The organism is Streptomyces amritsarensis (assembly GCF_001953875.1).
GTDB lineage: Bacteria > Actinomycetota > Actinomycetes > Streptomycetales > Streptomycetaceae > Streptomyces > Streptomyces amritsarensis.
The window spans coordinates 1-57,000 of the sequence record NZ_MQUR01000030.1 but is presented as its reverse complement, the minus strand read 5'-3'; the positions used below and the strand labels follow the sequence as shown (position 1 = coordinate 57,000).

52 protein-coding genes and 1 pseudogene (1 of these 53 only partly in view) are annotated in these 57,000 nt (G+C 72.5%); 32 read left to right on the top strand and 21 right to left on the bottom strand.

Going from position 1 to position 57,000, the window contains the following annotated elements; genetic code table 11:
- Together clpB and AVW11_RS15475 are read left to right on the top strand one after the other, a co-directional pair.
- Window positions 1–1,764, top strand: the 3' portion of a protein-coding gene (gene clpB, locus AVW11_RS15480; RefSeq protein ID WP_076044273.1) for an ATP-dependent chaperone ClpB. The gene continues 837 nt to the left of window position 1, outside the view; the window shows 1,764 of its 2,601 coding nt (coding positions 838–2,601); its start codon lies off the left edge, out of view; its stop codon occupies window positions 1,762–1,764.
- 157 nt (window positions 1,765–1,921) lie between these two features.
- A complete protein-coding gene (locus AVW11_RS15475) occupies window positions 1,922–2,461 on the top strand; it encodes a YbjN domain-containing protein (RefSeq protein ID WP_030647953.1) in 540 nt (179 codons plus the stop codon).
- 10 nt (window positions 2,462–2,471) lie between these two features.
- Here the strand turns inward: AVW11_RS15475 and AVW11_RS15470 are convergent, their stop codons facing one another.
- Window positions 2,472–3,590: a hypothetical protein gene (locus AVW11_RS15470; protein ID WP_234330859.1), complete on the bottom strand. Its 1,119-nt coding sequence runs from the start codon at window positions 3,588–3,590 to the stop codon at window positions 2,472–2,474.
- 223 nt (window positions 3,591–3,813) lie between these two features.
- Window positions 3,814–5,004, bottom strand: a complete 1,191-nt coding sequence (locus tag AVW11_RS15465; protein WP_076044272.1) for a pyridoxal phosphate-dependent aminotransferase — start codon at window positions 5,002–5,004, stop codon at window positions 3,814–3,816.
- Window positions 5,005–5,681: 677 nt separating this feature from the next.
- Between AVW11_RS15465 and AVW11_RS15455 the strand changes: the two genes are divergently transcribed.
- From AVW11_RS15455 to AVW11_RS15395, 13 genes are all read left to right on the top strand, one after another.
- The gene (locus AVW11_RS15455; protein ID WP_030838827.1) at window positions 5,682–6,227 is read left to right on the top strand and encodes a DUF2617 family protein; all 546 of its coding nucleotides are present in this window, start codon (window positions 5,682–5,684) and stop codon (window positions 6,225–6,227) included.
- 157 nt (window positions 6,228–6,384) lie between these two features.
- Window positions 6,385–8,028, top strand: a complete 1,644-nt coding sequence (locus tag AVW11_RS15450; RefSeq protein ID WP_030838824.1) for a polyamine aminopropyltransferase — start codon at window positions 6,385–6,387, stop codon at window positions 8,026–8,028.
- Between the two features lie 32 nt (window positions 8,029–8,060).
- Window positions 8,061–8,915, top strand: coding sequence for an SRPBCC family protein (locus AVW11_RS15445; protein WP_076044271.1), 855 nt, complete (start codon window positions 8,061–8,063; stop codon window positions 8,913–8,915).
- 50 nt (window positions 8,916–8,965) lie between these two features.
- Window positions 8,966–9,748, top strand: coding sequence for an aldose epimerase family protein (locus AVW11_RS15440; RefSeq protein ID WP_060177063.1), 783 nt, complete (start codon window positions 8,966–8,968; stop codon window positions 9,746–9,748).
- 21 nt (window positions 9,749–9,769) lie between these two features.
- A complete protein-coding gene (gene pyrE, locus AVW11_RS15435; protein ID WP_030817422.1) occupies window positions 9,770–10,309 on the top strand; it encodes an orotate phosphoribosyltransferase in 540 nt (179 codons plus the stop codon).
- A gap of 238 nt (window positions 10,310–10,547) precedes the next feature.
- Entirely contained in the window at window positions 10,548–11,570 is a 1,023-nt protein-coding gene (fbaA, locus tag AVW11_RS15430) for a class II fructose-bisphosphate aldolase (RefSeq protein ID WP_030838816.1), read from the top strand.
- 192 nt (window positions 11,571–11,762) lie between these two features.
- Window positions 11,763–12,464: a ScbR family autoregulator-binding transcription factor gene (locus AVW11_RS15425; RefSeq protein WP_240528183.1), complete on the top strand. Its 702-nt coding sequence runs from the start codon at window positions 11,763–11,765 to the stop codon at window positions 12,462–12,464.
- 442 nt (window positions 12,465–12,906) lie between these two features.
- Entirely contained in the window at window positions 12,907–13,320 is a 414-nt protein-coding gene (locus tag AVW11_RS15420; RefSeq protein WP_030838810.1) for a DUF3151 domain-containing protein, read from the top strand.
- A 166-nt stretch (window positions 13,321–13,486) separates the two neighbouring features.
- Window positions 13,487–14,332, top strand: a complete 846-nt coding sequence (locus tag AVW11_RS15415) for a tryptophan 2,3-dioxygenase family protein (protein WP_076044269.1) — start codon at window positions 13,487–13,489, stop codon at window positions 14,330–14,332.
- Window positions 14,325–15,536 (top strand): kynureninase, encoded by a 1,212-nt coding sequence (gene kynU, locus AVW11_RS15410; protein WP_076044268.1) that lies wholly within the window; start codon window positions 14,325–14,327, stop codon window positions 15,534–15,536. The genes AVW11_RS15415 and kynU overlap by 8 nt, the downstream gene beginning before the upstream one ends.
- Before the next feature lie 171 nt (window positions 15,537–15,707).
- A complete protein-coding gene (locus AVW11_RS15405; protein ID WP_060177061.1) occupies window positions 15,708–16,586 on the top strand; it encodes an alpha/beta hydrolase in 879 nt (292 codons plus the stop codon).
- 149 nt (window positions 16,587–16,735) lie between these two features.
- Complete coding sequence (locus AVW11_RS15400) at window positions 16,736–18,370, top strand: hypothetical protein (protein WP_076044267.1); 1,635 nt, start codon at window positions 16,736–16,738, stop codon at window positions 18,368–18,370.
- Window positions 18,371–18,631: 261 nt separating this feature from the next.
- Window positions 18,632–20,302: a PKD domain-containing protein gene (locus AVW11_RS15395; RefSeq protein WP_143568845.1), complete on the top strand. Its 1,671-nt coding sequence runs from the start codon at window positions 18,632–18,634 to the stop codon at window positions 20,300–20,302.
- A gap of 47 nt (window positions 20,303–20,349) precedes the next feature.
- Here AVW11_RS15395 and AVW11_RS15390 read toward each other — a convergent pair whose 3' ends face one another.
- From AVW11_RS15390 to AVW11_RS15380, 3 genes are all read right to left on the bottom strand, one after another.
- The gene (locus AVW11_RS15390) at window positions 20,350–21,309 is read right to left on the bottom strand and encodes an MASE1 domain-containing protein (RefSeq protein WP_060177060.1); all 960 of its coding nucleotides are present in this window, start codon (window positions 21,307–21,309) and stop codon (window positions 20,350–20,352) included.
- Window positions 21,310–21,353: 44 nt separating this feature from the next.
- Complete coding sequence (locus tag AVW11_RS15385) at window positions 21,354–22,229, bottom strand: PP2C family protein-serine/threonine phosphatase (protein ID WP_051699431.1); 876 nt, start codon at window positions 22,227–22,229, stop codon at window positions 21,354–21,356.
- 259 nt (window positions 22,230–22,488) lie between these two features.
- Window positions 22,489–23,772 carry an adenylosuccinate synthase gene (locus AVW11_RS15380; protein ID WP_030838794.1) on the bottom strand — a complete coding sequence of 428 codons (1,284 nt, stop codon included), beginning with the start codon at window positions 23,770–23,772 and terminating at the stop codon, window positions 22,489–22,491.
- A gap of 182 nt (window positions 23,773–23,954) precedes the next feature.
- Here AVW11_RS15380 and AVW11_RS15375 point away from each other — a divergent pair, with 182 nt between their 5' ends.
- Entirely contained in the window at window positions 23,955–24,794 is an 840-nt protein-coding gene (locus AVW11_RS15375; RefSeq protein ID WP_076044265.1) for a diacylglycerol kinase catalytic domain-containing protein, read from the top strand.
- Between the two features lie 114 nt (window positions 24,795–24,908).
- Here the strand turns inward: AVW11_RS15375 and AVW11_RS15370 are convergent, their stop codons facing one another.
- From AVW11_RS15370 to AVW11_RS15340, 7 genes are all read right to left on the bottom strand, one after another.
- The gene (locus AVW11_RS15370; protein WP_076044264.1) at window positions 24,909–26,117 is read right to left on the bottom strand and encodes a cytochrome P450; all 1,209 of its coding nucleotides are present in this window, start codon (window positions 26,115–26,117) and stop codon (window positions 24,909–24,911) included.
- A 29-nt stretch (window positions 26,118–26,146) separates the two neighbouring features.
- Window positions 26,147–26,806, bottom strand: coding sequence for a response regulator (locus AVW11_RS15365; protein WP_030838786.1), 660 nt, complete (start codon window positions 26,804–26,806; stop codon window positions 26,147–26,149).
- The gene (locus AVW11_RS15360) at window positions 26,803–28,140 is read right to left on the bottom strand and encodes a sensor histidine kinase (protein ID WP_060177057.1); all 1,338 of its coding nucleotides are present in this window, start codon (window positions 28,138–28,140) and stop codon (window positions 26,803–26,805) included. Before AVW11_RS15360 ends, AVW11_RS15365 begins: the two co-directional genes overlap by 4 nt.
- 88 nt (window positions 28,141–28,228) lie before the next feature.
- Window positions 28,229–28,900 (bottom strand): response regulator, encoded by a 672-nt coding sequence (locus AVW11_RS15355; RefSeq protein WP_030838780.1) that lies wholly within the window; start codon window positions 28,898–28,900, stop codon window positions 28,229–28,231.
- Window positions 28,897–30,258, bottom strand: a complete 1,362-nt coding sequence (locus tag AVW11_RS15350) for a sensor histidine kinase (protein ID WP_076044263.1) — start codon at window positions 30,256–30,258, stop codon at window positions 28,897–28,899. The genes AVW11_RS15355 and AVW11_RS15350 overlap by 4 nt, the downstream gene beginning before the upstream one ends.
- Window positions 30,251–31,441, bottom strand: coding sequence for an acyltransferase family protein (locus AVW11_RS15345; RefSeq protein WP_076044262.1), 1,191 nt, complete (start codon window positions 31,439–31,441; stop codon window positions 30,251–30,253). The genes AVW11_RS15350 and AVW11_RS15345 overlap by 8 nt, the downstream gene beginning before the upstream one ends.
- The gene (locus tag AVW11_RS15340) at window positions 31,434–32,432 is read right to left on the bottom strand and encodes an alpha/beta hydrolase (RefSeq protein WP_240528182.1); all 999 of its coding nucleotides are present in this window, start codon (window positions 32,430–32,432) and stop codon (window positions 31,434–31,436) included. Before AVW11_RS15340 ends, AVW11_RS15345 begins: the two co-directional genes overlap by 8 nt.
- Window positions 32,433–32,839: 407 nt before the next feature.
- Between AVW11_RS15340 and AVW11_RS15335 the strand changes: the two genes are divergently transcribed.
- Window positions 32,840–33,268, top strand: a complete 429-nt coding sequence (locus AVW11_RS15335; protein ID WP_420856380.1) for an HIT family protein — start codon at window positions 32,840–32,842, stop codon at window positions 33,266–33,268.
- 85 nt (window positions 33,269–33,353) lie between these two features.
- Here AVW11_RS15335 and AVW11_RS15330 read toward each other — a convergent pair whose 3' ends face one another.
- The 4 genes and pseudogenes from AVW11_RS15330 to AVW11_RS15315 form a co-directional block, all read right to left on the bottom strand.
- Window positions 33,354–33,743, bottom strand: coding sequence for a nuclear transport factor 2 family protein (locus AVW11_RS15330; RefSeq protein WP_030838767.1), 390 nt, complete (start codon window positions 33,741–33,743; stop codon window positions 33,354–33,356).
- 81 nt (window positions 33,744–33,824) lie between these two features.
- Window positions 33,825–35,396, bottom strand: a complete 1,572-nt coding sequence (locus tag AVW11_RS15325; RefSeq protein WP_076044260.1) for a serine/threonine-protein kinase — start codon at window positions 35,394–35,396, stop codon at window positions 33,825–33,827.
- 354 nt (window positions 35,397–35,750) lie between these two features.
- A pseudogene (locus tag AVW11_RS15320) lies at window positions 35,751–36,218 on the bottom strand (MarR family winged helix-turn-helix transcriptional regulator); the annotation flags it as partial.
- Entirely contained in the window at window positions 36,211–36,840 is a 630-nt protein-coding gene (locus tag AVW11_RS15315) for a DJ-1/PfpI family protein (RefSeq protein ID WP_030838758.1), read from the bottom strand. The pseudogene AVW11_RS15320 and the gene AVW11_RS15315, both read right to left, overlap by 8 nt.
- A 318-nt stretch (window positions 36,841–37,158) precedes the next feature.
- Here AVW11_RS15315 and AVW11_RS15310 point away from each other — a divergent pair, with 318 nt between their 5' ends.
- From AVW11_RS15310 to AVW11_RS15300, 3 genes are all read left to right on the top strand, one after another.
- Window positions 37,159–38,517 carry an aspartate aminotransferase family protein gene (locus AVW11_RS15310; protein WP_076044259.1) on the top strand — a complete coding sequence of 453 codons (1,359 nt, stop codon included), beginning with the start codon at window positions 37,159–37,161 and terminating at the stop codon, window positions 38,515–38,517.
- 265 nt (window positions 38,518–38,782) lie between these two features.
- Window positions 38,783–39,448, top strand: coding sequence for a GntR family transcriptional regulator (locus AVW11_RS15305; protein ID WP_030838752.1), 666 nt, complete (start codon window positions 38,783–38,785; stop codon window positions 39,446–39,448).
- 165 nt (window positions 39,449–39,613) lie between these two features.
- Window positions 39,614–40,264: a hypothetical protein gene (locus tag AVW11_RS15300; protein WP_030838749.1), complete on the top strand. Its 651-nt coding sequence runs from the start codon at window positions 39,614–39,616 to the stop codon at window positions 40,262–40,264.
- Window positions 40,265–40,414: 150 nt separating this feature from the next.
- Here the strand turns inward: AVW11_RS15300 and AVW11_RS15295 are convergent, their stop codons facing one another.
- Complete coding sequence (locus AVW11_RS15295; protein WP_030838746.1) at window positions 40,415–41,164, bottom strand: SLATT domain-containing protein; 750 nt, start codon at window positions 41,162–41,164, stop codon at window positions 40,415–40,417.
- A gap of 291 nt (window positions 41,165–41,455) precedes the next feature.
- Here AVW11_RS15295 and AVW11_RS15290 point away from each other — a divergent pair, with 291 nt between their 5' ends.
- From AVW11_RS15290 to AVW11_RS15260, 7 genes are all read left to right on the top strand, one after another.
- Entirely contained in the window at window positions 41,456–41,800 is a 345-nt protein-coding gene (locus AVW11_RS15290) for a YbaB/EbfC family nucleoid-associated protein (protein ID WP_076044258.1), read from the top strand.
- Window positions 41,801–41,852: 52 nt separating this feature from the next.
- Entirely contained in the window at window positions 41,853–42,452 is a 600-nt protein-coding gene (recR, locus tag AVW11_RS15285) for a recombination mediator RecR (RefSeq protein ID WP_030010802.1), read from the top strand.
- On the top strand, window positions 42,445–43,092 hold the full coding sequence (locus AVW11_RS15280; protein WP_076044257.1) for a DUF5063 domain-containing protein: 648 nt from the start codon (window positions 42,445–42,447) through the stop codon (window positions 43,090–43,092). The genes recR and AVW11_RS15280 overlap by 8 nt, the downstream gene beginning before the upstream one ends.
- 120 nt (window positions 43,093–43,212) lie before the next feature.
- Complete coding sequence (locus AVW11_RS15275) at window positions 43,213–44,487, top strand: aspartate kinase (protein WP_030838740.1); 1,275 nt, start codon at window positions 43,213–43,215, stop codon at window positions 44,485–44,487.
- Entirely contained in the window at window positions 44,484–45,560 is a 1,077-nt protein-coding gene (locus AVW11_RS15270; protein WP_076044256.1) for an aspartate-semialdehyde dehydrogenase, read from the top strand. The genes AVW11_RS15275 and AVW11_RS15270 overlap by 4 nt, the downstream gene beginning before the upstream one ends.
- 169 nt (window positions 45,561–45,729) lie before the next feature.
- Complete coding sequence (locus AVW11_RS15265) at window positions 45,730–46,464, top strand: SigE family RNA polymerase sigma factor (RefSeq protein WP_078094763.1); 735 nt, start codon at window positions 45,730–45,732, stop codon at window positions 46,462–46,464.
- Window positions 46,461–47,555 carry a hypothetical protein gene (locus tag AVW11_RS15260; protein ID WP_030838729.1) on the top strand — a complete coding sequence of 365 codons (1,095 nt, stop codon included), beginning with the start codon at window positions 46,461–46,463 and terminating at the stop codon, window positions 47,553–47,555. The genes AVW11_RS15265 and AVW11_RS15260 overlap by 4 nt, the downstream gene beginning before the upstream one ends.
- On the opposite strand, the gene AVW11_RS15255 is transcribed toward AVW11_RS15260, so the two are convergent.
- A complete protein-coding gene (locus tag AVW11_RS15255) occupies window positions 47,522–48,373 on the bottom strand; it encodes an SURF1 family protein (protein ID WP_079250634.1) in 852 nt (283 codons plus the stop codon). The genes AVW11_RS15260 and AVW11_RS15255 overlap by 34 nt on opposite strands.
- Before the next feature lie 37 nt (window positions 48,374–48,410).
- The gene (locus tag AVW11_RS15250) at window positions 48,411–50,222 is read right to left on the bottom strand and encodes a S9 family peptidase (protein WP_076044254.1); all 1,812 of its coding nucleotides are present in this window, start codon (window positions 50,220–50,222) and stop codon (window positions 48,411–48,413) included.
- Between the two features lie 86 nt (window positions 50,223–50,308).
- On the opposite strand from AVW11_RS15250, the gene AVW11_RS37405 reads away from it, so the two are divergent.
- The 5 genes from AVW11_RS37405 to AVW11_RS15230 are packed head-to-tail and all read left to right on the top strand — an operon-like array spanning window position 50,309 to window position 53,293.
- Complete coding sequence (locus AVW11_RS37405) at window positions 50,309–50,476, top strand: hypothetical protein (RefSeq protein WP_158076137.1); 168 nt, start codon at window positions 50,309–50,311, stop codon at window positions 50,474–50,476.
- A gap of 39 nt (window positions 50,477–50,515) precedes the next feature.
- Window positions 50,516–51,817 (top strand): cytosine deaminase, encoded by a 1,302-nt coding sequence (codA, locus tag AVW11_RS15245; RefSeq protein ID WP_276209080.1) that lies wholly within the window; start codon window positions 50,516–50,518, stop codon window positions 51,815–51,817.
- A 6-nt stretch (window positions 51,818–51,823) separates the two neighbouring features.
- On the top strand, window positions 51,824–52,408 hold the full coding sequence (locus AVW11_RS15240; RefSeq protein ID WP_030838717.1) for an HD domain-containing protein: 585 nt from the start codon (window positions 51,824–51,826) through the stop codon (window positions 52,406–52,408).
- A 59-nt stretch (window positions 52,409–52,467) separates the two neighbouring features.
- Entirely contained in the window at window positions 52,468–52,965 is a 498-nt protein-coding gene (locus AVW11_RS15235; protein WP_076044253.1) for a DUF5956 family protein, read from the top strand.
- Window positions 52,966–53,014: 49 nt separating this feature from the next.
- The gene (locus tag AVW11_RS15230; RefSeq protein ID WP_030838710.1) at window positions 53,015–53,293 is read left to right on the top strand and encodes a hypothetical protein; all 279 of its coding nucleotides are present in this window, start codon (window positions 53,015–53,017) and stop codon (window positions 53,291–53,293) included.
- Between the two features lie 45 nt (window positions 53,294–53,338).
- On the opposite strand, the gene AVW11_RS15225 is transcribed toward AVW11_RS15230, so the two are convergent.
- Both AVW11_RS15225 and AVW11_RS15220 read right to left on the bottom strand, forming a co-directional pair.
- A complete protein-coding gene (locus AVW11_RS15225) occupies window positions 53,339–55,075 on the bottom strand; it encodes a type IV secretory system conjugative DNA transfer family protein (protein ID WP_076044252.1) in 1,737 nt (578 codons plus the stop codon).
- 106 nt (window positions 55,076–55,181) lie between these two features.
- A partial coding sequence (locus tag AVW11_RS15220; protein WP_076044251.1) for a peptidoglycan DD-metalloendopeptidase family protein occupies window positions 55,182–57,000 on the bottom strand: 1,819 nt, incomplete at its 5' end.

The following is a 57,000-nucleotide window of genomic DNA, read 5'->3' as shown; positions in this document are numbered from 1 at the left end:
GAGCTGCACACGGTCGTCGGCGCGGGCGCCGGCGGCGACTCCGCGATGGACGCCGGCAACATGCTCAAGCCCATGCTGGCCCGCGGCGAGCTGCGCATGGTCGGCGCGACCACCCTCGACGAGTACCGCGAGCGCATCGAGAAGGACCCGGCGCTGGAGCGGCGCTTCCAGCAGGTGCTGGTCGCCGAGCCGTCCGTGGAGGACACCATCGCGATCCTGCGCGGGCTCAAGGGCCGCTACGAGGCCCACCACAAGGTCGTCATCAACGACAGCGCGCTGGTCGCCGCCGCGACCCTCTCCGACCGGTACATCACCTCCCGCTTCCTGCCCGACAAGGCCATCGACCTCGTCGACGAGGCGGCGTCCCGGCTGCGCATGGAGATCGACTCCTCGCCCGTCGAGATCGACGAACTCCAGCGCTCGGTGGACCGGCTGCGGATGGAGGAGCTGGCGCTGAACAACGAGTCCGACCCGGCCTCCCGCGAACGCCTCGACAAGATCCGCAAGGACCTGGCCGACCGGGAGGAGGAGCTGCGCGGCCTGACCGCCCGCTGGGAGAAGGAGAAGCAGTCCCTCAACCGGGTCGGCGAGCTCAAGGAGCGCCTGGACGACCTGCGCGGCCAGGCCGAGCGGGCCCAGCGCGACGGCGACTTCGACGCCGCCTCCAAGCTGCTCTACGGGGAGATCCCGGCCCTGGAGCGCGAGCTGGCCGAGGCCACCGAGGAGGAGGCCGAGGCCTCCAAGGCCGGGACCGCGAAGAACACGATGGTCAAGGACGAGGTCGGCCCGGACGACATCGCCGACGTGGTGGGCGCCTGGACGGGCATCCCCGCGGGCCGCCTGCTGGAGGGCGAGACCCAGAAGCTGCTCCGGATGGAGGACGAGCTCGGCCGCCGCCTCATCGGCCAGACCGAGGCCGTACGGGCCGTCTCCGACGCCGTGCGCCGCACCCGAGCCGGCATCGCCGACCCGGACCGGCCGACCGGCTCCTTCCTCTTCCTCGGCCCGACGGGCGTGGGCAAGACGGAGCTGGCCAAGGCGCTCGCCGACTTCCTCTTCGACGACGAGCGGGCCATGGTCCGCATCGACATGTCGGAGTACTCCGAGAAGCACAGCGTGGCCCGGCTCGTCGGCGCCCCGCCCGGCTACGTCGGCTACGAGGAGGGCGGCCAGCTCACCGAGGCCGTCCGGCGCCGCCCGTACAGCGTGGTGCTCCTCGACGAGGTGGAGAAGGCCCACCCCGAGGTCTTCGACATCCTGCTCCAAGTCCTCGACGACGGCCGGCTCACCGACGGGCAGGGCCGCACCGTCGACTTCCGCAACACCATCCTGATCCTCACCTCCAACCTGGGCAGCCAGTTCCTGATGGACCCGGCCACCTCGGCCGAGCAGAAGAAGCAGCAGGTCCTGGACGTGGTCCGGGCGAGCTTCAAGCCGGAGTTCCTCAACCGCCTGGACGACCTGGTGGTCTTCTCCGCGCTGAGCCGGGACGAGCTGGCGCACATCGCCGAGCTCCAGATCGGCCGCCTCGCGAAGCGCCTGGCCGACCGGCGCCTCACCCTGGACGTCACCCCCGAGGCCCTGGCCTGGGTGGCGGACAAGGGCAACGACCCCGCGTACGGCGCCCGGCCGCTGCGCCGCCTGATCCAGACGGCGATCGGCGACCGCCTGGCGAAGGAGATCCTCTCCGGCGAGGTGCGCGACGGCGACACCGTACGGGTCGACGTGGCGGGCGAGGACCTGCTGGTGGGCAAGGCGCTCTGACCGGCGTCCGCCCCGTCCCGCCGCCGGGCACCCCGCGTACAGGAACGTGCGCGGGGTGCACTCCTGTCCGCCCGCAGCGGATCCGTGACCGTCGGGCTGGACATGGGGTGGGCGGGATGGGGGAGGATGCAGGTATCCGCACGAAGGGAAGTACACGGTGAGCATCGACCCGGCCTCGATTCCGAACTTCGGAGGGCAGCAGCCCGATCCGCAGGCCACAGGACCGGCGGGCCCCGTCGTCCCCGACCAGGATCTGGTCAAGCAGCTGCTGGAGCAGATGGAGCTCAAGTACGTCGTCGACGACGAGGGTGACCTCGCGGCGCCGTGGGAGGAGTTCCGTACGTACTTCATGTTCCGCGGCGAAGCGGAGCAGCAGGTCTTCTCGGTGCGGACCTTCTACGACCGTCCGCACAAGATCGACGAGAAGCCGCAGCTCCTCGAGTCGATCGACGACTGGAACCGTCGCACCCTGTGGCCGAAGGTCTACAGCCACACGCACGACGACGGCTCCGTCCGCCTGATCGGCGAGGCGCAGATGCTGATCGGCACCGGCGTCAACCTGGAGCACTTCGTGTCCTCCACGGTCAGCTGGGTCCGCGCGTCCATCGAGTTCGACAAGTGGCTCACGGAGCAGCTCGGACTGGAGAAGGACATCGACTCCGCCGACGGCGAGGACGAGGACGGCGGGGACAACTGACCCCCCGCTGTCACAGGGGCATCTTGGCGAACACCAGGAGGTAGACCCCGTAGCCGTACCCGAGCCCGGCCAGCCCCGCGGTCACCACGACCGCGGAGCGCGGCCGGGCTCGTGCCATCACGGCGGCCAGCGGCAGCAGCAGCGGGAACGCCGGCAGCAGGAACCGCGGCTTCGACTCGAAGTAGCCCGCCCCGCCCACGGCGATCACCAGCAGGACCGCGCTGTAGACGAGCAGCGGCAGCGGCGGCCGGTCGGCGAACAGCAGCACCGCCAGCAGCACGGCCGTGGCCAGCAGGAGCGCGGACACGGCGGTGGCGAGCGCCACGGGTCCGCCGCCGAGCACCTCCCCGACCTTGGACAGGGTGGCCCGGCCCCCGTCGAAGCGGGAGCCCCACTGCCGCTGGACGGCGAAGTACCCGGCCACGTCGTCGCGGGCCGCCCCGACGGCCGCCACGTACGCCAGCCAGCCCGCCGGCGCCAGCAGCCCGGCCGCCCACACACCGGGCGCCCGGGATCTTCGCACGAGCAGCGCGTGCAGGGCCGTGACGGACACGGCCGCGGCCACGGCGATCCCCGTGGGCCGGGTCAGCCCCGCGACCAGCGCCAGCGAAGCGGCGAGCAGCCAGCGCTCGCGCAGCAGCGCGTACAGCGACCAGGCGGCGAGCGCGACCAGCAGCGGCTCGGTGTAGGCGAGGGTGAGCACCACCGCGTGCGGGACCGCCGCCCACAGCGCGACCAGCAGCAGTGCGACGCGCCGCCCGGCCACCAGCTCGCCGACCCGGTAGACCCCGACGGCGGCCACCGCGGCCGCGGTCCAGGAGACGAAGAGCCCGCCCCACTCACCGCCGCCGGCCAGCCGTACCAGCGCCGGATACAGCGGGAAGAAGGCATAGTCGCTCTGCACCAGCCCGGTGACGGGCCAGATCTGGGTGCGGCCGTAGCCGTGCCGGGCGATGGCGAGGTACCAGACGGAGTCCCAGGAATGGCCCAGCACCCGCACGGGGCTGCGGCCGGCCCCCCAGGCGGCGAGGGCCAGCACGGCGGCCCCGGTCACGCGGATCGCGGCGAACACGCCGAGCGCGAGCGCGGCCGCGGGCACACCGACGGCCCTGACGTCCCGCGGCCGCACGAAAACAGACGTACTGCCCGTCGCCGTCATCTACCCCGACTTCCTGCGCTGCGTGCGTGAGGACGCCCATCCGGACGAGGAGGAGCCTCGGGCACACTAAACGCCCCCTGCCCCGCGCCGGGTGTGAACGGCTCGGGAAGCTCCGGTGACATCGGGCACTCCCCGGGGTGCGCCCCCGGCGGCACGCCGGCGGGGGCGCCGGGCAGGCTCCGGCGGGGGCGACTCAGAGCCGCCGCAGCCGTTCGACGGCCTCTTCGAGCACCTCGGTCTTCTTGCAGAACGCCCAGCGGACCTGCGTGGCGCCTGCGGCCTTGTCGTCGTAGAAGACCTGGTTGGGGATGGCGACGACCTCGCAGCGCTCGGGCAGGGCGCGGCAGAAGGCGAGGCCGTCCTTCTCGCCGAGAGGGGTGATGTCGGTGGTGATGAAGTAGGTGCCGCGCGGGCGGAAGACCTGGAAGCCGGCCGCCGCGAGGCCGTCGGCGAGGATGTCCCGCTTGGCGGCGAGGTCGGCGCGGAGAGCGTCGTAGTAGGCGTCCGGCAGGTGCAGGGCCTCGGCGATGGCGTACTGGAAGGGGCCCGAGGAGACGTAGGTGAGGAACTGCTTCGCCGAGCGGACCGCCGAGACGAGCTCCGGCGGGGCGGTGATCCAGCCCACCTTCCAGCCCGTGAACGAGTACGTCTTGCCCGCGCTGCTGATGGTGACCGTGCGCTCGCGCATGCCGGGGAAGCCCGCCAGCGGGGTGTGGGAGCCCTCGAAGACCAGGTGCTCGTACACCTCGTCGGTGACGACCAGCAGATCGCGCTCGACCGCCAGCGCGGCGATCGCCGCGAGCTCGTCCGGGGTCAGGACGGTGCCCGTGGGGTTGTGCGGGGTGTTCAGCAGCAGCAGCCGGGTGCGCGGGGTGACGGCGGCGCGCAGTTCGTCCAGGTCCAGGGCGAAGGCCCCGCCGTGCGGGCGCAGGGTGACGGGGACGCGGGTGGCGCCGGCCATCGCGATGCAGGCCGCGTAGGAGTCGTAGTACGGCTCCAGCGCGATGACCTCGTCACCGGGCTCCAGGAGGGCGAGGAGACAGGCGGCGATGGCCTCGGTGGCGCCCGCGGTGACCAGGACCTCGGAGTCGGGGTCGTAGCCGAGGCCGTAGAAGCGCTGCTGGTGCGCGGCGATCGCGGTGCGCAGCTCCGCAATGCCGGGTCCCGGCGGGTACTGGTTGCCCTGGCCGGTGAGGACCGCGCGGGAGGCCGCCTCGGCGATCTGCGCCGGACCGTCGGTGTCGGGGAAGCCCTGGCCGAGGTTGATCGACCCGGTGCGTGCGGCCAGCGCCGACATCTCCGCGAAGATCGTCGTGCCGAAGGCCGCCAGCCGGCGGTTCAGGAAGGGGCGGTCGCCGCCCACGGGTGCGCTCATGGGCGTCATCCTGCGGGCAACCTCTGGACTTGCTCAAGTGTGCTTTGGGCCGCGCGGGCCGGGGGCATTCCTCCGTCACGCGGGACGCGGGGATCCCGCTCCCCGGGAGGACCGGGGCGTGAGAGAGGGGCGGACATGGAGTTCGTCTTGATAGTGCTCGTGATCTGTGCGCTGATCGTGTTCCTCATGAGCCGGCTCGTGCGGAGGCTGGCGGGGCACGGCTCCCGCCCGCACCGCACGCGCCGCGGCAGGACCAGCTGGTGGGCCGGCAGCGACGGCTCGTCGGGCTGCGGTTCGTCGTCCTCGTGCGGTTCGTCGTCCTCCTGCGGCGGCGGGGGCGGGGGATGCGGCGGGGGCAGCTGACACGGGGTCGCGGACGCGGCCTTGACGGGGGCGTCCGGGGGGCCGTTTCCCCTCGGGCGCCCCGCGCGTTGTCCATGCATCCCGACGCGCGGGACGCAACCTGTTGAACACGTGAACTGCGGAGCCCCCGGGGGGATGTAAACCCCGTCAAGTTGGGTAAAAACGCTGTGAGTGCCGTGCCTTTCATGATTCCCTCGGTTGAGTAGACCAGTCCTCGGACCTCCCTGGACTTCCTGTGGACCCGTGCCGGTTTCCCCCCACCCGTGCTTGCTACCGCTGGCGGGCCCCGGCCCATCTCCCTCGCGCGTTTGCGGAGCCGACTCATGCTCACGACCCTCCAGACCTCCTACACCGACACGCGTGCCGCCGATCTCGCCTGGGCCCTGGGTCGGGACCGGCTGCCCGCCCTGGCCGTACTGAACCTCGAACTCGCGGGGGCGAAGGTCGAGTTGCGCCTGCTCGGGGCCTCCCATCAGGTTCTGCTGGAGGAGCGGGACGTGCTCTGCTCGGAGACGGTCGCCTGCATGCCCGGGAGCAGCACGCCGCTGCCGCTCGGCGTGGCGAAGCGGGTGGGCGACTGGGAGTACGAGTTCGCGGCGCGGGTCGAGACCCTGTCCCGGGGATCCTTCGCGGGGCGTGCGCAGGAGCTGCTCGCGCTGGTGGCCGACCACCCGAACGGCCTGGCGGGGACGTTCCCGGGGAGCCCGCACGCCTTCACCGCCATGCTCGCCCAGCGGTACGAGGGCCAGGTGCGGTGGCGCACCTGGCACGCGTACCCGCAGGAGGGGCAGTTGGTGGCCACCCGCACGCGGATCGGGGTGCGCACGGGCGCCGCGACGCCCGCCCTGGAATCGCCGGCGCTGCTCTAGGCCGTGCGGGGGAAGGGGAGTTCGGACGGTGTGCGCCCGGACGGCGCCCCGCGGCGCGGGGCGTGCGGTGTGGTTACGCCAAATGGCCGGATCGGTGCACCACTTACACCCATGTGGGTGACCGGCTGCGAGAGGGCCGTGACGTACGGTTCGCTTCATGATCGACCGTTCCGTCCCGCGCCGGGTCCTCCCGGCTCCGGAGCCGCGGGGCGCCGCGACCGTCCCGGCCGCCCTGCCCGTACGGCCCCGGACCGGCCGACTCCTGGTCCTGGCCACCGTGTTCGTCTGCGCGGCCTGCGGGCTCGTGTACGAGCTGGAGCTCCTCGCCCTGGGCACCTACCTGATCGGCGACTCCATCACCCAGGCGTCGGTCGTGCTGTCCGTCATGGTCTTCGCCATGGGCGTCGGCTCCCTGCTCGCCAAACGACTTAGGCACCGCCCCGCCCTCGGCTTCGCGGCCATCGAGGCCGGGCTCGCCCTTCTCGGCGGCCTGTCCGCCATGGCGCTGTACGCGAGCTTCGCCTGGCTCGGGGAATCCCGCCCGGCTCTCGTCGCGTTCTCCTTCGCCATCGGCATCCTCATCGGCGCGGAGATCCCACTGCTGATGGTCCTCATCCAGCGCATCCGCCGACAGGACGCGGGCGGCGCCGTCGCCGACCTGTTCGCCGCCGACTACGTGGGCGCCCTCGTCGGCGGGCTCGCCTTCCCGTTCCTGCTGCTGCCGATGCTCGGCCAGCTCACCGGCGCCATGCTCACCGGCACCGTCAACGCCGTCGTCGGCGGCGGGCTGGTCCTGTGGCTCTTCCGCAACGACCTGAGCCGGCGAAGCCGCTGGCTGCTCATCGCCGCGAACCTGACCGTCCTCGTCGTGCTGGCCTCCGCGACCGTCCTCGCCGACGACTTCGAGCGGCTCGCCCGGCGCGCCGTCTACGGCTCCGAGGTGCGGGTCGCCGTCCAGACCGGGGTGCAGGAGCTGGTGCTCACCGGCCCCGCGACCGGCTCCCCGCGCTCCCTCGACCTGTACCTCGACGGGCGGCTGCGGGTCAGCGGCTACGACGAGTACCGCTACCACGAGGCCCTGGTCCACCCCGCGATGACCGGCAGCCACGCCCGCGTCCTCGTCCTCGGCGGCGGTGACGGGCTCGCCGCCCGCGAGGTGCTGCGCTACCAGGACGTCGCGTCCGTCACCGTCGTCGAGCTCGACCCCGGCGTGGTCCGCCTCGCCCGCACCGACCCCATGCTCTCCGCGCTCAACGCGGGGGTGTTCGCCGATCCGCGCCTGGCCGTCGTCCACCAGGACGCCTTCCGCTGGCTGCGCGGGCCCGCCGCGAACGACCGCTTCGACGTGATCGTCTCCGACCTCCCCGATCCAGGCATCACCCCCAGCACGAAGCTGTACTCCCAGGAGTTCTACGGGCTGGCCGCGCGGGCCCTGGCCCCCGGCGGCCGGATGGCCGTGCACGCCGGGCCGCTGGCCACGCGGCCCCGTACGTACTGGACCGTCGACTCCACGCTCCGCGCGGCCGGCCTGCGCACCTCCCCCTACAGCGCGGGCGGCCGCCTCTCGGGCTTCGCCGCCGGCCCCGACCGCACCCCCCTCAGGGGTACCGGCGCGCCGTCGCAGGACTGGGGGTTCGTCCTGGCCGCCCGCGACCAGGAGCCGGCGCTGCGCGTGGACCGCGAGACGCCCGCGCTGCGCTCGCTGTCGACCGGCTCGCTCCAGGACGCGGCGCGCGACGCCGAACGCACCCGGGTGAGCGGACTTCCGCCGTCGACGCTGCCGCATCCGCGGTATTCGTGACCCGGTGCGGTCCAGGCCGTAGGCTCGACCGCATGGAGCATCAGGTGTTCGTCCCGGTACCGGCAGACGACCTCCGCGCCGTGCTGCGCGACCCCGCCCGCGTGGCCCGGTGCGTGCCGGGACTCCAGCAGGACGCCGACACGGGCGCCGGTCCGCTCTCCGGGCGGCTCAGGGTGCGGGCCGGCGGGAGCACCGTGACCTACCGGGGGTCCGCGGCCGTCATCGAGCAGGATCCCGACCACTTCACCTTTGAGGGTGAGGGCACGGAGGTGCGGGGCAGCGGCACCGTGAAGTTCTCCCTCGGGGTGCGCCTGACGCCGGTGCCGGGCGGGACCCGGTTGGACTTCGCCGCCCACGCCACCGCCGACGGGCGCGCCGCTTCCTTCGCGCCCGACGCCGCGGCCACGGCCCTGCGCAGGCTGCTCGACCGGGCCGCCGGCCAGCTGGCCGCGGGGACCGCGATCAGCGATCCCGTCGCCGAGGCCGAGGCCGAGGCCGAGGCCGAGGACGAGGCCGAGGACGGGGACGCCGACGGCCCGGCGGGGCCGCAGGACGAGGTCAGCGAGGTCAGCGCCACGGTCTTCGAGACCGAGGTGCCGCCGCCGTCCCTGGACCCCGCCCTGGACCCGTTCCTGGCCGGCGGGTTCGAGGACCTCGACGCGGCCGGGGCCCCGCACCCCCCGGCCGAGGCGGCCCACGCCCGCCGCACCATGATCGGCCGCAGCGCCGAGGAGGTGGACCACGCCCCTCCGCGCGGCCGGTACGCCCCGGTGCCCGCGCCGGCCGCCACCGCGGCCGGCGACAGCCTGCGCTGGATCGCCCCGGCCGCGGCGCTCGCGCTCGCCTCGGCCGTCGTCATCGGCCGTGCCCTGCGCCGCCGCCGCTGACCTGCGGCCCCAGACCCTCCACCCGGGCGGATTCACCTAGGGTCGACCGCATGAGTACGCAACTGAGCGCCGGCGGCACCGAGGTGACTGTCGACCAGGAGAACGGCTGCCGGATCAGCAGTCTGCGCATCGACGGGACCGAGCTGCTGCGCCAGGGGCCGAGGTACGGGTGCTTCCCGATGGTGCCGTGGTGCGGCCGCATGAAGGACGGCCGCTTCCACGACGGTGCGACCGTGCACCAGATGCCGCTGGACCATCCGCCGCACGCCCTCCACGGCCTCGGCCGCGACGTGCCGTGGCGGCCGGCCGGCGCGACCGCCACGGAGGCCGCCTTCACCTACGACCTCGTCGACCCCTGGCCGACCCCCGGCCGGGTCACCCAGGTCGTCACCCTCACCGAGGACTCGCTCACCCTCACCATGGGCGTCGAGACGTACGGGGACTCCTTCCCGGCCCAGGCCGGCTGGCACCCCTGGTTCCTGCGCAACCTCGGCGGCCGGGACGTGGAGATCGCCTTCGACCCCGCCTGGCAGGAGGAGCGCGGCGCCGACCACCTCCCCACCGGCAAGCGCACCGATCCGGCCCCCGGCCCCTGGGACGACTGCTTCGGCATGCCCGACGGTGTCGACGTCACCCTCACCTGGCCCGGCGCGCTGGAGCTGCGCATCACCAGCAGGTCCGAATGGGTGGTCGTCTACGACCAGGAGGACGAGGCCGTATGCGTCGAGCCGCAGTCCGGCCCGCCGAACGGGATCAACACCGCTCCGCGCCTGGTCACCCCCGTCGACCCGCTGGAGGTCTCCACGACCTGGACGTGGCGGCGGCTCGTCTAGCCCGCAACTAAGCTCGTCGGCATGAGTGACGTACGCGATGCGCTTCTGCAGCAGATCAAGGACAAGGCCGTCGTGCACGGCAAGGTGATCCTCTCCTCCGGCCGGGAGGCCGACTACTACATCGACCTCCGTCGGATCACCCTCGACGGCGAGGCGGCCCCGCTGGTCGGCCAGGTCATGCTCGACCTCACCGCCGAGCTGGACTTCGACTGCGTCGGCGGCCTGACCCTGGGCGCCGACCCGGTCGCCACCTCGATGCTGCACGCCTCCGCCGCCCGTGGTCAGCGCCTGGACGCCTTCGTCGTCCGCAAGGCGCAGAAGGCGCACGGCATGCAGCGCCGCATCGAGGGCACCGACGTGAAGGGCAAGCGCTGCCTGGTCGTCGAGGACACCTCGACCACCGGCGGATCCCCGCTGACCGCCGTCGAGGCCGTCCGCGAGGCCGGCGGCGAGGTCGTCGCCGTCGCCACGATCGTCGACCGCGGTGCGGCCGACGCGATCGCCGAGGCGGGCCTGCCGTACCTCACCGGCTACCGCCTCGAGGACCTCGGCCTGTCCTGACCGGCCACCGCCGCAACTGGCGGCAAAGGTCCTCGGCCACCGGTGAGGCGGCCCTGACCTGGCTTTTCCCTGCGGCCCGGGATGTTTCACGTGAAACATCCCGGGCCGTTCGCCCACCAGGTGAGGCCGGTGGGCTGGACCCTTGCGCGGAGTCTGGAAAGATAAGCGCGACGATGACGTCGCCCCCAGGTCAGGGCCCGTAATAAGCACACTCCCCGCACATCCAAGGAGCGGACAGATGCCCATCGCAACCCCCGAGGTCTACAACGAGATGCTCGACCGGGCGAAGGCAGGCAAGTTCGCCTACCCGGCCATCAACGTGACCTCGTCCCAGACCCTGCACGCTGCGCTGCGGGGCTTCGCGGAGGCCGAGAGCGACGGCATCATCCAGATCTCCACCGGTGGTGCGGAGTTCCTGGGTGGCCAGCACAACAAGGACATGGTCACGGGCGCCGTCGCCCTGGCGGAGTTCGCGCACATCGTCGCCGCCAAGTACGACATCACCGTCGCGCTGCACACGGACCACTGCCCCAAGGACAAGCTGGACGGCTACGTACGTCCGCTCCTGGACATCTCCGCCGAGCGCGTCGCGCGCGGTCTGAACCCGCTCTTCCAGTCGCACATGTGGGACGGCTCCGCCGAGACCCTGGCCGACAACCTGGCCATCGGCCAGGAACTGCTCGCCAAGGCCGTCGCGGCGAAGATCATCCTCGAGGTCGAGATCACCCCGACCGGCGGCGAGGAGGACGGCGTCAGCCACGAGATCAACGACGAGCTGTACACCACCGTCGAGGACGCGATCCGTACCGCCGAGGCCCTGGGCCTGGGCGAGAAGGGCCGCTACCTGCTGGCCGCCTCCTTCGGCAACGTCCACGGCGTCTACAAGCCGGGCAACGTCGTCCTGCGCCCCGAGCTCCTCAAGGACCTCCAGGCCGGTGTCGCCGAGAAGTTCGGCAAGGCCTCGCCGTTCGACTTCGTCTTCCACGGCGGTTCGGGCTCCACGGCCGAGGAGATCGCCACCGCGCTGGAGAACGGCGTCGTGAAGATGAACCTGGACACCGACACCCAGTACGCCTTCACCCGCCCGGTCGTGGACCACATGTTCACCAACTACGCCGGTGTCCTGAAGGTCGACGGCGAGGTCGGCACCAAGTCGAAGTACGACCCGCGCACCTGGGGCAAGGCCGCCGAGGCGGGCATGGCCGCGCGTGTCGTCGAGGCGTGCGCGAACCTGCGCTCCGCCGGCACCAAGATCAAGTAGTCGGCGCCGCTGCTGCCCGGCCGTAGCCGCGGCAGCAGTCGCACAGGAGGGCCCGACCCCCGTCCCACGACGGAGGCCGGGCCCTCCGGCGTTCGCAGGCGGTGGTGGACGGTGGCCCCACGATGGTGTGAACTGCATCCGGCGGTGGGGCGCGGAGGGGGACAGAGGCACATGAGGGCTGGAAGACCGCAGGTGAAGCAGGACCGTGCGGTGCGCACCCGGCGGGCCATCCTGGAGGCCGCCGCGGTGGTCTTCGAGGACCGGGGGTACGACGCGGCCAAGCTGACGGACATCGTCAGCCTCGCCAAGGTCACCAAGGGCGCGCTCTACTTCCACTTCGAGTCGAAGGAACACCTGGCGCAGGCCGTGATCGAGGCCCAGGTGAGCATGCACGCTCCGCTCGCCCCGCAGGAGTTCAAGGCGCAGGAGTTCGTCGACGTCGGCATGGTCTTCTCGCACCGGCTCCGGTACGACGTGCTGATGCGCGGCAGCGCGCGGCTCACCCTTGAGCACAACGGGCGGGAGCTGGACCGGGCCGCGCCGTACCTGGGGTGGATCGACCTGCACACCGCCCTGATGGCGGAGGCGAAGGAGCGCGGTGAACTGCATCCGCACGTGGACCCGTCGGCGGCCGCGCGGCTGGTGGTCGGGGCCTTCGCGGGGCTCAACGTCATGTCGCAGACCCTCGGCCTCGACCTGGACCGGGAGGTCTCGGCGCTCTACGCGAGCGTGATGCCGGGCCTGGTGGTCCCGGCCGTGGCGGAGCGGCTCGACACCGCGCCCGGCCGCGGTGCCAGGGCACTGCACGACGCGGACGAGGCCTGCCGGTGCGACGGCTCGGCAGCGCAGCCGCCCGCGCCCCGCGAGCCGGTCGCGGCAGCCCCCGCGCACTGACCGTCTCCCGCCCGGGCGGCGCCGAGGAACGCCGACGGGCCCTGCGGCCCCCGGCCCACGCCGAACCCATCGGATACCCCGGCCCCGGCGCGCGGCGAGCCCGGCGGCTTCTGCGGACCACCGCACCGCACCCCGGCCCCGGTCGTGCCGCCGGCGCCCGAGGAGGCCGACAGACCTGCGGCCCCCCCCCGCACGTGCCCCCGCCCCGCGGCGAGCCCGGCGGGTTCTGCGGACCACCGCCGGCGCGGCCGCGTCGAGGTGGACGGGGGGTCTTGGCCCCGCACCCCGCTCCGTGGCGAGCCCAGCGGATGCTCGGCCCTCGGCCCCGGCAGCCGGCCCCGCCCCGCGGCGAGCCCGGCGGGTTCTGCGGACCACCGCCGGCGCGGCCGCGTCGAGGTGGACGGGGGGTTTTGCGGACCACCGCACCCGGCAGACTGGGGGCATGTCCATTCACCAGAACCTGCTCGGGGGCCCCGCCCCCACCCACCTCCCCGACGAGCCCGGCCGTGAGGCCATCACCGCCGGCACCCCGGCCGTCGAGGTGGCCGCCGCGCACCCCACGTCCTCCCTCGCCTGGGCGGTCCTCGCCGACGAGGCCTTCGCCGCCGGCAGCACGGTGGAGTCGTACGCCTACGCCCGTACCGGCTACCACCGCGGTCTCGACGCGCTGCGCCGCGCCGGATGGAAGGGCCACGGCCCCGTCCCGTGGGAGCACGAGCCGAACCGCGGTTTCCTGCGCGCCCTGCACGCTCTGGCCCGCGCGGCCGAGGCGATCGGCGAGAAGGAGGAGTACGAGCGCTGCACGACCTTCCTGCGCGACTCGTCCCCGACGGCGGCGGACACGCTGAGCGCCTGATGCCGTACAGCGGGGAGTGACACACGGACATTTCATATGGTCTGCGTCACTCCCCGCTGGAGCGCCGGCGCGACGGCGCCCTATGATGCGGGCAGGGGACCGGGGCTCCACTCACCTCACGGAAGGAGCGGACCGCTACCCGGAAGCACGTGTCGAGGAGACAGCGATGTCGAACACCCTTGATGCCTCCGGAGTCGGCGGGGACACCCCGAACCTCGACTTCGACGGCACGACCCCGTACGAGGACTACGTCCAGGCGGACGTCCTCACCCACCTCCAGCACCTCCGCTCGGACGACCCCGGCGAGATGGTCTTCCTGGTCACGACCCAGGTCATGGAGCTGTGGTTCACGGTCATCGTCCACGAGTGGGAAACCGCCGCGAAGGCTCTGCGCGAGGACCGCATCCCGGTCGCGATGGATGCGCTGAAACGTTCCCTTCGTGAACTGGAGGCCCTCAACGCCTCCTGGCGCCCGCTCGCCCAGCTCACCCCGGCGCAGTTCAACGCCTACCGCGGTGCCCTCGGCGAAGGTTCCGGTTTCCAGTCGGCCATGTACCGCCGGATGGAGTTCCTGCTCGGCGAGAAGTCGTCCTCCATGCTGGTCCCGCACCGCGGTGCGCCGCGCGTCCACGCGGAGCTGGAGAAGGCCCTCCAGGAGCCCAGCCTCTACGACGAGGTGCTGCGCCTCCTGGCCCGCCGCGGCCTGCCGGTCCCGGAGTCCGTCCTGCACCGCGACCTCTCGACGCGCTACGAGGCCTCCGCCGAGGTCGAGGCCGTCTGGACCGGGCTGTACGCCGCCCCCGACGAGAACCTCGACCTCCACCGGCTCGGCGAGGTCCTCACCGACGTGGCCGAGCTCGTCTGGCGCTGGCGCAACGACCACCTGGTCGCCACCCGCCGCGCGATGGGCGCGAAGACCGGCACGGGCGGCTCCGCCGGGGTGGCCTGGCTGGAGAAGCGCGCGACGAAGAACGTCTTCCCGGAGCTCTGGACGGCGCGCAGCCATGTCTGACACCTCCGCCGACATAGCGGCGGACCTCCGCACCCGCGCGGCCGCCCTGGACGCCGCCGACGAGCTGGCGAAGCTGCGCGAGCGCTTCACCCTCCCCGAGGGCGTCGTCTACCTGGACGGCAACTCGCTCGGCGCCCTCCCGGCCGGCGTGGCCGCCACCACCGCCGACGTCGTCGCCCGGCAGTGGGGCGAGCTCCTCATCCGCTCGTGGGACGAGAGCGGCTGGTGGACGGCGCCCGAGCGGATCGGCGACAAGATCGCCCCGCTGATCGGCGCAGCCCCCGGCCAGGTGGTCGTCGGCGACTCCACCAGCGTCAACCTCTTCAAGGCCCTGGTCGGCGGCGCCCGCCTCGCCGCTCCCGGCCGGACGAAGCTGCTGGTCGACTCCGCGACGTTCCCCACCGACGGCTACATCGCGCAGTCCGCGGCCCGGCTGGCGGGCCTGACCGTCGTCCCCGTCGACCCCGCGCAGGCGGCGGAGGCGATCGACGCGGACACCGCCGTGGTCCTCCTCAACCACGTCGACTACCGCAGCGGCCGGCTCCACGACCTGCCGGCCCTCACGGCGGCGGCCCGCGCCGCCGGGGCGGTCGCGGTCTGGGACCTCTGCCACTCCGCGGGCGCCCTGCCCGTGGGCCTCGACGCGCACGAGGTCGACCTGGCGGTCGGCTGTACGTACAAGTACCTCAACGGAGGCCCCGGCGCCCCCGCGTACCTGTACATCGCCGCCCGTCACCAGGACGCCTTCGAATCCCCCCTGCCCGGCTGGAACGGCCACGCGGACCCCTTCGCGATGACCCCGGCCTACGAGGCGGCACGGGGCGCGACCCGCGGCCGCGTCGGCACCCCGGACATCCTGTCCATGCTGGCGCTGGAGGCGGCGCTCGACGCCTGGGACGGCGTCGCCGTCGAGGCGGTGCGCGCCAAGTCCCTCGCCCTGACCGACTTCTTCCTCGAATGCGTGGCGGCGTACGTCCCGCAGGGCCTGGTCGAGTCGGTCACCCCGGCCGAGCACGAGCGCCGGGGCAGCCAGGTCTCGCTGCGGACCGAGAACGCCCGAGAGGTCATGGGGGAGCTCATCGCCCGGGGTGTCATCGGCGACTTCCGCGCCCCCGACGTCCTGCGCTTCGGCTTCACTCCGCTGTACGTCGGTTTCGCCGACGCGGAGCGCGCAGCGCGCACGCTGGGTCACATTTTCGGGTGACGGGGTAGCGAAACGTCACATCACAGGGCGGGCGGGGCTACGGCTCCGTCCGCCCGGTCATATTCCGGGCCCGGCACGGAACCAGCTGTTCCAGACTGATACGGTCCCGCTCTGCCGGAACACCGGAACATCTGTCCCCGCTGTCCCACGCGTTACCGAGAGGTTGAGCCGATGACGGACCCCGCCGCCGTGGAACGGGACGCCGCCGAGGCCGCCTCGGCCTTCGCCCATCCGGCGGTCGCACCGGACGTGACGGCCGCATACGGGCAACACCCCGACCACGTCGTCGACTTCTACGCCCCGCGCGGCGAGACCACGGGCCCGGTCCCGCTCGTGGTGGTCCTGCACGGCGGGGCGTGGCGGGCCCCCTACGACAGGCAACACGCCACCCCCTTCGCGGACTTCCTGGCCCGGCGCGGTTTCGCCGTCGCCAACGTCGAGTACCGCCGGGGCAGTTCCCTGCCACACCAGAACGCCGGAACGCCGGTCGCCGGGCGCTGGCCGGAGACCTTCGACGACGTCGCCGCCGCGATGGACGCCCTCCCGGGCCTCGTCGCGGACGCCCTGCCGCAGGCCGACGTCCGCCGCGTCGTCGTCACCGGCCACTCGGCGGGCGGCCACCTCGCGCTGTGGGCCGCGGCCCGGCACGTCCTCCCGCACGGCTCGCCGTGGCGGCTGTCCGCGCCGCCGATGCTGCGCGGGGTGGTGGCGCTGGCGCCGATCGCGGACTTCACGGTGGCGGAGGAACTGGGCGTCTGCGGCGGGGCGAGCGCGCAACTGCTGGGCGGTGCCGACCACTGGGACGAGCGGCTGCCGTCGGCCGACCCGGCGGCGCTGCTGCCGACGGGCATCGCCACGGCGGTGGTCCAGGGCCGGGACGACATCGTGGTCCCGCAAGCGGTGGCCGAGGCGTATGTGGCGGCGGCGGCGAAGGCCGGCGAGATGGTGGGGCTGACCCTGCTCGACGGGGTCGGCCACTTCCCGCTGATCGACCCCGCGGCGGACGCCTGCGCGGTCGTGGCGGAGGAGATCTCCCAGCTGGCCTGGTAGCGGACCGCCCCCCGCCGCGCACCGTCCCCGCCACGGCGAAAACCCCTGGCGGGGATGTCCCACAGGCTGGGTACCCTGGTCGAGATTTGATCAGTTTGTGCCAAAGACCAACGAAAAATGGGGGGCCGGTGCGCAATCACCGACTCGTAATGACCGCTGCCGTCATGGCGGCGGGTCTCGGGCTCAGCCCGAGCGCGGCCTCGGCGGCCGAGGGACCGGCCAAGCCCGCCGTGCCGGGCCAGGTCAAGGCCGAGAAGGCCGCGAAGCCTGCGGGCGAGAAGTTCCACAGCCCTGCCGACCGCACGGTCCGCACGGCATTGCCGGACGCCGGCAACAAGGCCGCAGCCGACCATCCGGGGATCGAGGTGGCGATCGATGGTCGAAGTGACAGCGCATACGGGCTTGTTATCGACACCAAGATCACTGCACCGGACACCTTGCTCGACGTCGTCATCGACTGGGGCGACGGCCGGACGGAGAAGGCGAGCATCAAGGGGTCCGGCGCGCTGTCCCACGGGCACTCGTACGCCGAACTCGGCAATTACAAGGTGAAGGTCACTGCGACCGACGTCGCCAACGGAGTCCAGGCTGCCAACGAGGTCGCGTACGTGACCCCGGGCGCCAAGTTCGTACCGATCGACCCGACCCGGATGCTGGATACCCGTAACGGTACGGGCACGAGCGCCGGCAAGGTTCCCGGGCGGGGCTCGACCCGTGTGAAGGTGGCGTCCAGCCGCGACTTCCAGGACGGACTCACGGCGGTCGCCCTCAATGTCACCGTCACCAACACCACCGACAGCGGCCACGTCACGGTGTGGTCGGGGGACAAGAACTCCGGGCGGCCCGACACGTCGAACCTCAACTACACGGCTGGCGGCTCCGTCCCGAACATGGTCATCGTGCCAGTGGGCGCCGACGGCTACGTGGAGCTCTTCAACGGCGGCTGGAGTTCGGTCGACCTGATCGCCGACATCACGGGCCGCTTCGTCCGTACAGGGGGCAGCGGCTACACCTCGATGGCCCCGGCGCGGTTCGTCGACACCCGCGAGGGCCTGGGCACGACCAGGGGCCAGCTCGCCGGACGGGGCACCTTCGAGACGCAGATCAGCGGCCTGAAGGGGGTACCCCAGGGCATTACGGCCGTGGCCCTGAACGTGACCGTGACGGACCCGAAGCAGGCCGGACACCTGTCCGTCTTCCCTGGCGGCCCGACCCCGACCGCGTCGAGCCTGAACTTCACCGCCGGGCAGACGGTCGCCAACTCCGTGATCGTGCCCGTGAGCGCGGACGGCAGGATCAGTGTCTTCAACGGGGCCTGGGCCGGTGCGGACGTGATTGTCGACGTCGTGGGCCACTACAACAAGGACAGCAAGGCGGCGTACCGGCCGATCGGCCCGTGGCGGACGCTCGACACGCGCGATCCCGAAAGCTGGTGGCCGGGCGGGCGCCTGCCGGCCCGCGGGTACATCCCCCAGTGGTACGCGCCCGATGACGACCCCGCGGCTGACGAGGCCTTCGTGCTCAACACCACCGTCACCACCACGGTGGACTCCGGATTCCTCTCCGTGGCCCCGAGTCCCTTCCCGTGGCTGGTGAACGACCGGCCCGGGGCGCCCGTCCCGCCCCGTCCCGGTTCCTCCACCCTGAACTGGACGAAGGGCGCCACCGTCGCGAACCTGGTGCAGGCCGCTTCCGGCGACCACGGCATCGTCCACTTCTGGAACCAGGGCTGGAAGGACGCCGACCTGATCGTCGACTTCTACGGCATCTACGAGACCGACTGATCAGCCGGTCCGCGCCTGCGGAGAGAGCCCCGCCCGATCTCACGATCGGGCGGGGCTCTCGCTCGTTCTTCCTGGCGCCAGGGGGTCGTTCAGGTCGCAGCGGGCAGCCGGAGCATCGGCGCCGTCCGGCTGCACACAGGGATCGGTGCGGGACGGAAAAGAGCCATCTCCCCCTGATCGCACAGGTATTCGCGATCTCGCGGGTGAAGATCTATGTACTCTGGCGTTCAGACCTGAGCACGTTCAAAAATGGGGGGATCGGTGCGCAGTCGCCGTCTCGTAATTTCCGTCGCCGTCATCGCGGCAACCATCGGGCTCGCCCCGGGCATCGCCCAGGCTGCGGAGCCGGTCGCGCCCGGAGCGGTCGCGCCCGGCGTGGGGGCGCCCGCCGTCGACCTGGCCAAGGTCGCGGCGCCCGACCTGAAGGCCTACAACAGCCCCGCGGAACGCTCCGTCCGCACCGCCCTGCCCGGCGCCAAGGGCGGAGCCGCCGCCCAGCAGGCGGCCGGCAACCCGGACCTGGCCCTCGTCCTGAACGCCGCGGCCACCACCGCGCACGCGTTCGACCTGGAAACCACCGTCATCAGTGCCGACTCCGCCCTGAAGGTCACCGTCGACTGGGGCGACGGCAGCAGCCCCGACGGCATGGACGCGTACGGCTCGACCATCCTGAAGAGCAGTCACACCTACGCGCGACTCGGCCAGTACACCGTCAAGGTCACCGTGGCGGACCCGGCCAACCAGGCCGAGGTCGTCAACGAGTTCCAGGTCATGACCGCCGGCTCGGACTTCGTCGCGCACACCCCGACCCGCCTGCTGGACACCCGCGACGGGACCGGCGCGGTCCGGGGCAAGGTCCCGGCGTACGGCTCGACCCGCGTGAAGGTCGGCGGCAGCGGCGCGATACCCGAGGGGGTCACCGCCGTCGCCCTCAACGTGACCGTCACGAACACCACCAGCGCGGGGCACATCACGGCCTTCGCGGAGGGCACCGAGCGGCCGACCACCTCGAACGTGAACTTCGAGGCGGGCCAGTCCGTCCCCAACCTGGTCATCGTGCCCGTCGGCAAGAACGGCCACGTCGAGCTCGCCAACCGCGGCGCCGAGTCCGTCGACCTGATCGCCGACGTGACCGGATACTTCACGCGCGCGGACGCGGCCGGCTACACGCCGATGACGCCGGTCCGGTTCGTCGACACCCGCGAGGGCCTCGGCACCACCCGGGGCCGGCTGGCGGGGCAGCAGACCTTCGGCACGAAGATCAGCGGCCTGCGCGCGGTGCCGGAAGGCATCACCGCCGTGGCGCTGAACGTGACGGTGACGGGCCCCGGGGAGGCCGGGCACCTGTCCGTCTTCCCCGGCGGCGGGAACGTCCCGATTACGTCCAATCTGAACTTCACCGCAGGCCAGACGATCGCCAACGCGGTGATCGTGCCGGTCGGCCCCGACGGCACGATCAACATCCGCAACGGCTCCTGGGCCGGTACGGACGTGATCGTCGACGTCGTCGGCTACTACAGCGCCGACAGCAAGGCCGCCTACATGGGGCTGCGGCCGGTCCGGCTGCTCGACACCCGCGACCCGCGCTGGACCCACGGTCCGATGCTGGGCCGCGGCTACATCTGGCAGGCGCTGTCCGCGGACGAACCCGGCATCGCCGGCTACGTGCTCAACACCACGGTCACCAACACCGCCGGCGCGGGCTTCCTGTCGGTCGCCCCGGACCCGAACACGCGCGAGCAGTACCGCCAGGGCCGCCAGGTCTTCCCGGAGCGCCCCACCGCCTCGACCCTGAACTGGACGGCAGGCAAGACCGTCCCGAACCTGGTCCAGGCAGGCTCCGGGAAGAACGGCATCGTCGACTTCTGGAACCAGGGCTGGGACAAGACCGATCTTGTCGTCGACATCTTCGGCTACTACGAGAGCAACTGATCCACCGCGGGGCGCCCCGGGGACGGCCTCGGCCTCCCCGGGGCGCTTCAGCGTTCGGGCGGTCTGCCGCCCGGGGCCAGGTGCTCCACCAGCTCGGCCAGGTCCTCGCAGACCTGCTCGATCCGCAGCCGTACGTTGTTCTGCTCGGTGACGAGCGCGGACAGCAGCAGCCCGGTCAGGGCGGCCGCTCCGTTCAGGGCCTGGAGGTTGACCATGAGCTCGAACAGGCTGTAGTCGACGAACGGCCCCGCCTGGTCGTGCGCCGCCGAGATGGCCAGGACCGAGATCAGCAGGGCGCACGGCGCGCTCCCGGCGAACTGGAACCGTACGGCTGCCCAGATCAGCAGCGGGAAGACGAGGAAGAGCACGGACAGGTGGCTGCGGGTGGCCACGAGGGTGACGATGACGGACGTGACCGCCAGGGCCGACACCTCGGCCAGCCGGTAGTCGTCCCGGGGCAGCCGGGCCCGGCGCAGCACGAGCAGCAGCGGGGTCACGACGAGCACCCCCATGGCGTCCCCGACCCACCAGGCCGCCCACACCGGCCAGAATCCGCCCCGGGGCAGGTCGCCGGTGAGGACGAGGGTCCAGGTGCCGGCCGTCGCGCTGATCAGCATCGGCAGCAGGCCGCCCAGGAAGACGAGCGCCAGCGCGTCGCGCAGCCGGTCCATCTGCGTGCGGTAGTCCACCCGGCGCAGCATCAGGTACGCGCACACCGGCGCGACCGTGTTCCCCGCGAGGATGCCGAGGTCGGTGAGGTCGAATTCGCTGATGCGTTCGATGGCGAAGTAGGTGCCGAGGGAGATCCCCGGCCAGACCCGCAGGCCCAGCCAGAGCAGGGCGGCCAGCGCGATGCCGGTGGGCAGCCACAGCGGGGTGACCTCGGCGCCGTCGACGGTCACGCTCTGGCGCAGGCCGATCCGCCCGCCGATGTAGTAGGCGACGGCGACGGCGAGGATCAGTAGGAGCAGTTCGGCCGGACGTCGCCATCCTTCGGTGCGCACCACGTCATCAGACAACAGCCCGAGGGCCGGGCGGGGCGTGACACGCGCTACGCCGCCCCCTGGGGTTCCCGGCCGGCGCCGGGGCCGCAGTCCGGTTCCGGGCCCGTTGCGGCCGCGTCGTGGCTGAGGACGAGCACCGCGGCGTCGTCCGCGTGGCCCGTCGAATCGGCCACCTTCATCACCTCGGCGGCCAGCTCTGCGGGGTCGGTGCCCGCCGCCTCCCGGACGACGCTGACCACGCGTTCCAGCCCGACCTCGAGGGGGAACCGCGGGCCCTCGACCACGCCGTCGGTGAGCAGGACGATCGAGCCCGCCTGGGTCAGCCGCCGCCGGGTCACCGCGTACGCCGACCCGGGAACCAGGTTCAGCGGCAGCCCGCCGTTGTCCTCGGCTATGCCGTACCGGCCGTCGACCGTGGCCCAGACCGCGGGGACGTGACCGGCCCGGGCGCTCTCCAGCTCCCAGGTGTCCGGGTCGAAGCGGAGCAGGCTGCAGGTCGCGAAGAGGTCGCGGTTCATCGAGAGCAGCACCTCGTTGGCCCGGCTGAGGACCTCGCCGGGATCGACGACCACGGCCGCCACGGCCCGCAGGCAGATCCTGACCTGCCCCATGAAGGCGGCCGCGTCGACGTCGTGCCCCTGGACGTCGCCGATACAGAAGGCGAGCGCGCCCTCCGGCAGGCGGAAGCCGTCGTACCAGTCGCCGCCGATGTCGAGGCCGTGGCGGGCGGGCGAGTAGCGGGCCGCGGTGCGCAGCCCGGGCAGGCAGGGCAGCGAGGTGGGCAGCATCTCGCGCTGCAGGGCCTCGGCCAGCTCCACGCGGGCCTGCTGGAGCTCCACGCCCTGCCGCGCCTGCGCGGTCAGTCGGCCGAGCATGCTCAGCAGGTCGGCGCTGGCCACCCGAGGGGGACGGCGCCGGCTCATCGAAGGCTCCGACGATGGTGCATCCGTCCCTGCTTCCGCCGTGGAAAGGACGTGCCCATCATATTTCCGCCCCCCTGGACCGCGCCCCCCGAGACGGCTCGGGCCCGGCGGTGACGGGGTCCGGCCGCCTACCCGAGAAGGCGGAGGCCCCCGTGACCTGCTCGGGAGCTGTGGACAGCCGGAGTGTTGCGCCCCCCGGACAGCCCGAAGGGCGGGATGCGCCGTGCGCGTCCCGCCCCTCGGGTGGTGCGTGTGCTGCCTACAGGAACGAGTTGATCTCGATCGTCTCGGTGCGGCCGGGGCCGACGCCGATCGCGGAGATCGGGGCGCCCGACATCTCCTCCAGGGCCTTGACGTAGGCCTGGGCGTTCGCCGGCAGGTCCTCGAAGGTCTTGGCCTTGGTGATGTCCTCGGACCAGCCGGGGAGGTATTCGTAGATCGGCTTGGCGTGGTGGAAGTCGGTCTGCGAGTAGGGCAGCTCCTCGACGCGCTTGCCGTCGATCTCGTACGCGACGCACACCGGGATCTGCTCCCAGCCGGTCAGCACGTCCAGCTTGGTGAGGAAGAAGTCGGTGAGACCGTTCACGCGGGTGGCGTAACGTGCGATCGGCGCGTCGAACCAGCCGCAGCGACGGTCGCGGCCGGTGGTCACACCGCGCTCGCCGCCGATGCGGCGCAGGTCCTCGCCGTCCTGGTCGAACAGCTCGGTCGGGAACGGGCCCGCGCCGACACGGGTGGTGTAGGCCTTGAGGATGCCGATGACACGGCTGATCTTCGTCGGGCCGACGCCGGTGCCGGTGCAGGCGCCGCCCGCGGTCGGGTTCGACGAGGTGACGAAGGGGTAGGTGCCGTGGTCGACGTCGAGCAGGGTGCCCTGGCCGCCCTCGAAGAGCACGACCTTGTCCTCGTCCAGCGCGTTGTTGAGGATCAGGGTGGTGTCGGCGACGTACGGCTTGATCTGCTCCGCGTACTGGAGCATCTCCTCCACGATCGCGGCGGCGTCGATCGCGCGGCGGTTGTAGAGCTTCGCGAGGAGCTGGTTCTTGCCCTCGAGGGCCGCTTCGACCTTCTGGGTGAGGATCGACTCGTCGTAGAGGTCCTGGACGCGGATGCCGATGCGGTTGATCTTGTCCGCGTACGTCGGGCCGATGCCGCGGCCGGTCGTACCGATCTTGCGCTTGCCGAGGAACCGCTCGCCGACCTTGTCGAGGGTGACGTTGTACGGCGTGATCAGGTGGGCGTTGCCGCTGATGAGCAGCTTGGAGGTGTCGATGCCGCGCTCGTTCAGACCGCGCAGCTCGGAGAGCAGGACGGCCGGGTCGACGACGACGCCGTTACCGATGACCGGGGTGCATCCGGGGGAGAGGATGCCGGAAGGGAGAAGGTGCAGCGCGTACTTCTGGTCGCCGACGACGACCGTGTGGCCGGCGTTGTTGCCACCCTGGTAGCGCACTACATAGTCAACGGATCCACCGAGCAGGTCGGTGGCCTTTCCCTTGCCCTCGTCACCCCACTGAGCTCCGAGCAGCACAAGAGCGGGCACAGGCGTACACCTCTTCCGGATGGGGCATGTCCAAGGTCAGGGGGCGTACGACGATGTACGCGGGCTGAGCCGTCGGACGGGTTGCCCCGGAATAGACGAAGGCCCTGGCGCAATAGCGCAAGGGCCTCTTGCACAAAGATGCTACCCGAGGAAGGACCGAGGTGTCGGCTCCAGAGCCCACCATGAGCGAAGCGGGCGCGCCGGTAGGCGGTCTGCTGGTGCTCGTCGACCCGGTCGCCCGCCGTCTTGACGGCGAGTCCGTGCGGATCGCGAAAGATGTGTTGTCAGCGGGGGCGGCGGCGAAGATCTGCCTCCCGGATTCGCAGGAGGAGTTTGCGCGGGCGCTCGCCCGCCGGGGCCATCGGCAGCCGGTGGTCGTGGGCGACGACCGGGCCCTGGTGCGGGCCGTAGGGCTGCTGCACCGGGAGCGGGGGCTCGGCGAGAGCACGCTGGCGCTGGTTCCGGTGGGGCCGGTGGGGTCCCTGGCGCTGGCGAGGTCGCTGGGGGTGCCCCAGTCCGCCGTCTCGGCGGCCCGGGCGGTGCTCGACGGTTCGGTCCGCACGTGCGACCTGCTGGTCGACGACAGCGACGGGGTGGTGCTGGGCGCGTTGCGGATCCCGCCGCTGCGGGGGCCGGAGCGGGTCCCCAGGCCGGCCGGGCCGTCGGTGTGGAGCACGTACCGCTCGCTGGTGCGGACCCTGGTCCGGCCGGTGGCGGCGGCGGGCGGGGTGGGCGGCGGGCACCACAGGCTGCGGGTCGAGGCCGACGGGGTCCTGCTGGCCGATGTGGACCAGCCCGTGGCGGACGTCTCGGTGCGCACGCGGGGCGACGGCGAGCCGGCGGAGGTCTCGGTGCGCACGGGAGGCGGCTTCGGCGGCTCGACGGTGACGGCCCGGGCGAAGACGGTGACGGTGTCCGGCGCGGACTTCCGCTACCGCGCCGACGGCGCGATGGCCGGTCCCGTACGCCGCCGTACGTGGACGCTGCGCCCCGGGGCATGGACGCTCACCCTGCCCCGGTGACGGCCGCCCTGCACCGCCGCGACAGGACCGCCTGAACCCGGAAAGGGGACCCGAAATGGGGACCCGAAATGGGGACAAAAGGGGACCCGGAAAGGGGGCGGCGGCCCAACCGGCCTAGAACTCCACGAGCAGGCGCTTCAGGCCGCGGATGACGTAGCCGTCCTGCCACTGCGGCTCCTCGACGAGCCGCAGTGGCGGAACGCCTTCCGCCAGCAGCGCCCCGAACGAGGCCTCCAGCTCCCGCCGCGCCAGCGGCGCCCCCAGGCAGTAGTGGATCCCCGCCCCGAAGGTCAGGTGCGGATTGTCGGCCCGTGCGAGGTCCAGGCGGTCGGGGTCCTCGAAGCGGGCGGGATCCCGGTTCGCTGATCCGAAGAGCAGCGCGACCTCGGCCCCGCGGGGGATGTCGGTGTCGCCGACGCGGATGTCGTCGAGCACCCAGCGCTCGAACATCTGCAGGGGAGTGTCGTACCGCATGAGTTCATCCACAGCTGTGGACAACTTTTCGGCGTCGCGGCCGGCGCGGAGCGCGGCGAGCTGGTCGGGGTTGCGGAACAGCGCCCACCACCCGTTGACCGTGGTGTTCACGGTGGCCTCGTGCCCGGCGTTCAGCAGGAGGACGCACGTGGAGATCATCTCCTGTTCGCTGAGCCGCCCCTCGTCGTCGTGAGCGGCGATCAGCCCCGAGACCAGGTCCTCGCCGGGGCGCGTGCGCCGCTCGGCGATCAGCTCCCGCAGGTACGCGCTGAAGTCGATGCTCGCCCGCACCGCCCGCCGCGCGGTCTCCTCGTCCGGCCGGAGCTCGAACATCCCGCAGATGTCCGCCGACCAGGGCCGCAACAGCCCCCGGTCCGACTCGGGCACACCCAGCAGCTCCGCGATCACGGCCACCGGCAGGGGTTCGGCGACCGTGGCGAGCAGGTCCCCGCCGCCGTCCGCGAGCAGCCGTGCCACCAGCTCCCCGGCCATCCGCTGCACGGCCGGCACCAGCCGCTCCACCGTCCGCGGGGTGAAGGCCTTCGCCACCAGCCGGCGCACCCGCGCGTGCGCCGGATCCTCCAGATCCAGCAGGCCGTTGTTGTTGAGCAGGTGGAACGGCTCGTGCTCCGGCGGCGGCGCCTGCCGCCCGAACTCCTCGTGCGTGAACCGGTGGAGATACGTCCGACCCAGCCGCCGGTCCCGCAGCAGCGCGCTCACATCGGCGTAGTGCGGCACCAGCCACTGCCCGGTGGCATCCCACCAGATGGCCCGCCCCCGCTCCCTCAACTCCCGGTAGGCCGGGTACGGATCGGCGACGAACGCGGCATCCCACGGATCAAAGCCCATCCCCGCAGAGTAAGCGCTCCGCCTGCGGATCAGGCCGGTGTCACCAGGCGGGTCTCGTAGGCGAACACCGCCGCCTGCGTCCGGTCCCGCAGGCCCAGCTTCACCAGGATCCGGCTCACATGGGTCTTGATCGTGGACTCCGCGACGATCAGCCGGTCGGCCATCTCCGCGTTCGACAGGCCCTGCGCGATGAGGATCAGCACCTCCGTCTCCCGCTCCGTCAGCTCGCCGACCCCCGCCGGATCCGCGAGCTTGCGCGCCTCGGAGATCTTCGAGAACTCCGCTATCAGCCGCTTGGTCACCGACGGTGCCAGCAGAGCCTCCCCGGCCGCCACCACCCGTACGCCGTCGGCCAGCTGACGGGCCGAGGCATCCTTCAGCAGGAACCCGGACGCCCCCGCCCGCAACGCCTGGTACACGTACTCGTCGAGATCGAAGGTCGTCAGGACCAGCACCTTCGCGTCCGTGTCCGCCGCCACGATCTCCCGCGTCGCCTCCAAGCCGTTCATCACAGGCATCCGGATGTCCATCAGCACCACGTCCGGCCGCAGCGCCGCCACCTGCGCGATGGCCTCCCGGCCGTCGACCGCCTCGCCCACCACCTCGATGCCGTCCATGGCGTTCAGCAGAACCGAGAACCCCTCGCGGACCATCATCTGGTCGTCGACGATCAGCACCCTGATCGTCATGCCGTCCCCTCCTGCGGCTCGGGCACCGGCTCGGGACGGTTGCGCACCGGAATGAACACCGCGACCTCGTACCCGCCGGACTCCGTCCGCGCGGCCGTCATCTCCCCCTCCAGCATGGCCACCCGCTCCCGCATCCCGGTGATGCCGTGGCCGGCCCCCGGCGAGGGCCGCACATCCCCGGTCGGCGCCTCGTTCACGACACGTATCCCCAGGCCGCCCAGGACGTACGACACCTCCACCCCGGCCGCCGCACCCGGGGCGTGCCGCAGGGTGTTGCTCAGGGCCTCCTGAATAATCCGGTACGCCGACAGCTCCACACCCTGCGGCAGCTCACGCACCGCGCCCGTGACCGTCTTCTCCACACTCAGTCCGGCCTCGCGCACATTGGCCAGCAGCCCGTCCAGCGAGGCCAGCGTCGGCTGCGGGGCGTCCGGCGCCTCGTAGTCCGCGGAGCGCACCACCCCCAGGACCCGCCGCAGCTCCGTCAGGGCCGCCACGGCGTTCTCCCGGATGGTGACGAACGCCGCCTCCAGCTCCGGCGGCGGGTTCTTCACCCGGTAGGGAGCGGCCTCCGCCTGGATCGCCACCACCGACATGTGGTGCGCCACCACGTCGTGCAGCTCCCGCGCGATCGTCGTCCGCTCCTCCAGCAGCGTCCGCTTGTCCCGCTCGACGGCCGTGACCTCCTGCTGTGCGCTCACCTCCGCCTTGGCGTGCCGGCGTATCTGGATGCTGCCGGCGATCACGAGGGCGAAGGCCGAGGTCACCGCCATCTCCGGCGCGTTCGACCCCCACTCGCCGGTGAACACCGTGGAGATCGCGGCTCCCAGCGCGAGGGTCAGCGCCCACATCCACGCCGCGACCCGGGGCCCGGTCCGCAGCGCGACGAGGAACAGGACGACGATGTAGGAGAAGAAGGCGCCCGGGGTCCAGGGCCAGCTGACGCCCCCGCCGAGGGCGGCCAGGACCACCGTCATCGCGACGGCCGCCCACCACGCGCCCACCGGCCGCACCAGCGTCATCAGGACGGGAACAGCGGCTATCAGCCCCATGACGAGCTGGCCAAGATCACCCAGGTAGCTTGCCTGCCCGTCGATGGTGAAGAGCACGGCGAGGAAGGCCAGGGCTCCCACCGCCGCGTGCTGCCGCCACGGCGCATACCGCCGTATCCCCTTGGGGAGCCGTCGCGAGAAGCCGTCCGGGGCCCCCGCCAGCGGCAGCGGCCGGTAGGCGAAGGCATCGGTGAGGAGGTCCTGGCGCAGGGTCGCGATCACCTCCGATGCCAGTCGGAATTCAGGCGTCCGGGCTGTCCCCCCGGTGGTCGTCTCGGTCATACGCACCACCGTAGGTCTGCAGCCTCTTCGTCCGCGTCGCCGCTGATGGGGATTTCCCCGGGTCCCTCTCAAGTACTACACCGGCCCGTCAGTAGCCCGCCGGACGGATCAGACCGCTCTCGTACGCGAACACCGCGGCCTGCGTGCGGTCCCGCAGGCCGAGCTTCACCAGGATCCGGCTCACATGGGTCTTCACGGTCTGCTCGGCCAGGACCAGGTGCGCGGAGATCTCCGCGTTCGACAGGCCCTGGGCGATCAGCGACAGCACCTCGGTCTCCCGCTCGGTCAGCACGTCGATCCGGGCCCGCGACGGCGCGCGCGGCGCCCCCAGCCGGGAGAACTCCGTGATCAGCCGCTTCGTGATGTTCGGCGACAGCAGCGCCTCACCGGCCGCCACCACCCGTACCGCCTCCGCGAGCTGGTCCGCGGAGGCGTCCTTCAGCAGGAACCCGGAGGCTCCGGCCCGCAGCGCCTCGTAGACGTACTCGTCGAGATCGAAAGTGGTCAGGACGAGCACCTTCACCGCGGCGTCGGGAACACGGGTGATCACCGAGGTGGCCTCGATACCGCCCATGCCCGGCATGCGGATGTCCATGAGCACCACGTCCGGGGCCAGCTCGGAGGCCTTCGCGACGGCGTCCGCCCCGTCCACCGCCTGCCCCACGACCTCTATGTCGGGCTGGGCGTTGAGAAGCACGGTGAAGCCCTGCCGCACCATCATCTGGTCGTCGGCGATCATCACCTTGATCGGGGTGCTCATGGTGCCTTCTTCGTCTCGGTGCCCGTGCCGGTGTGGGCGGGCGGGTTCTGCGGAGCCATCGGGAGCACGGCGCTGACCTCGTACCCGCCGTCGGGGCGTGGGCCCGCGGCCAGCTCGCCTCCCAGCATGCCCGCCCGCTCCCGCATGCCCAGCAGCCCGTGCCCCGCTCCCTGCGAAGGCGGGGCCGGCCGGGTCGGCGCGCTGTTGGCGACGCACAGGTGCAGCTCGCGCGGACCGTACGCGACACCGACCTCCACCTGTGAACCGGGAGCGTGGCGCAGGCAGTTGCTCAGCGCCTCCTGCACGATCCGGTACGCGGTGAGCTCCACGCCGGGGGCCAGCGGCCGGCGGATGCCCGCGACCTCCGTGGTGACGTCCAGCCCCGCCCCCCGGACGTTGTCCACGAGGCCCTCCAACTCGGCGAGGGTCGGCTGCGGATGCTGTGGGGCCGCCGGACCACCGGGCTGTTCGGAGCGCAGCACCCCCAGTACGCGGCGCAGCTCGGTGAGGGCCTCCAGCGCGTTCTCCCGGATGCCCGCCAGGTTCTCCTTGAGCTCCTCCGACGGGTTGTCGACGAGGTGCGGGGCGACCTGCGCCTGGATGGAGATCACCGACATGTGGTGGGCGACGACGTCGTGCAGCTCGCGGGCGATGCGGCTGCGCTCCTCCAGCAGGGTGCGCCGGGCCCGCTCCTCGGCGGTGAGCGTCTCCTGCTCGACCAGTTCGCCACGGGCCAGCCGCAGGGCGCGCAGCGCGTATCCGAGGAGCCCGACGAAGCCGAAGAGGACGGAGGCCCCGATGGAGGAGATCTGGCTTCCGTCCGGATGGAAGGCCAGCTCGGCCGCCCCGGTGAGCGCGACGGAAAGACCGACGACCCATATGGTCACCCGGGGCGGCACCCGGAGGGCTACCAGCAGCAGCACGGGGGCCAACGCGAAGATCCCGCCGGGTGTCCAGGGCCATGTCTGGCCCTGACCGACGTGGCCGTGGATCATCCAGCCGATCCAGCCCGCGGCGAGCAGTCCCAGCCACCAGGCGGCGATCGGGCGGAACATCGCGAGCCAGATGGACAGGGCCGTCAGGAGTGCGACGGCCAGCGGCTGTCCGCCTTTGACGTGGTAGTGGTCCATGAGCTGCTCGGTGGTGAGGAACCCGAAGAACACCGCCGCGTAGCCGACGAGCGCGTGCGGCAGCCGGGCCAGCCACCGCGGCCGGCCCATCCGGGGAAGGGGATCGCGCCGGAGTGTGAACAGCTCCAGGGCCAACGCCAGTCCCGGTGCCGCCCCCTTGGCGGCATCGGAGGGCTCCGGCTCGGCCGTGGGCACGCGCTGCTCGTTCACGTCGGTCAGCCTAGGCATGGAGTTTCTCCTCGACGGAAGTGCGCGGAACACAGCGGGCGGCCGTGACCGCGGCCGGCCGCGAACGGCGAGCCCGTTCGTGGGTGCGGAACGCCGCCCAGCACAGCCCCAGCGAGGCGGCGAACACCGGCAGCCACACCACCCGGGCCGCTGTCCAGCCCAGCGAGTCCGGCGGGGTGTGCAGGCCGGGCAGGCGGACCGGTACCAGCAGCCCGAGGGCGGTGACGGCCATCATGGCGGTCTGGTGCCACAGGAAGACCGTCATGGCGGAGAGGTTCACCAGCGCCGCCTTCGCCCAGGCCGACGGCCTGCGCATGAGCCGGGCCAGCCGGTCTCGGGCCAGCAGGGCCAGCCCGCACTGGACCAGTCCGAACGCGACCGCGGCCAGCGTCGGCGGGTTGAGGTTCGAGACGGGCGCCCCCGGCACGCCCACCATGGACGCGGGATACCCGCCCCACAGGACCAGCGTGGCGGTGGCCGTGGCGGCGCCGCCGACCAGCAGCAGCAGCCGTCCGCGCCGGGCGAGGGCCCCGCGCGACCACGCGGCACCCAGCGTGAAAGGAACGAGCCAGCCGGCGGCCACGTTGGCCCAGCCGATCCACTCCGGCCCGCCCAGCCCGAAACGCCACCCGTCGACACCCGCCACCACGACGGCCGGCCACACCGGGCTGAGCCGGGCCACCAGCGGAGTCGCGACGGTGAGCGCGGCGAACACCAGCAGGAACCACAGCGGAGACAGAACCAGCTTGACCAGCGTCCGCACGGTGTCGAGCTCCGCCCCGCCGACGAGCATCCCGCCCGCCACCACCGTCCAGAGGACGAGCACCGCGGCGACCGGGCGGAACAGCCGGCCCAACCGCTGCCCCACCCAGGCTCCGTACGAGGTGCCCCGCTCGCGGGCCGAGGTGTACCCGAGGGCGGCGACGTGGCCGCCTACGAGGAAGAAGACGGCCAGCGTCTGGAACACCCAGGACACCGGCGCCAGCCAGGGCATGTGCGAGAGCGGGCTGGTGCCGCGCAGGCCGCCGTCGGCGGCGGTCAGGGAGGTGACCAGCCAGTGGCCGAGGACCACGCCGAGGATCGCGAGGGCCCGTAGGGCGTCCACGGCCCGGTCCCGGCCGGCCGGCGTGGCCGCCTCGATGCCCGCCGCCAGGGCGGACCAGCGGGAGCGGAGTTCACGCATGGCCGGCCACCGGGGCGGGATCGCTGCCGAGGACGATGGCGGCCAGGGCGTCGAGGGACCGGGCGCCCGGCTTGAGGTAGTCGCTGTGGCCGCCGCCTCCGGCGGCGAAGGCCCGCGCTCCGAAGGCGGGGTCGACCGGGTCGGTGCCGAAGCCGAGCCCGCCGAGCCTGACGTGCGGCACGTCGGCTATCCAGTCGGCACCGCCCCGGCCGGCCCAGACCCGGGCCGTGGTCGGCAGCTCCCGGGCGGAGCCGGCCCCCGTGCCCGGACTGCCGTACAGGACCATGTCGCCGACCGCGGGGCCGGTCACGGTCCGCGCGCAGACGACGGAGCCGTAGGAGTGGCAGAGCAGCGATATCCGGGCGGCGGGCGCGGCCATGTCCGGCAACCGGTCCAGGAACGGACCCAGTTCGGCGGCGGCCTCGCCGGCCCGGCGGCCGGTCAGCACGGCCGTGCTGACCGTGCCCGGGGTGTCGTACCCGAGCCAGGCGACCACGGCGGTGCGCGCATGCCCGGCTCGGAGGCGCTGGTGGAGGGAGACCGCTCCGGACCGGAACCTCTCGTACGTGTCGAGGGTGGTGTCCGATCCGGGCACCAGGACGGCGATCCGGTCGGCGGTCTCCAGCTCGCCGAACACCTCGACGGCCCGGCCCCTGCCGCGGCCGTCGAAGATGAGGAACTGCTCCGTACCGGCCGCCGCCATGGCCCGCAGCCGGCCGGCCCGGCCGGAGCGGTCGGCGTCCTGAGCCATCCGGGCCGCCTCGGCGATGTTGTCCCGGTTGGCGGCATAGCGGCTCCGGGCCGGGGCGCCCTCGGCGAACACGGCGGGCGACGGGGCGGGCGCCTGCGCCGAGGCTGCGGCGGACACGGGGACGATCACGGCCGCCGCGATCAGCGAGGCCAGCAGCGTGCGGCGCAGCCGCCCGCCCCGGACGCCGCCGCCCCCCTTCCCGGCACCGAACACCGCCTCACCGGCGCCGACTTCCCCCACCGCCGTCGTTCCCCCCGCCACCGCAGCCCCCGCTGTCGCAGCAGCCCCCGCCGCCGCGTCCGCCGTGTGCGCTGTCCGAGCCGTATCCGCCGCCGCCCTGTCCGCCGCCCCTGCCGTCCCCGTCGCCATGGTGAGTTCCTTCGGTGTCCGGAAGGGCCGTCAGCGCCCCTCTCCCCTACCGAAGTTAGAAATCCCGGCCCCTGGTCGGCGTCCCGCCACAGAGCCGTGTCCGTACGTAGCTCTTAGGTATGACGAGGAATACTCCAGAGCCACGACGCCCCGTTCGTGCACGCCGAGCAACGTCCAACACCCGCACACACCAATCCATGTGGAGTTCATCGGTGACCGACGGCGATTGGCGCCTCGACCGCATCGGCAGCGCGCACCGCGGAGTGAACCCGACCGTCATGCGCCGCCTCGACGCCGGTTTCGCGGTGATCGGGGACCGGCAGTTCCTCCCCGGCTACTCGCTTCTGCTGACCGACGACCCGGCCGTGACCCGGCTCTCGGACCTCTCCCGGACGCGCAGGGCGGCGTACCTCTCGGACATGGAGCGGCTGGCCGAGGCCGTCGAGCGGGCCTGCGCGCGACTCGACCCGGCCTTCCGGCGGGTCAACATCGAGATCCTCGGCAACACCGACCCGTACCTCCACGCCCACATCTGGCCCCGCTACGACTGGGAGCCCGAAGACCGCGTCAGGCTGCCCGTGTGGCTGTACGAGGAGCAGTGCCGGCGCGCCGAGCGGTACGCGCCGGCTGCGCGCCACGACGACCTGCGGGCAGCGATCGGCGAAGAACTGGACCGGCTCGGAGCGGCTGAGCCGCCGACACCCTGACCCACGCGGGCGTCGGGCGTCGGGCGACGGGAGGCGAGCGGCGCGCGGGGTGCGGACGGCGGGCGCGGGCAGTGAGCGCGGGGGCTCAGTCCGCGGCCAGGGGTTCGACGTATCCCGCCCGCCAGCGCGGGGCGGGATCCTGGCCGGGGCTGGTCCAGTACTCCCTCGCCTCCACGATCTCCCCGTCGCGCACGGTCCACAGGGAGACGGCCCGGTAGAGGACGTGATCCTGGGGCACCTCCACCTCGGTGACGACGTGGTCCCCGTCGGCCAGGATCCGCAGGACTCTCACGGGCTTCTCGTCCGCGTCGCCGTCGTCGCTGTTCACGGCGATGAAGTTGGCGCGCCCTACGATGCGTTCGGCGCTCACTGGCCATTCGATGACGGCGTCCTCGGCGATCAGCCCGGCCACGCCCTCCCAGTCGCGTGCCTCGATCCGCTCCCACAGTCGTGCCACTACCCTCAACGGCTCCATGTGCCGCAGTGTCCGGCAGTGCCGTATCGCGCAACAAGCTTTGCTTGCAGGCTTATTGACCTCGACACAAACCGGTGCGGGTCACTGCCTGCGGTAGTCGAGCGGGGGACTGTCACTGCCCGCGAGCTCTCTGCGCAGGGCGCCGTCGGGCAGCAGCCGCAACCGGCTCGGGCCGCCCGCCGTGCAGGTCGGCGGGGCACCGGAGATGACGGTGGAGGCCTCCAGCTCCACGGAGCCGGGGCCGGAGCCGGGCCTCTGGTCGGGGGCGCTGCGCAGGGCCGCGGTCCAGGCGCAGGCGAATGCGGGGTCGTGGACGGCCAGGGACATCACCTGCTCGCCGACGCCGCCGCGCGTGAGGGTGAGCCGCCAGGTCTGGCTGCCGCGAACGGCCTGCCAGGTGCCGGCGAAGGCCGCGGGGAGGCCCTCGCCCACCGGGGCCGACGCGGAACCCAGAGCCGAGGCGGAGGCCGAGGCCGAAGCGGAAACGGAAGCTGAGCCGGAGCCTGTCGTCACCGGCGGGCGGGGCCCTGTGACGGGCGGTCGCGGATCCTCGGCCCCGCTCATCACCGCATACACCGTGCCGGCGGACAGGGCCGCGACGACCGCGGCGACCGCGAGGAGCAGGGCGGTGGACGCCGTCCGGGGCCTGCGCGGAGGTTCCGGTTCCAGCGGCGGGTACGCGGAGTAGGAGGGCGGCACCGGCGGTGGCGCCGGCACCGCACGGTCCGGCCCGGCGTCCTCGCGGTCCAGCAGTTGCACGGCGTGCCGCCCGAGCCGGGCCACCAGCGGGGTCGGCAACCACGGCTCAAGGGCCCTTCCGTCGGCCACGGTGTCGTCGGCGCCGACCCTGGCCAGTACCTCGGCCGGCCCCGGCCGCGCGGCCGGATCCTCGTGCAGGCAGTCCCGTACGAGGCCGAGGAGTTCCACCGGTACGCCGGCCAGGTCGGGTTCCGCTTCGGTGCTGCGCAGCAGGAGTGCCGGCAGGCCGCCGGGCTGCTCCGCGTCGCCGAAGGGCAGCCGGCCGGTGGCCGCGTACGCCAGTACCGCGCCGAGGCAGAACACGTCGCAGGCGGCGGTCACCGGCTCGCCGCGGATCTGCTCCGGGGCCATGAAGCCGGGGGAGCCGATGACGTCGCCGACCCGGGTCAGGCCGGCGTCGTATCCGATGGGGGAGCGGGCGATCCCGAAGTCGATGACGCGGGGACCGTCGAGCGAGATCAGTACGTTGGAGGGCTTCAGGTCGCGGTGGACGATGCCGGCCCGGTGGATGTCCTGGAGGGCGTGCGCGAGGCCCGCGGCCAGGATCCGCAACGAACGGTCCGGCAGCGGGCCGAAGTCGTGGGCGACGACCCGGCGCAGGCTCGGCCCGGCGATGTACCCCGTGGCGAACCAGGGGGCCGCGGCCTCGGTGTCGGCGTCCAGGACCGGAGCGGTCCATTCGCCGCCGACCCGGCGGGCCGCGGCGACCTCTTGGCGGAAGCGGATGCGGAACTCCTCGTGGGCGGCGAGCCCGGGGTGGACCAGCTTGACCGCGACGGTGCGGCCGCGGTCGGAGCGGGCGAGGTAGACCTGGCCCATGCCGCCGGCGCCGAGCCGGGACAACAGGCGGTAGGGGCCGATGCGGTGCGGGTCGTGCGGATGCAGTTGTTCCATGGCCGGGTGGTCCTTCCCCTGCTGGCCGAACAGCTCCGCTGGGAAGGACGGTCGGGGGCGCCCGCCGGTTGCCTCCCCGTCAACCTCGCCGGGTCCGGACCCGGACGGCTCCGGACCGGACCCTGCCGGCTCGGGCCCGAGCCGACCGGGCCCGAACCCCGGAGGGCCGAAGGCCCGACGAACTCAGGCCGCCGGATCAGCCGGATCAGCCGGAGCAGCCGGATCGGAACGGCCGGGCGGTTCAGCCGAACCAGGCGGTTCAGTCGAACCATGCGGTTCAGTCGACCCGGACGGTGCGGACGGTTCAGCCGATCCGGACGGTTCCGACGGTTCCGACGGGTCAGCGGGGTCGCGCGGTGCCGGCAGCGTGTCCAGCGCCGCCGCGAGCCGCTCCAGGACGCGGACCGTCTCCGCGAAGGCGGCGTCGCCCAGTTCCGCCGCGAGGCGGGCGGCCATGGCCGAGTGGCCCGGACCGATCCGGTCCACCGCCGCGCGGCCCTCCTCCGTCGGGCGCAGTAGCTTGGCCCGCCGGTGCGCCGGGTTCGGCGCGTACTCCGCGAGGCCCTTGGCCACGAGCAGGTCCGCGATGCGCTGGACGCTCTGCCGGGTGATGCCCATGCTCCGGGCGATGCCCGCGACGGGCAGCGGCTCGCGCAGCACCGCTCCCAGGACCTGCCACCACGCGGCGGTCAGCCCGGCGGGCCGTGCCAGCTCCTCGGAGAGGGAGAGGAACTGGCCGTTCAGCCGGAACACCCCGAGTGCGGTGCGGCTCAGCAGGTCCTGCCGGGTCCGGAGGGACCCGGGCGGCGGCGGCTCAAGCATCGCCCGCCGCCGATGCCGCCATCAGGACCGGGTACGCGCTCTCGTCCGAGTGGTGGAAGAGCCCGTACCAGGCGTCCAAGACGTCCGGCTTGTACACGTCCAGGCGGGCGAAGACCTCGCGGGCGAAGGCGACCGGTTCCGTCGGGCCCGCCGTGATCAGGTCCCCGTCGGTCACCGCGTCGGCCTCGACGTAGTTCTCGGCGCCCGCGTAGCCCGGCTGTTCGGCCAGGTAGAAGGAGACCGCGCTGGTGTGCCTGCGGTCGTCCAGGAGGCCTTCCCGGGCGAGGCCCGCGGTGGCTCCGCAGATCGCCGCGACCGGCACGCCGGCGGCCAGGAACTCCCGCGCCTTCGCCGCGAAGGGCGACAGCTCGTCGCCCGCGTCCCACAAGGAGGCGCCGGTGAGGATCAGCAGGGAGGAGTCCTCCGGTCGCAGATCGGCCAGGCTCAGGTCAGGCTGGATGCGGACGCCGCCCATGGTGGTGACCGGCGTTCCGGCCGCGAAGCCGACCGTCCGCACGGCGTGGCCGCGCTGGGTGAGGTGCGCGGTGGTGTGGCCGGTCTCCCAGTCCGCGTACGTGTCGTAGACCGCGAGGTGGACGGGCTTGTGTGCGGTCTCGCTCATGGTGTTTCGCCTCCAGCGTCGGATGGTGCCAGGTGCCTGCGGCGCTCACCGTGGCCGAGGTGCCGCGGTGCGAGTGGTGCCCGTGGTGCCTGCGATGCCGACGGTGCTCGTGGTGCATCCCGCCCGGGCCGGCCGTACCGGGTTCCGCGAGGGCTTCCACGTAAAGCGCCTATGACAAGAGACTGTCATATCGACAGGATGCTGTCAAGATGTGAGGGATGGTGCTCCGGAGGCGCAGACAGACTGCCGAGACCGGCCCGCCACCCCCATACAGTCCGCCGATATCCCTCCCCACCTGCGCACTCCTAGCGTGACGTCATGACCCCTCATGCCACCCCGCACACCCTTGCCGCCGTGAAGGACGCAGATCGGAAGCATGTCTTCCATTCCTGGTCCGCCCAGGCCCTGATCGACCCGCTCGCCGTCGCGGGGGCCGAGGGCTCCTACTTCTGGGACTACGAGGGCAAGCGCTACCTCGACTTCTCCTCCCAGCTGGTCAACACCAACATCGGCCACCAGCACCCCAAGGTCGTCGCGGCGATCCAGGAGCAGGCCGCCCGGCTGTGCACCCTCGCGCCCGGCTTCGCCGTCGACGTCCGCTCCGAGGCCGCACGCCTCATCGCCGAGCGGACCCCCGGCGACCTGGACAAGATCTTCTTCACCAACGGCGGCGCCGAGGCCGTCGAGAACGCCGTCCGCATGGCCCGTCTGCACACGGGCCGGGCGAAGGTGCTCTCCACCTACCGCTCGTACCACGGAGCCACCGCCGCCGCGATCAACCTGACCGGCGACCCGCGCCGCTGGCCGTCCGACACGGCCGCCGCCGGGGTCGTGCACTTCTGGGGCCCGTACCTCTACCGCTCCGCCTTCCACGCGAGCACCGAGGCCGAGGAGTGCGAGCGCGCCCTCGCCCACCTCGCCGACACCATCGCCTTCGAGGGCCCGCAGTCGATCGCGGCGATCATCCTGGAGAGCGTGCCGGGCACCGCCGGCATCATGGTCCCGCCCGCCGGCTACCTCGCGGGCGTCCGCGAACTCTGCGACCGCCACGGCATCGTCTTCATCCTCGACGAGGTCATGGCCGGCTTCGGCCGCACCGGCGCGTGGTTCGCCGCCGACCACTGGGACGTCACCCCCGACCTGATCACCTTCGCCAAGGGCGTCAACAGCGGCTACGTGCCGCTCGGCGGCGTGGCCATCTCGGCCGCCGTCGCCGAGACCTTCGCGACCCGCCCCTACCCCGGCGGACTGACGTACTCCGGCCACCCCCTGGCCTGCGCCGCCGCCGTCGCGACGATCAACACGATGGAGGAGGAGGGTGTCGTCGAGCACGCCGCCCACCTCGGCGAGAACGTGATCGGCCCGGCTCTCGCGGAGCTCGCCGAGCGCCACCCCTCGGTCGGCGAGGTCCGGGGCCTCGGCGCCTTCTGGGCCCTTGAGCTCGTACGGGACAAGGAGACGCGCGAGCCGCTCGTCCCGTACAACGCGGCCGGTGCGGACAACGCCCCGATGGCCGAGTTCGCGGCGGCCTGCAAGGCGTCCGGCCTGTGGCCCTTCGTCAACATGAACCGGACCCACGTCGTGCCGGCCTGCACCATCTCGGAGGCTGAGGCGAAGGAGGGCCTGGCCCTGCTGGACGAGGCGCTGACGGTCGCCGACCGCCACACCACCGCGTGACCGGCCAACCCACCGCGTGACCGGCCACACCACCGCGTGACCGGCCAACCCACCGCGTGACCGGCCGGGCCGGCCGACCGGGCCGATCCGGGCCGGCCCGCCGCGTACGGGGGGCGGGCGGTTGGTGGCGGTGGCCGGTTCGCGACGGTGTGATTCTCGTCCTCACAGGCGGTCGGATCCACACATAACCCCCACCAACCGTCCGGTTTCGGCCTCGCTGTCTGGCCTATGGTGTCCGCAGCTCTACGACAGGAGACGGACCCCTATGCCAGGCAGCGGAGCTGTCACCCGCAACACACTTCGCCAGCAGATCGCGGACGCGCTGCGGGACGAGGTACTCGCGGGACGCCTGCCTCCGGGCACGGAGTTCACGGTGAAGCAGATAGCCGAGCAGTACGAGGTCTCCGCGACCCCGGTGCGCGAGGCGCTCGTGGACCTCTCGGCCCAGGGGCTGCTGGAGCTCGTCCAGCACCGGGGCTTCCGCGTGCGGATCTTCTCGGTCGACGACTTCCGCGGCATGATCGAGGCGCGTTCGCTGGTCGTGGACGGCATCTTCCGCCGGCTCGCCGAGCAGGGTGCCACCCCCGGCTCCGGCGAGATGCTGGTGTCGGTGCGCCGCCGCGGCGAGGAGGCGCGCAAGGCGGCCCGGAGCGGCTCCCTGGAAGTGCTGATCGGCTACGACCTGCGCTTCTGGCGGGAACTGAGCGGGCTGGTCGCCAACACCTACATCACCGAGTTCCTGCACCGGATCCGCGTGCAGTGCTGGGTCTTCGCCGTCCCCCACCTCCAGCGCGAGCCGCAGCTGCGGGAAGCCCTCTGGGACGGCCACGGCGATCTGGTGGACGCCGTGACCCTGGCGGACGCCGACGCGGTACGCCGCATCGTGCAGGGCTACAACGAGCACGCGCTGGCCTGGGCCGCACGCCTGTGAGCCCCTGCCGGCCCCCCAAGGCTGGCCGACCCTGATCCGCCGACCGCCCCACCACCCCGCCCCCGCCCGGCCCCGCCCCGCCCCCCAGTTCTGCGCACCCCTTCGCGGAGGGTGTCCGGCGCACTACGCTGGCCTGATCGGCGACAACGACTGATCGGAGGCCGTGTGGCCTGTGACCTGTGGCTGGTCCCCCTTGTCGACGTGCTGTGCCACAGCCCCGACAACCCCTTCGCGGAAGAGATCGCCTCGTACGACAAGGCGCTGGGTGAGGCCGGACTCCCGTCCGTGCCCGTGTTCGCGTACATGCCGGGTCTGAGCGGGGACGTCGCCCCGGTCGCCGGTTTCGACTACGACGCACTGCATTTCCTCAGACGGGCCTACCTGCTCCAGCTCTGCGGCCTGCCGGTGACCCCGGTGGACGAGCTCGGCGGGGACTACGAACAGCTGCTGGAGATGTTCGAGCCCACGGCGCAGCAGTCGCACCTGGTGTGGCACTACGACCACGCGGGCGCCTACGTGCCCGTCGACTTCCCGGCGCCCCTGGCGAACGAGGAGCTGCTGGCCGGAGGCGGGCCGCTGGGGTCCGCGCAGGGGCTGCTGCGGGAGCTGCTGTTCGTCGCTCCCGCCATCGGGATAGACCCGGGGAACCCGCCCGCGGCTCCGGCGCCGCCGGGGCGGCCGACGTCGCTGGAGGAGCCGGCGGGACCGATCCCGTACGACGGCAGCCCCTTCGCCCGCGAGCGGCACGTCTGGCTGGGGCTGCACGCGGCGGCGACGCGCAGCCTCGGACAGGGATCGATGATCATCTTCAGCTGAGCCGGCGCCCCGCACGCGTACCGGTGGCAATACCCGTGGCCGCTCCCCGACCTGTACCCGTACCCCGACCCGCACCCGTACCCCGACCCGCACCTCGGCCCGTCCCCGCACCGGTGGGCGGGGCGGCACCGGCCCGCCCCCTCCACCGGTTCAGCGGGGCTGCTCCGGGGGCCGCTGCCGCGGCATGTTCGGTCGGGTGCCCGGCGGCAGCGGGAAGCGGGCCGGCGGGATGTACGCGTCCGCGCCGCGCGCCCCGGACGCCCCCAGCGACTGCATCACCAGCGGCGCGGGCCCGGACCGGAACTCCACCATCCAGTCCGCCGTCTCCGACCGCACCAGCTCCGTGATGTCCTCGGAGAAGCGGCGCAGCACGGTCAGGCACCGCTCGGCGGCCTCGCTGGCGGTGCCCTCGGTGGGCCCGAGCACCTCGCGGACGTTCTCCGAAGCCCAGTCGAACTGGAGTGTCTGGAGCCTGCGCTGCACCGCCTGGGCCGTGGCCACGTCCCGCATCCACCCCGACGTCAGCCCGAAGAACCGGTCGCAGGCCAGCGCGGCAGCGCCCAGCAGCAGCGCCAGGTAACCGTACGTCGATCCGCCCGGCGCCGAGCCCGTCAGCTCCAGCACCGGCATCGCCGCGCCCGTGACGGCGCCCAGGGCCGCGCCGACGCGCAGGACGCGCGCCCCGCGGCGCTTCCACGCCCGGTCGGACAGGTACCACTCGGCCGTGCGCAGCGCGTCCGCCTCGACCCGCCGGTAGAGCTCGTCGAGCCGCTCGGCGGGCTCCCCCCAGTCCCCGAGGGGGAAGGGCCGGCCGGTCAGATCGCCCGCCGCCATCGGCCCGCCGCCTTCCTCCCGGGGATCCCGGGGTGGCCCCTCGGGCTGCATCTCCGGCTGGCTCACCCGGCACTCCCTCTGCCTGCGCTGACGTGTGGTGGTGCGCGTGTGCGCAATGATGCGCATGCTCTTCCTACCTTCGAATGACGGGCGATGGACAACGAATCCCGGGATTTCCGCTCGCAAGGAGGTCTCCAGCAGGTACGCGTACGCCCCGACTCTCACTCGAAAGAGTTGGTCCTCACGGCGTAGGGCGCGGCGCCCGGGGAGCACGTAGGCTCGGATTGACCAAGCGTTCCGAAGGTCTCTTCGGCCGCGAAGGTCCCGACGGTACCGACGTACGGAAGTGAGTGCCCTGTGATTCCCGGTGGTGGCCAGCCCAACATGCAGCAGCTGCTCCAGCAGGCCCAGAAGATGCAGCAGGACCTCGCCGCGGCCCAGGAGGAGCTGGCGCGGACCGAGGTCGAGGGCCAGGCCGGCGGCGGCCTGGTCAAGGCGACCGTCACCGGCTCCGGCGAGCTGCGCGCGCTGGTGATCGATCCGAAGGCGGTGGACCCGGAGGACACGGAGACGCTCGCCGACCTCGTGGTCGCGGCGGTCCAGGCGGCCAACGAGAACGCCCAGGCGCTCCAGCAGCAGAAGCTGGGCCCCCTCGCGCAGGGTCTGGGCGGCGGCAGCGGGATTCCCGGCCTGCCGTTCTAGCAGTACATTCCCCCGGTCCCTCCCATCCGACGAAGCGAAAGAAGGCAGTCCGTTGTACGAAGGCGTGGTCCAGGACCTGATCGACGAACTGGGCAGGCTGCCCGGCGTCGGGCCCAAGAGCGCGCAGCGGATCGCCTTCCACATCCTGCAGGCCGAGCCCACCGACGTCCGCCGCCTCGCGCACGCGCTGCTCGAGGTCAAGGACAAGGTCCGCTTCTGCGCCGTGTGCGGGAACGTGGCGCAGGAGGAGCGGTGCGGCATCTGTCGCGACCCGCGCCGGGACACGACGGTCATCTGCGTCGTCGAGGAGCCGAAGGACGTCGTCGCGATCGAGCGGACCCGCGAGTTCCGGGGCAAGTACCACGTCCTCGGCGGGGCGATCAGCCCGATCGAGGGCGTCGGCCCGGACGACCTGCGCATCCGCGAGCTGCTGGCGCGCCTGGCGGACGGCGAGGTGACCGAGCTGATCCTCGCCACCGACCCGAACCTGGAGGGCGAGGCGACCGCCACCTACCTCGCCCGCATGATCAAGCCCATGGGCCTGAAGGTCACCCGCCTGGCCAGCGGGCTCCCCGTCGGGGGAGATCTGGAGTACGCGGACGAGGTCACGCTGGGGCGGGCCTTTGAAGGAAGGCGACTTCTCGATGTCTGACGCAATGCTGCACGCTCTCGGCCAGGATCCTGACGACTTCGCCGCCTCGATCGCGGACCAGATCGAGTCGTTCATCGTCGCGGTCACCGAGGTCGCCAAGGGCGAGGACCCCGACAGTGCGGTGCCCTTCCTCCTCCTGGAGGTGTCCCAGCTGCTGCTGGCGGGCGGCCGGCTGGGCGCGTACCAGGACGTGCTGCCCGACGAGCGCTACGAGCCCGACCTCGGCCCGGAGCCGGACGTCGACGACCTGCGCGAGCGGTTCGCGATCATGCTGGAGCCGGTCGACGTCTACTCCGAGGTCTTCGACCCGTACGAGCCGCGCAAGGTCCCCGTCGCCCACCGGATCTCCGACGACCTGGCCGACGTGGTCGCCGACCTGCGGCACGGCCTGATCCACCACCAGGCGGGCCGCATCACGGAGGCGCTGTGGTGGTGGCAGTTCTCGTACTTCACCAACTGGGGCCCGACGGCCTCGGCGACGCTGCGCGCCCTCCAGTCCCTGATCTCGCACGTGCGCCTGAACCAGCCGCTGGCGGCCCTGGACGGCCTGGACACCGACGAGGACCTGACCGAGGACGACCTCGCGGAGCAGGCCGGACAGGTGATGGCGCAGGAGCTCGGCGGCCTGGGCCGCATGTGACCCTCCGGCGCGGGAACCCGGACTTTGATCTGTTCGTCTCATGATGTGGTACGTGGCGGCCGGATCCCGGGCGCTCGTTACACTGCACCAGCAATGAGACGGACTGAGCGAGGAGCGCACGTGGGCCTTGTCGTGCAGAAGTACGGAGGCTCCTCCGTAGCCGATGCCGAGGGCATCAAGCGCGTCGCCAAGCGGATCGTGGATGCCAAGAAGAACGGCCACCAAGTGGTCGTCGTGGTGTCCGCGATGGGCGACACGACGGACGAGCTGATCGATCTCGCCGAGCAGGTTTCCCCGATGCCTGCCGGGCGTGAATTCGACATGCTGCTGACCGCCGGAGAGCGGATCTCCATGGCCCTGCTGGCCATGGCGATCAAAAACCTGGGCCACGAGGCCCAGTCGTTCACCGGCAGCCAGGCAGGCGTCATCACCGACTCGGTCCACAACAAGGCGCGCATCATCGATGTCACGCCGGGCCGTATCCGCACCGCGCTGGACGAGGGCAACATCGCCATCGTCGCCGGTTTCCAGGGTGTGTCCGCGGACTCCAAGGACATCACCACCCTGGGCCGCGGCGGTTCGGACACCACCGCCGTGGCGCTCGCCGCGGCGCTGGACGCCGAGGTATGCGAGATCTACACCGATGTCGACGGCGTCTTCACCGCGGACCCCCGCGTCGTGAAGAAGGCCCGGAAGATCGACTGGATCTCCTCCGAGGACATGCTGGAGCTGGCGGCTTCCGGTTCCAAGGTGCTGCTGCACCGCTGTGTCGAGTACGCACGCCGATACAACATCCCGATCCACGTCCGTTCGTCCTTCTCTGGACTGCCGGGCACCTGGGTCAGCAACGAGAATCCGCAAGGGGACGAGCAGGTGGAGCACGCCATCATCTCCGGAGTCGCTCACGACGTCTCCGAAGCAAAGATCACGGTCGTCGGCGTCCCGGACAAGCCGGGCGAGGCCGCGGCGATCTTCCGCGCCATCGCGGACGCCGAGATCAACATCGACATGATCGTGCAGAACGTCTCCGCGGCCTCGACGGGCCTCACCGACATCTCCTTCACCCTCCCCAAGGCCGAGGGCCACAAGGCCATCGACGCCCTGGAGAAGGCGAAGAGCGCGATCGGCTTCGACTCCCTGCGCTACGACGACCAGATCGGCAAGATCTCCCTGGTCGGCGCCGGCATGAAGACGAACCCGGGCGTCACCGCCTCCTTCTTCCAGGCGCTGTCCGACGCCGGCGTCAACATCGAGCTGATCTCCACCTCGGAGATCCGCATCTCGGTCGTGACCCGCCAGGACGACGTCAACGAGGCCGTCCGCGCCGTGCACACGGCCTTCGGCCTCGACTCCGACAGCGACGAGGCCGTCGTCTACGGAGGCACCGGACGATGACCGCCGCCCGGTCGACCCCGGCTCCGGCACTCGCCGTCGTCGGGGCGACCGGAGCAGTCGGGGCGGTCCTGCTCCGGATGCTGTCCCAGCGGGCGGACGTCTGGGGCGACATACGCCTGATCGCCTCCGCGCGCTCGGCCGGCCGCATGCTGTCCGTGCGCGGGCAGGAGTGCGAGGTGCTCGCCCTCACCGAGGACGCCTTCGACGGCCTCGGGCCGGGCGATGTCGCGCTCTTCCTGACCCCGGCCGAGGTCTCGGCCCGGTGGGCGCCCGTCGTCACCACGCGCGGCGCGGTCGTCGTCGACCAGTCCGCCGCCTTCCGGGAGGATCCCGAGGTGCCGCTGGTGGTGCCCGAGATCAACGCCGGCGCGGCACGGATCCGGCCGCGCGGGATCGTCGCCGCCCCGGACACCGTCACCGCCGCGATGATCGCCTCGCTGGGTGCGCTGCACGCCGAGTACGGCCTGATCGAGCTGGCCGTGTCCACGTACCAGGCGGCGAGCGCGGCCGGACGGGCCGGCTCCGAGGCGCTGCGCCGCCAGTTGTCGCTGGTGGCCGGGACGTCCCTGGGCGAGCAGCCCGGCGACGTGCGCCGTGCCGTGGGCGAGGACACCGGCCCCTTCGCGGGCCCCCTGGCCCTCAACGTCGTGCCGTGGTGCGGCGAGCTGAACGAGGACGGCTGGTCCTCGCAGGAACTGGCCGTACGGGCGCAGACCCGCCGGATCCTGCAGCTGGAGACGCTCCCGGTGTCGGTGACCTGCGTCCGGGTGCCGGTGCTGACCGGTGACTCGCTGACGGTGCGGGCCGGCTTCGAGAACGAGGTCAAGGCCGCGCGCGCCCGGGAGATCCTGGAGGCCGCGCCCGGCGTGGTGCTCGTGGACGACCCCGCGACGGGGGAGTTCCCCACACCCGTGGACGCCGCCGGGACGGATCCTGCCTGGGTGGGGCGGGTGCGGGCCTCGCTGGACGACCCGTACGCGCTGGAGTTCTTCGTGTGCGCGGACAATCTCCGCCAAGGGGCGGCACTGAATGCCACGCAGATCGCGGAACTGATCGCAGGTGAATTTGCGTAATTCGCTTTGTAGGATCGGTGCCGATCCCTTGATCAAGGTGATGGCCCGACTGCCGTTTCGCTGGACGGGGCAATCGGGAAGAGCGGGTATGCATGAGCACAATACGGATTTCTCCGGTGAGGCTTCCCCGCGCGTACAACCCTGACGGGGGGACGCGTGTCCTACAGGCGTGGCAGAGGCACTGCTCGAACTGGCCGTCCTACCGGCACGCACGGGGATCCTCCCGCCGCGCCGCGATTTCCGCACGCCCGGCGGCGGTCTTCCCGTGATCGTTCCCGTCCCGCCGTCGGGGACCCCGCAGGCCCCCGCACGGACTGCCGCACCGGTCCCGGGCGGCCTCGTGCCCGCGCAGCGCGACGGCGACGAGGCGGACGCGAGCGGTAAGGACGAGACGGCCGAGGTGGTGCCCGGCACCACCGTCGACCACCTCACGGCGACCTACCAGGCCCACTACCGCTCGCTCCTCGGCCTCGCCGCGCTGCTCCTCGACGACACCGCCTCCTGCGAGGACGTCGTGCAGGAGGCGTTCATCCGCGTGCACTCGGCACGCAACCGGGTCCGCGACCGCGAGAAGACGTTGGCGTACCTGCGCCAGACCGTCGTGAACCTCTCGCGTTCCGCCCTGCGCCGGCGCATCCTCGGCCTCAAGCTGCTGTCGAAGCCCATGCCGGACATGGCGAGCGCCGAAGAGGGCGCCTACGACCAGCTGGAGCGGGACGACCTGATCAAGGCGATGCGGGGACTGCAGCGCCGCCAGCGCGAGGTGCTGGTGCTGCGCTACTTCGCGGACATGACGGAAGCCCAGGTCGCGGAGACGCTGGGGATATCGCTCGGCTCGGTCAAGGCGTACGGATCGCGGGGCATTGCCGCGCTGCGGGTGGCGATGGAGGCTGCGCAGTCATGATGGACGACCACACAGCGCCGGACGGCGCGAGCGGCGAAGACGAGCTGCGGATCCTCCTGCGCGGCGCCGTCGAGGGCATCCAGCCCTCCGAGGACGCGCTGGAGCGGATCGTGCACGCCGTGCCCGCGCGGCGCCGGGCCCGCAGGCGCCGGGCCGTCGTCGGCGCGGCCGCGGCCGCGCTGCTCGCCGGGACCGCGATCCCGGCGGCCCTGCACCTCGCGGGCGGCGAGGGCACGGCCGCGGACCGCCAGGCCATGGCCGGGCACCAGGCGCACGCCGGCGACAAGCAGGGCGACACGTCCGACCCGCACCAGAACGCACACGGGTCCTACCCGAAGGCCGGCGGCTCCCACAGCGGCTCCCTCGACGCGGGAGGCGCCACCGGGCAGCCCGATCCCTCCCAGGGCGGCGCCACGACCGGCGGCTCCACCTCGGGCCCGGCGGGCACCGGCGCCTCGGGCGGACCGGCCGGTTCCGGGTCCGGTCCGGCGGCGGGCACCGGCCCGCTGCCGCCGGTGGCCGCGCCGGGCGTGCCCGGGTGCGGGGCGGAGCAGCTGGGCGTCGTGGGCTACGTGCGCAACCCCGAGGGCGACGGCCGGGTGGCCGGCGGCTTCCGGGTCACCAACGTCTCCTCGCAGGGCTGCTCCGTCGCCGGCCGGGACACGGTGACCGCGGCCTCCGCGCCCGTCGCGACGCTCGTACCCGGCTCCGGGGTCGCCGTGGTCGGCCACACGGCCGGCGGCCCGGGCAGCGGGCTGCTGCCCGACCCGTCGGCGGAGGCGTCGACGGTGGTGCTCCCGCCGAACAAGTCCTACGAGGTCCGCTTCGCGTGGGTGCCGCCGGGCGAGCCCTGCGCGGCGAACGGCTCGGACGGGAGCACCAAGCCGCCGCTGACCAGCTCGGCGGGCACGTCGGGCGCTCCGGGCAGCGGGGCGGCGTCGGAGCCCCAGACGGGCACGCCCCAGGCGCCGAGCGTCGTCGAGGTGTCCCACACGCCCCGGACGAGCGGGGCACCGACGACGCGGACGACGATCCCCGACGCCTGCGGCGGCACGGTCTACCGGACGGGCGCGATCCCGGTCGACGACTGATCCTGCGCGGCGGGACCGGCGGGACCTGCGGTTTCAGCGGCTTCGGCGGGTTCGGCGTCTCCGGCGGGGTCGAGCAGGCCCGCCTCCGCGTCGCGGAGCGTCTCCACCTCACGGCGGTAGAGCCGGAACCACATGAAGAGCACGAAGGCGACGAAGACGAACCACTCGCCGGTGTAGCCGAGGTTCTGGAAGGCCTTGAGGTCGAGACCGGTGTTCGTCGGCGCCTGGGCAGGCACCGGAAGCATCCCGTCCGCCGGGGTCTGCACGGTCAGCCAGGCGTCGTACAGGTCGTGCGGGACGATGTTGACCAGCGTGGCCGCGGCGATCACACCGAGCTGCCCGGCGGGCAGGCCGCCCTGGGCGTGGACCCCCTTCGTGCCGGAGTTCTCCGAGGCCTGCAGGGCTCCGGTCACCTCGACCCGGCCCGTCGGCGCGGCCGGCGCCTTCGCAGGGTCCGCCGCACCCGGCAGCCAGCCCCGGACCACCGGGAGGGCCTTGCCGGAGTCGGTCTTCAGCAGCGTCAGGACGTAGAAACCGGACGCCCCGTCGAGCCGCCGCTCGGGCACCAGCATCTGCTCGGCGTACTCCCCGGAGGCGGAAGCCAGCCGTCCGGACGTCTGCGTGTCGACCGGCAGCAGCGAGTCCAGCGGGGCGGCCACCTGGTCGACGGGCCGTTCGGAGGTCGCCTCCCGGTGGCTGTCGACACGCGCCTCGAACCGGCCGAGCTGCCAGGACCCCATGAACAGGCAGAAGGGGACCGCGAGCGCGACGAAGACGTTGATCCCCCACCAGCGCGGGGTCAGGAGAAACCGGTGCACCCCACCACGGTACGGGGGGTGCACCGGCCACCGGTCCTCAGGGTCGGGCGGGCAGGTGCTTCAGCGCGAACTCCAGCTCCATCCGGACCTGCTTGATCCGCTCCTCCACGACCAGCGAACCGTGCCCCGCGTCGTAGCGGTACACCTCGTGCACCGCCCCGCGGGCCGCCAGCCGGTCCACGTAGTTGTCGATCTGCCGGATCGGGCAGCGCGGGTCGTTGACGCCGGCCGCGATGTGGACCGGGGCCTTCACCTGGTCCACGTACGTCAGCGGTGAGGACGCCTCGAACCGGTCCGGGACCTCCTCCGGCGTACCGCCGAAGAGGGTGCGGTCCAGGGCCTTCAGTGCCTCCATCTCGTCGTGGTAGGCCGTCACGTAGTCCGCGACCGGTACGGCGGCCAGGCCCACGGCCCAGGCGTCGGGCTGCGTACCGAGCCCCAGCAGGGCCAGGTACCCGCCCCAGGAGCCGCCCGACAGGACGAGCCGCTCCGGGTCGGCGAGGCCCGAGGAGACCGCCCACGCGCGGACCGCCTCGATGTCCTCCAGCTCGATCAGGCCGACCCGGTGCTTGAGGGCGTCGGTCCACTCCCGGCCGTAGCCCGTCGAGCCGCGGTAGTTGACCCGGACCACCGCGAAGCCGTGGTCCAGCCAGGCCGCCGGGGTCGCGGCGAAGGCGTCGCTGTCATGCCAGGTCGGCCCGCCGTGGATCTCGAAGATCGTCGGGAAGGGGCCGTCGCCGTGGCCCGCCGGCCGCTGCACGAGCGCGTGGATCCGGCCGCCCGGACCCTCCACCCAGGCGTCCTCCACCGCCACCGAGCCCGGCGGCCGCAGGCCCGGCGGGTCCAGGACGACGCCGCCCGCGGTGGACCGCACCGCCGAGGGCTCGGCGGCCGAGGACCACAGGTATTCCACCGTCCCGTCGGGCCGCGCGGTGGCCCCCGACACCGTCCCCGGCGGCGTGTCCACGCGTACCAGCTCTGCCGCGGCCAGGTCGTAGCGCCACAGCTCGCTGCGCGCCTCGAAGCTGTGCGCGACCAGCAGCGCGGAGCCGTCCGGATACCACTCGGCGCTGACGTCGCCCGGCAGGTCGATCGCGAGCTCCTGCTCGGCGCCGGTGGCCACGTCCCACACCAGCGGCTCCCAGCGTCCGCGCCGCTGGTGGCCGATGAGCAGCCGGGTGTCGCCGGGGACCGGTGCGAAGCCGAGGACCTCCAGGCCGAGCTCCTCGGTCCCGCCGCGGGAGTCGTCCAGCTCGGCGACGGTGGTCCCGTCGAGGGTGAGCACGCGCAGCGCCGAGTGCATGGCGTCGCCGTGCTCGGTGTGCTCGATGGCCAGCAGGGTGCCGTCGCGCGACAGGTCGCCGACGCCGGCGGACTCCCGGTGCCGGTAGACCACCGTCGGCTCGCTCCCGTCCGGGCGGACCACGTGGATGGTCGAGCCGTCCTCGTCCGTCGAGCGCCCCACCACGGTGGTGCCGTCGCGCCCGATGGCCAGGCCGGCCGGGTACGAGGGCTCCAGGCCCGGGGTGGCCGGCTCGTCGGGGCCGCCCGCGAAGGGCTGGCGCACCCACGTGCCGAACTCGTCGCCGTCGGTGTCGGAGAACCACCAGATCCACTCGCCGTCGGGGGAGAGGGTGCCGTCGGTGGTGCCGTTGGGGCGGTCGGTGGCCTGCCGCTGCACACCGGTGGCGCGGTCCCAGGCGTAGATCTCGAAGGTGCCGGTCGCGTTGGAGACGAAGAGCGAACGGTCCGGGGCGTCCTCGGCCCATTCGGGCAGCCCGACGCGCGGCGCACGGAACCGCTTCTCCCAGTCGGGTGTTCCGGGGGTGATCTCGCTGTCGCTGGTCATGCGCCCATTGTTGCCGCAGCGGTCCCCGGGATGCCGACTGCTCCGAACGGGCGCACAGTGGACCCGTACTCCAAGGAGGAACGATCATGGCCAAGAAGGCCCGCAGCGGCCACCACATGCACCAGGACTCCGAACGTGCGCAGGCGAAGAACACGGCTGCCGAGGCCCGTGCGAAGGCCGCGTTCAAGGACCCGCACTCCACCGCGGCGAAGACCCGCGGCATGCAGCAGAAGGCCCAGGCCAAGCGCGGCTGAACAAGCGCGGCCGACCGCCTTCGTCCGTACGCTGGCGCCATGCGGATGATCGTCCGGGGCGCCCGGCTGCTCCACACCTCAGGCCTGTCCGACATCGAGGTCGGGGAGGACGGCCGCATCGCGCGGGTGGTCCCCTACGACGACCAGAAGGAACCGCCGGCCACCGGCCTCCTCGTCGAGGCGCACGGCGGCCTGCTCACCGCGCCCTTCGTCGAACCCCACATCCACCTCGACACGGCGCTGACCGCCGGCGAGCCGCGGCCCAACACCTCCGGCACCCTGTGGGAGGGCATCGCCTGCTGGAGCGAGCGCAAGCGCACCCTGACCCGCGAGGACGTGATCGCGCGGGCCACCGAGGTGCTGCGCTGGCAGGCCGCCAACGGCGTGCTGCACGTGCGCACGCACTGCGACACCACCGACCCGTCGCTGACCGCGCTCGACGCGCTGCTCGAAGTGCGCGACCGGGTGCGGGACGTCATGGACCTGCAGATCGTCGCCTTCCCCCAGGAGGGCATCGTCTCCTTCCCCGACGGCGAGGCGCTGCTGCGCGAGGCCGTCGCGCGCGGCGCGGACGTCGTCGGTGCGATCCCGCACTTCGAGGACACCCGCGAGGACGGCGTCGCCTCGCTGCGGACCGCCTTCGCGCTGGCCGAGGAACACGGCCTGCGGGTGGACGCCCACTGCGACGAGATCGACGACGAGCAGTCCCGCTTCGTGGAGGTGCTCGCCACCCTCGCCCTGCGCTCGGGCCTGCGCGAGCGGGCCACCGCCTCCCACACGACGGCCATGGGCTCCTACAACGGCGCCTACAGCTTCAAACTCCAGCGGCTGCTGTCCCGTTCGGGCATCAACCTGGTCGCCAACCCCTTCGCCAACCTCAACCTCCAGGGCCGCTTCGACGCCTACCCCAAGCGGCGCGGCCTCACCCAGGTCCGGGAGATGCTGGCGGCCGGGGTCAACGTGGCTTTCGGCCACGACGACGTGATGGACCCCTGGAACGCCCTCGGCACCGCCAACCCCCTCCAGACCGCCCTCGTCGGCCTCTACGCCGCCCAGCTCACCGGCGCCGACGACATCCCGGTGGCCTTCTCGATGGTGACGGACCGTGCGGCGCGCGTCCTCGGCCTCGGCGCCGACGAATACGGCATCACCGCCGGCGCCCCCGCCTCCTTCGTCGTCCTGCCCGCGCCCTCCCCCGAGGAGGCGATCCGCCGCCAGGTGCGCCCCCGGTACGTGGTCTCGCGTGGCTCCGTCCTCGCCGAGACCCCGCCCGCCCCCATTCGGCTGTCCTGGCCCGGAGAGCCCCCGTCGGACGTCGACTTCCGCCCCCGCCTACGCTGACGTCCCATGACGTGGACGCTTGACACCAACTCAGCCCGGGCCGCCCTGGACATCGCGTCGGAGTACGCGGACACGGCGCTGCTGAACCACTCCGTGCGCTCCTACGCCTTCGGCGCGCGGTACGCGGCCGACCACGGCCTGGAGTACGACCGGGAGCTCTTCTACGTGGCGGCCCTCCTGCACGACCTGGGCCTGACTGCGCCGTTCGACAGCCACACCCTGCCGTTCGAGGAGGCGGGCGGCCACGTGGCGCGCGTCCTGACGGCCGGCCTGGGCTGGCCGGCGGACCGCCGGGCCCGCGCCGAGGAGATCATCGTCCTGCACATGCGGGACGACGTGGGCGCGGCCGAGGACGCCGAGAGCCACCTCCTCCAGGTGGGCACCAGCGCCGACGTCTCCGGCCTGCGCCTCGCCGAGTTCGACCCGTCCTTCACGGCCCGCCTGCTCGCCGCCCACCCGCGCGCCGGTTTCGGCCCCGTCTTCACCGCCCTCGTCGAGGACCAGGCGCAGCGCAAGCCCGACTGCGCGGCCGCCGGCTACGTCGCGGGCGGCGCGGCGGCCCGCATCGCGGCCAACCCCCTGGACGCGTGACGCGGGCGGCCGCGGCGCAGGTCACGCGGATCCGGTGGCGCTTCGGATAGCGTGCCCGCATGTCGTGGGACGAGGACGGAACACCGCACCCGCTGGCACAGCGCCGCACCGGCCGCAGCGAACTGGAGGCGGACCGGCTGCCCGAGATGCGGGAGCTGGAGGTGCTCGGCTGGGAGCCGGCCCCCGAGGACCTGCGCTGGGTCTTCCTCCCGTACGTCTGGCCGGCGGCGGCCCGCACCTGGATCCCCGACCGCTCCACCCACTGGGCCGTGGACACCGCGCTCGACGGCCGCGGCCACATCACCGGGGTGGAGTGCGCCCCCCTGCCCGAGCCCGACCTGCGCGACCTCGACCGGGAGGCCGACGAGGCCCTCGCCGCGCTCGGCCTCCCGCCACGCCCCCGGGGCCGGCTCTGGCTGCTCCGCCCGGTCGGCCCCTTCACCACCGTCGCCGCGGTCCTCGACCACCTCGACGCCCTCGCCGCGGCGGCCCCCTCCGCCCCGGACCTCCCGGCCCTGGCCCGCACGGAGCTGGCCGCACTCCACGAGAGCTTCTAGGGGGTATTGGCTACCCTGGTGGTGGGGGCCAGCGGCGGGAGGCGGTCTCATGAGGCGGCGGCACCACTTCCACATCGACCACGCGGGCCACTCGGTCAGTGCCACGGTCCAGACCGGCCGCACCGCGGTCGTCGAGGTCCTGGTCGATGGCAAGGAGACGGGCCACGCGACGACCCACCACGACCACCCCGTGACCGTCCGCGTCGAGCTCCCGACGGACCCCCCGACGAAGGTCTCCGTCCGCGCCACCCCCGGCCCGGGCATCCCCCGCTGCGTCTTCGAGGCCCCGGCGACAGAGCCCCACATCATGTCTCCCCGCCTCTACTGACGAGCCCCGGGCATCACCGGAGGCGTCAGGTCCGCGGGGGCTGTTTCAGCGGGCGGCCCCGGGGTCGTACTTGGACAGGGAGGCCTTGACCTCGCGGGCGTAGGGGCCTTCCCACCAGGGGATTGTCTCCACGAGGACCGGTTTGGCGCCAGAGGCCAGGACGAGGGCGCGGCCCGGGGGCATCGCGCCCAGGTCGGAGACCTGGAGGACGCGTTCGCGGCGGACCGACTCGTTCACCGTCCGGTTGCCGGACCAGCCGCCGAACTCGGCCTCCTGCGTCGCGGAGTACTCGCGGAGCTCGTACTCGCCCGCCAGCTCCGAGAGGTCGCCGAGGAAGCGCGTGTCGGAGACGCCACCGCCGTAGACCCGGATGTTCGCGGCGGACCAGAGCTTCTCCATGCCCCGGTCACCCCACACCTCGACGCCCTGGGCCCAGGACTGGAGGATCGTCATCAAGACGATGCCGCGCGATCCGTAGTGCGAGTAGAGGTCGGGCAGGGCGCGCCAGCGGCAGACGTTCGCCGCCTCGTCCAGGACACCGACCATCGGGAGCGAGAGCCGGCCGCCGCGCTGGGTCGTGGCGTACTCCTCGGCTGCCTCGACGACGGCCACGGTCAGCGCCGTCACCAGCGGGCCTGCGGAATCACTGCCCTCACGGGAGAGCGAGTAGAGGGTCGAGCCGGTGCGGACGAACTCGCGGGGATCGAACTCGGGGCGGCCGTCGGCCGGACCGATCGGGGTCACCCATTTGTTGACCTCGGGGTTGATCAGGCAGGACGCCATCTGCTGGGCGACGCCGTAGATGCCGCTGCGCTGTTTGTCGGGAGCCGTGATCACGCCCGACAGGGAGTCGGCGGGCATGGTGTGCCCGGCGCTGCGCAGGATGCGCTCGGGGGTGTCGTCCTTCGGGTTGGACAGCCAGGTGTAGATCTGGGTGAGGGGCGCCTTGGCGGTCGCCGCCGCGAGCAGCAGGTTGGCGAGGAGGTCCTGGCCTGCGGGGTCGAAGAACGCGTCGGTGGAGGCATCGGCGTCGCGCGAGCCCGAGGCGAAGTGGTCGGCCAGCTTGCGGGCCTTGGCCACGTCGGTGACGTACGAGAGGGGGTTCCACCACCAGGTCGGCGGCTCCTGGGCCACCTGCTGCGGGTCGAAGACCCACACCTGCCCGCGGGCCTGGCGCGGCCCGCGCGTGCCGTCGACGATGTCCCGCTTGTTGGAGGTGACGAGGACCGCTCCGGGGGCGTTCAGGATCGCCGGGATGGCGCGCCGGGTCGTCTTGCCGGTACGGGGGCCCCAGATGTCGACGTGCATGTCCTCGAAGGATCCGAACAGCGGCTGCCTGCCCTTGACCGACCGGCCGATGAACACGCCGGGCACCTGGGCCTGTACGCCGAGGCGCTCTGCGGTGGCCGCCGCCCCCTTCATGGTGAGCTTGCCGAGGTCCGTGCCGTCCACCATGTGCCGGGCGGCGCGGTCCACGTCCGGCCTGTTCTGCAGCCGCTGGCGCATCCGATAGCCGGCGGTGACCAGCCCGGCGACCAGCAGGGCCTCGGCCGCCGCGATGGCGTTGGCCGCGCCGCCCGGCCACGCGTAGTCGCCCGTGACCAGGGCCACGGCGAAGGACACGGGGTTGCCGGGCGGATCCGGCTCGCCGACGAACGACGCGCCGAGGCGGGCGGCGAGCCAGGCGGCGGACAGGAGGGCCAGGGAGCCGACCACGAGCAGGACGATCTCCCACGTCCAGTCGTCTTCGGCGCGCGGCTTCTTCTGCGGTTCGGTGGCCATCGTCAGGGTGTTCCTTCCGCCGGTCCTGTGGCGGACATCGGCATTTCCTTCTTCTGGTGGTTCCGGGCGGGGGAGGGCCTGCAGGCCGCGAGGCCTGCCGGCCCGGTCAGGGGAACTGCCCTCCGGTCGGCACCCGGTAGACGCCCGTGATCTGCCCCTGCCACTCCCAGTTGCTGAATTCGACGTTCTTGCCCGGCCTCGGGGCGTGCAGGATCGTGTGCTGGGCCGGGTCCCAGACGATGCCGACATGTTCGGAACCCGCCGAGCTGGGCTGGAAGAAGATCACATCGCCCGGCTTGGACTGGCTCAGGTCCACCTTGTAGGGCGTGAGGTTGGGCTGCTGGTCGTAGGTGGTGTAGCCGATGTTGATCTTTCCGCCGCTGGCTTGGTAGTAGATCCACTGCGTGAAGCTGGAGCAGTCGAAGGACGTGGGGTTGTCGCCCTGGAGACGGCCGGCCGCCCAGACGTAGGGCTTGCCGATGCCGCGCTGCGCCCAGCCGAGCGCCGCCCGCACCACCTGGTCGTCGACGTCGGGGAGGGGCCCGGTCGAGCCGAGGCCGTCCGGCGGGACGGCGGTGCCCTTGCCGTTCTTGGCGCAGTCGCGGTGCTCGGCGTCCTTGCCGTTGCCGTTGCCGCCGGGCACGCCACCGTAGTCCGGGCTCGCTGTGATCTTCCCGGCCAGCCATGCCTGCGGGTCGACCTGGCCGGGGCCGTTGTCCTGGCCGCTGCGGAAGGGGTCGTCGACGCCCGGCATCAGCACCTCCCAGTGGAGGTGGGCGCCGGTCGTGTTCCCGGTGAGCCCGACCGCGCCGATCTGGTCGCCGCGCTTGACGGTGTCGCCCATTTTCACCGAGACCGTGCTCTGGTGGGCGTAGAGGGTGATGACGCCGCCCGCGTGCTCCAGGCGGGTCTCGTTGCCGTACGCTCCGCCGCTGCCGAGCTTGACGACCTTGCCGTCGGCCGGCGCGTAGATCGGGGTGCTGACGGACGCTTCCAGGTCGAGCCCGGTGTGGTAGCCGAGGCTCCAGTGCGGACCCTGCGCGTGGTACTTGGTGCCGACCTTGTACGAGCCCTCCTTGAGGGGCCACTGCCAGTCCTTGCCTCCGGCCGTCGCGGGCGGGTCGTCCGGGCGGAACGGAGCCGCGAGCGGGCGGGAGAACGCGACCGGCGCCATGGCCGTCGTCGTGCCCTGCCCGCCGCCGAGGGGCGGGGTGGACCAGCTGCGGGGGCCGGAGGAGCGGATGCTCAGCGCCTCGCTCGGCTGGGCGTTGTTGTTGACCGGCTCGGGGATGTCCGCGTCCTGTCCGAGGACGGGGAAGCCGGGGTTCTGCTCGACGGTGGTCTTCAGGTGCGCGTACCAGCGGTTGATCAGGTCCTTGTCGCCGGTGAGGGTGCCGCGGTAGCGGGCGGCCTGGGTGAGGACCACGCGGGGGTAGACGGTGTTGCTTTTGCTTGAGCCGGAGTAGGTGAGCAGCGCGTCCCAGGCGTTGGTCTCCACCTTCAGCGCGTGGATGAAGTTGGCCGCACCGTAGGCCGCGTCGTCGATGTTGTAGCGGTCCTCCTGGTGGTCGCCGTTGCCGTCGTCGCCGTAGTCGTGCCAGGCGTCATCACCGAACTGGAGCAGTCCCTTGTAGCCCATGCCGTTGTCGCCGCCGGGGGCCGCGGACTTGTCCTGGCCGTACTTGGTCTCCTGGTACATCTGCCCGGCGATGATCGTCCAGTCGAGGCCCTCGTAGCGCGCGGCTGCACGCATCGAGGCGAGGATCATTCTCGGGGGTATCTCGTCGCGGGCGGTGTCACTCGGCAGGTACATCTTGCCGGCGGGCATGATCGGGTTCGTCGCCGCCTTGTCACCGGTGTTGCCCGCCGCCGCGTTCTCCCCGTAGTCGCCGCAGGCGGCCTGGGCGGCACCACCGCCCAGGCCG

Excerpts from the sequence above, each read along its gene's own strand:
- AVW11_RS15465 (WP_076044272.1), bottom strand. The coding sequence starts at position 5,004 with ATGACGCCCATGAGCGCACCCGTGGGCGGCGACCGCCCCTTCCTGAAC.
- AVW11_RS15455 (WP_030838827.1), top strand. The coding sequence starts at position 5,682 with ATGCTCACGACCCTCCAGACCTCCTACACCGACACGCGTGCCGCCGAT.
- AVW11_RS15450 (WP_030838824.1), top strand. The coding sequence starts at position 6,385 with ATGATCGACCGTTCCGTCCCGCGCCGGGTCCTCCCGGCTCCGGAGCCG.
- AVW11_RS15445 (WP_076044271.1), top strand. The coding sequence starts at position 8,061 with ATGGAGCATCAGGTGTTCGTCCCGGTACCGGCAGACGACCTCCGCGCC.
- AVW11_RS15440 (WP_060177063.1), top strand. The coding sequence starts at position 8,966 with ATGAGTACGCAACTGAGCGCCGGCGGCACCGAGGTGACTGTCGACCAG.
- pyrE (WP_030817422.1), top strand. The coding sequence starts at position 9,770 with ATGAGTGACGTACGCGATGCGCTTCTGCAGCAGATCAAGGACAAGGCC.
- fbaA (WP_030838816.1), top strand. The coding sequence starts at position 10,548 with ATGCCCATCGCAACCCCCGAGGTCTACAACGAGATGCTCGACCGGGCG.
- AVW11_RS15420 (WP_030838810.1), top strand. The coding sequence starts at position 12,907 with ATGTCCATTCACCAGAACCTGCTCGGGGGCCCCGCCCCCACCCACCTC.
- AVW11_RS15415 (WP_076044269.1), top strand. The coding sequence starts at position 13,487 with ATGTCGAACACCCTTGATGCCTCCGGAGTCGGCGGGGACACCCCGAAC.
- kynU (WP_076044268.1), top strand. The coding sequence starts at position 14,325 with ATGTCTGACACCTCCGCCGACATAGCGGCGGACCTCCGCACCCGCGCG.
- AVW11_RS15405 (WP_060177061.1), top strand. The coding sequence starts at position 15,708 with ATGACGGACCCCGCCGCCGTGGAACGGGACGCCGCCGAGGCCGCCTCG.
- AVW11_RS15400 (WP_076044267.1), top strand. The coding sequence starts at position 16,736 with ATGACCGCTGCCGTCATGGCGGCGGGTCTCGGGCTCAGCCCGAGCGCG.
- AVW11_RS15385 (WP_051699431.1), bottom strand. The coding sequence starts at position 22,229 with ATGAGCCGGCGCCGTCCCCCTCGGGTGGCCAGCGCCGACCTGCTGAGC.
- AVW11_RS15375 (WP_076044265.1), top strand. The coding sequence starts at position 23,955 with ATGAGCGAAGCGGGCGCGCCGGTAGGCGGTCTGCTGGTGCTCGTCGAC.
- AVW11_RS15370 (WP_076044264.1), bottom strand. The coding sequence starts at position 26,117 with ATGGGCTTTGATCCGTGGGATGCCGCGTTCGTCGCCGATCCGTACCCG.
- AVW11_RS15365 (WP_030838786.1), bottom strand. The coding sequence starts at position 26,806 with ATGACGATCAGGGTGCTGATCGTCGACGACCAGATGATGGTCCGCGAG.
- AVW11_RS15360 (WP_060177057.1), bottom strand. The coding sequence starts at position 28,140 with ATGACCGAGACGACCACCGGGGGGACAGCCCGGACGCCTGAATTCCGA.
- AVW11_RS15355 (WP_030838780.1), bottom strand. The coding sequence starts at position 28,900 with ATGAGCACCCCGATCAAGGTGATGATCGCCGACGACCAGATGATGGTG.
- AVW11_RS15350 (WP_076044263.1), bottom strand. The coding sequence starts at position 30,258 with ATGCCTAGGCTGACCGACGTGAACGAGCAGCGCGTGCCCACGGCCGAG.
- AVW11_RS15345 (WP_076044262.1), bottom strand. The coding sequence starts at position 31,441 with ATGCGTGAACTCCGCTCCCGCTGGTCCGCCCTGGCGGCGGGCATCGAG.
- AVW11_RS15335 (WP_420856380.1), top strand. The coding sequence starts at position 32,840 with ATGCGCCGCCTCGACGCCGGTTTCGCGGTGATCGGGGACCGGCAGTTC.
- AVW11_RS15330 (WP_030838767.1), bottom strand. The coding sequence starts at position 33,743 with ATGGAGCCGTTGAGGGTAGTGGCACGACTGTGGGAGCGGATCGAGGCA.
- AVW11_RS15325 (WP_076044260.1), bottom strand. The coding sequence starts at position 35,396 with ATGGAACAACTGCATCCGCACGACCCGCACCGCATCGGCCCCTACCGC.
- AVW11_RS15315 (WP_030838758.1), bottom strand. The coding sequence starts at position 36,840 with ATGAGCGAGACCGCACACAAGCCCGTCCACCTCGCGGTCTACGACACG.
- AVW11_RS15310 (WP_076044259.1), top strand. The coding sequence starts at position 37,159 with ATGACCCCTCATGCCACCCCGCACACCCTTGCCGCCGTGAAGGACGCA.
- AVW11_RS15305 (WP_030838752.1), top strand. The coding sequence starts at position 38,783 with ATGCCAGGCAGCGGAGCTGTCACCCGCAACACACTTCGCCAGCAGATC.
- AVW11_RS15280 (WP_076044257.1), top strand. The coding sequence starts at position 42,445 with ATGTCTGACGCAATGCTGCACGCTCTCGGCCAGGATCCTGACGACTTC.
- AVW11_RS15270 (WP_076044256.1), top strand. The coding sequence starts at position 44,484 with ATGACCGCCGCCCGGTCGACCCCGGCTCCGGCACTCGCCGTCGTCGGG.
- AVW11_RS15260 (WP_030838729.1), top strand. The coding sequence starts at position 46,461 with ATGATGGACGACCACACAGCGCCGGACGGCGCGAGCGGCGAAGACGAG.
- AVW11_RS15250 (WP_076044254.1), bottom strand. The coding sequence starts at position 50,222 with ATGACCAGCGACAGCGAGATCACCCCCGGAACACCCGACTGGGAGAAG.
- AVW11_RS37405 (WP_158076137.1), top strand. The coding sequence starts at position 50,309 with ATGGCCAAGAAGGCCCGCAGCGGCCACCACATGCACCAGGACTCCGAA.
- codA (WP_276209080.1), top strand. The coding sequence starts at position 50,516 with ATGCGGATGATCGTCCGGGGCGCCCGGCTGCTCCACACCTCAGGCCTG.
- AVW11_RS15240 (WP_030838717.1), top strand. The coding sequence starts at position 51,824 with ATGACGTGGACGCTTGACACCAACTCAGCCCGGGCCGCCCTGGACATC.
- AVW11_RS15235 (WP_076044253.1), top strand. The coding sequence starts at position 52,468 with ATGTCGTGGGACGAGGACGGAACACCGCACCCGCTGGCACAGCGCCGC.
- AVW11_RS15230 (WP_030838710.1), top strand. The coding sequence starts at position 53,015 with ATGAGGCGGCGGCACCACTTCCACATCGACCACGCGGGCCACTCGGTC.
- AVW11_RS15225 (WP_076044252.1), bottom strand. The coding sequence starts at position 55,075 with ATGGCCACCGAACCGCAGAAGAAGCCGCGCGCCGAAGACGACTGGACG.